This window comes from Pseudidiomarina tainanensis, from assembly GCF_004214835.1.
GTDB lineage: Bacteria > Pseudomonadota > Gammaproteobacteria > Enterobacterales > Alteromonadaceae > Pseudidiomarina > Pseudidiomarina tainanensis.
The window spans coordinates 1-56,750 of the sequence record NZ_PIQJ01000001.1 but is presented as its reverse complement, the minus strand read 5'-3'; the positions used below and the strand labels follow the sequence as shown (position 1 = coordinate 56,750).

Sequence of the window (56,750 nt, the reverse complement as noted above, 5' to 3'; positions counted from 1 at the left end):
GCCATTGAATATGATTACTTTGATCCACGTGATTTAAAACAAACACTTGAAACGAAGCACATTCATGGTTTGTTCTTTGCCGGCCAAATTAACGGTACAACAGGCTATGAAGAAGCTGGTGCGCAAGGGCTTGTTGCCGGTACCAATGCCGCACTGCAAGTACAAGACAAAGATGGTTGGGCGCCGCGCCGCGATCAATCGTATATGGGTGTTTTAATCGATGATCTCAGTACACTCGGCACCAAAGAACCGTACCGTATGTTCACCTCGCGTGCTGAATATCGTTTGTTATTGCGCGAAGATAATGCCGATATGCGCTTAACGGAAACCGGCCGTCAGCTTGGCTTAGTTGATGATACGCGTTGGGCGGCATTCAATGCCAAAATGGAAGCGATTGAACAAGAACAGCAGCGCTTGCGCACCACATGGATCCACAAAGATCATCCAGCAGTTGCTGAAGTAAACGCTCTAGTTAAAACACAAATTACTCGTGAAGTGAATGGTGAAGAGTTATTGCGCCGTCCGGAAATCACGTACGCTGATCTGATGAAAATTGAGAGTATTGGCCCTGGTTTAAGTGATGAAAAAGCGGCTGAGCAGGTCGAAATTCAAACCAAGTACGCAGGCTATATTGCGCGTCAGCAAGACGAAATTGCGAAGCAACAGCGCCATGAAAACACGCAGCTGCCACATAACTTTGACTATGCAACCATCAAAGGCTTGTCCAACGAGGTGGTGGCGAAACTGAATCAACATCAACCTGAAACAGTAGGCAAAGCATCGCGTATTTCGGGTATTACGCCAGCGGCGATTTCAATGTTGCTCGTTCACCTTAAAAAACAAGGACTGTTGCGTAAAAGCGCTTAAATCATGCTGTCACAATTACAACAATTACTCGCAAAAACTGCGCTTGAGATAACCGATACGCAACAACAACAGCTGGTCAAACTGGTTGAATTACTGCATAAATGGAATAAAGCGTATAACTTAACGTCGGTTCGTGATCCGCGCCAAATGCTGAGCCGCCACATCATGGATAGCCTGGTTGTATTACCGCATTTGCAAGGACACCGATTTATCGATGTGGGCACTGGGCCTGGTTTACCTGGTTTACCGTTAGCCATTGCGGCACCAGATAAAGAATTTGTATTGCTCGATAGTTTGGGTAAACGCACTCGCTTTATTCGTCAGGTTTGTCACGAATTAAGCCTTAAGAATGTAACGGCTGTGCAAAGTCGCGTAGAAGATTATCAACCTGACCTAAAATTTGATGGGGTGATAAGTAGAGCGTTTGCCTCGCTTGATGATATGCTGAATTGGTGTGAACATTTGCCAAACGAACATGGTAAGTTTTATGCCTTAAAGGGCGTCTATCCAGCGGCTGAATTAGAGCATTTACCGCCGCAGTTTCATGTTGAAGATATTATTCGATTACAGGTTCCCGACGCCGATGGCGAACGTCATTTGGTCATAATAACAACGAGAGGTTAGTCCTGTGGGCAGAATTATTGCGATTGCCAACCAAAAAGGCGGCGTGGGCAAAACCACCACGGCGGTGAATTTAGCTGCATCAATGGCGGCAACACGTCGGAAAGTTTTACTCATTGATCTTGATCCGCAAGGCAACGCGACCATGGGTAGCGGCGTTGATAAATATGACGTTGAAAATACCGCGTACGAGTTATTGGTTGAGCAAAAGCCTGCGCAAGACGTCATCATTCGTGAAACCAACGGCAAGTATCACTTGATTGCTGCGAATAGCGACACCACAGCTGCCGATATTAAATTAATGGAAGAGTTTGCACGTGAACAGCGTTTAGCAAATGCGTTGAAGCCCGTTGTTGATCAATACGATTTTATTTTTATCGATTGCCCACCGTCGTTAAGCATGTTGACCGTTAACGCCATGGCTGCAGCCGATTCAGTATTGGTGCCCATGCAGTGCGAATATTTTGCGCTTGAAGGTTTAACGGCGCTGATGGATACGATTGAGCGTTTAGCCGAAGCGGTAAACCCACGCTTAACAATCGAGGGAATTCTGCGTACTATGTATGATCCGCGCAACCGACTTGCCAACGATGTATCAGAGCAGTTGAAAAACCATTTTGGCGAAAAAGTCTATCGCACGGTCATTCCACGCAATGTACGATTAGCAGAAGCCCCAAGTTTTGGCTCGCCTGCAATGTATTACGATAAATCGTCTGCTGGTGCGAAAGCCTACTTAGCACTTGCGGGTGAACTGATACGCCGTGCTGAACAACAAAAAAAGGCCGAAGCAGCGGCTGAAGCTTAAGGAAAAAACGCTTTATGTCTGCAAAAAAACGAGGACTTGGACGCGGTCTTGACGCGTTATTAACCACCAGCAAAACTGCTCGCGATAAAGAGCAACACGACAGTGTACCTGAAGTTGATTACACGAAAGGTGAACTGCAAAAGTTACCGATTGAGTGGTTGCAACCCGGAAAATACCAACCTCGTAAAGACATGACTCCTGAGGCGCTGGAAGATTTAGCTGCGTCGATTAAAGCGCAAGGCATTATTCAGCCGATAGTGGTGCGTGAAGTCGCTCATGAAAAGTATGAAATCATTGCTGGTGAGCGGCGCTGGCGTGCAGCGCAAATGGCGCGTCTGCAAGAAGTTCCGTGTTTAATTAAACCCGTGCCCGATGAAGCAGCAGTGGCGATCGCACTGATTGAGAATATTCAACGTGAAGATCTCAATGCGATGGAAGAAGCGACCGCACTTCAGCGCTTATTAACTGAATTCCAATTAACCCACCAAGAAGTTGCTGACGCCGTAGGGAAATCACGTGCAACGGTGACCAACTTGCTGCGTTTAAATAACTTGCAGCAAGAAACCAAAACCTTGCTCGAGCGTGGTGATATTGAACTGGGCCATGCGAAATTACTGCTTGCTCTTGAAGGTGAACCGCAAGCCGAAATCGCCCGTTTGATTGCAGCCAAAGGCATGACGGTACGCGAGGCTGAGAAAGTAGTTCGTTTGGCGCTTGAGCCAACGAAAGAGAAACCAGCAAAACCACAGCCTGACGCCGATATTCAGCGTCTTGAAAAACGTTTAAGTGAGCGCCTTGGTGCAGCGGTTGCGATTAATCATGGTCGCAAAGGAAAAGGCAAAGTTGTCATTAATTACAGTAGTTTAGATGAACTTGATGGCATACTTACTCACCTCCAATTAGAGCACGATAGCTAACCATCCCAATTTGTTTGCAATTCAACGCCAAATCTTTATACTATCGCGGGCTTTTAACCGAGGTTTTTAGCCCGTGAAACAGACTCTGACAGCAACCGGAAAACAGCTTGCAGCGAAGTTAATTCGCGCCCAAGTCGGCACTATATTTTTGCTGGCCTGTGTGTTTTCCCTCGTACAACCGATTGCTGGATATACATATTTTTGGGGTGTTGTTGGCGGCGGATTAGCCGTGATTATTCCAACAGCACTATTTGCGTGGCGCGCTTTTTCACAAGGCGGCGCCCGTGCGGCGAAACAAATCGTCAGTAACTTTTTTGCTGGCGAAGCTTTGAAAATTAGCTTCGCTGTGGTCTTGCTTGTAGGCCTGCTGGTGTTCACCACGCTCCCGCTAAGTGCGGTTTTGAGCGGTTACATCGCAGCCCTGAGTGTGCAATGGCTAGCACCAATTTTATTTTTAAAATCAACTTAAAATTGTGGGAAACAACATGGCTGCAGAAGAGTTAACGCTCCAAAGCCATATCCAGCACCACTTAACTAACGCCAAAATGTGCTCTACCGAAAACGGTATTGCCTTCAACAAAGCGTGTAGTGAAGCCGGTTTCTGGACATGGCACATTGATACCCTCGCTTGGTCAATTGGACTCGGTATCCTGTTCTTAATGATCTTCCGCTCAGCGGCGAAAAAAGCACATACCGGCGTGCCGGGTAAAATGCAGTGCTTTATCGAAATGATCATTGAATTGGTCGCTACCAACGTTCGTGATACGTTCCATGGCAAGAGCAAACTCATTGCTCCACTCGCTTTGACCATTTTCGTCTGGGTTTTCTTAATGAACCTGATGGATTTGATCCCTGTTGACTTCCTACCTGCATTTGCTGGTTGGGTTGGCGCAACATTCTTCGGTATGGACTCACATGATGTCTATATGAAGATTGTACCAACAACCGATTTGAACATGACTGCAGGTTTGGCTATCGGCGTATTCTTATTAATGATTGGCTATTCAATCCGCATTAAAGGCGTGATGGGCTTCATTAAAGAATTAACGTTACATCCGTTTAGCGCAAGCAACCCGGTTGTTCAGGCTCTGTTAATTCCGTTTAACTTGTTGCTTGAGCTTATCGCATTAGTTGCTAAGCCGTTCTCATTGGCATTGCGTCTATTTGGTAACTTGTACGCTGGTGAGATGATCTTCATCTTGATTGGTGCCATTGGCCTATTCCAGTTGCCATTGCACTTTGTATGGGCGGTATTCCACATTTTGGTTATCGTGCTGCAAGCGTTCGTATTTATGATGCTGACCATTGTTTACTTAAGCATGGCCAGCTCAGAAAGCCATTAATTTTTGTTTTTATTTAGTTTTACTTTTTAACATTAACCTTTGAAATATTGGAGAAAACAATGGAACTAGCATTAGGTCTTAAATATATCGCTGTAGCTTTATTGATCGGTTTCGGTGCTATCGGTACTGGTCTTGGCTTCGGTAACATGGGTGGCAAATTCTTGGAAGCGTGTGCACGTCAGCCAGAATTAGCACCTTCACTGCAAGTTAAAATGTTCATCCTAGCTGGTCTTATCGATGCCGTGGCTATGATCGGTGTTGGTATCGCCATGTTCTTATTGTTCGCTGCTTAATAAGCCATTCAACTTTCGAACGATAGAACTTATAGGAGGGGGGGTTAATGAATATAAACATGACCCTGATCGGAGAATTAATCGCGTTCATCGTCTTCGTACTGTTTTGTATGAAGTTCGTATGGCCTCCGCTAAATAATGCGATTGAAGCTCGTCAGAAGAAAATTGCTGATGGTCTTGCAGCCGGCGAACGTGCCGAAAAAGACTTAGAGCTTGCTCAGGCAAAGATTGCTGACGAACTGAAAGAAGCGAAAGCACAAGCTGCCGAAATCATTGCACAAGCGAAGAAACGCGCTGAGCAAACGGTTGAAGAAGGCAAACAACGTGGTGAGACTGAGCGCGAAGCAATTATCGCAGCTGGTCACGCTGAAGTTGAAGCGGAACGCAATCGCTTACGCGAAGAATTGCGCAAGCAAGTAGCTGTATTAGCTGTTGCGGGTGCAAGCAAAATCATCGAGCGTGAAATTGATAAAGACGCTCACAGTGACATCGTTGAAAAACTGGTCGCTGAACTCTAACCAAAGGGGTTTGTGCAAATGTCAGAATTGACTACGGTTGCTCGCCCCTATGCAAAAGCAGCTTTTGATTTTGCAGTAGAGAACGGCGCTATCGAAAAATGGCACGAAATGTTGGCCTTTGCTGCTGCGGTAGCGAATGATGCCACCATGGCTACGTTTTTGAGCAGCGCCGAAACGCTAGAAAAGAAAGTTGAAGTTTTCATCAACGTATGTGGTGAGCAACTGGACGAGAAAGCCCAGAATTTTGTTCGCGTTATGGCCGAAAATGGTCGTTTGAAAGCTTTATCTGCTGTGGTTGCGTTGTTCGCTGAACTACGCGCCGACTACGAAAAGGAAATCGCTGTAGAGGTAACTTCAGCGGTTAAATTAACGAAGAAACAGCAGGACAATCTAGCGAAAACGTTAGAACAACGTTTTTCACGCAAAGTTAAGCTGAATTGCACTGTCGATGCAGCAATTGTCAGTGGCTTATACATTAAAGCTGGTGACACGGTAATCGACGGCACGGTGCGCGGCAAGTTAGATCGACTTGCACACGCACTGCAATCCTAATTGGGGACTTGAGCATGCAACTGAATTCAAATGAAATCGCAGAGCTGATCAAAAAACGAATTGAACAGTTCGAAGTGGTCAGTGAAGCTCGTAACGAAGGTACCATCGTATCTGTAACCGACGGTATTATTCGCATTCACGGCCTTGCAGACTGTATGCAAGGTGAGATGGTTGAGCTTCCTGGCAATCGTTATGCAATCGCATTGAACCTTGAGCGCGACACCGTTGGTGCCGTTGTTATGGGTCCATATGCTGATTTGCAAGAAGGCGTAAAAGTTAAGTCTACCGGCCGTATCTTAGAAGTTCCGGTTGGTCGTGCCTTGTTAGGCCGCGTGGTAAACACCTTGGGTGAGCCAATTGACGGTAAAGGTCCGATTGAAGCAGACGGCTTTGAGCCAGTAGAAAAAATCGCACCAGGTGTTATCGAGCGTCAATCTGTTGATCAACCAGTACAAACTGGTTACAAATCAATCGACGCGATGATTCCAGTAGGTCGTGGTCAGCGTGAGTTGATCATCGGTGACCGTCAAACCGGTAAAACGGCTTTGGCAATCGATGCCATCATCAACCAGAAAAACTCAGGCATTAAGTGTGTTTACGTGGCAATTGGTCAGAAAGCATCGACCATCGCCAACGTGGTACGCAAGCTTGAAGAGCACGGCGCATTGGAAAACACCATTGTTGTTGCAGCATCTGCTTCTGAATCAGCAGCGTTGCAATACTTGGCAGCCTACTCAGGTTGTACCATGGGTGAATACTTCCGTGACCGCGGTGAAGACGCATTGATCGTATACGATGACTTGTCGAAGCAAGCAGTTGCTTATCGTCAAATCTCATTGTTGCTTCGTCGTCCGCCGGGTCGTGAAGCATACCCAGGTGACGTATTCTATCTTCACTCACGTCTACTTGAGCGTGCAGCACGTGTAAATGCTGACTACGTTGAAAAGTACACCAACGGTGAAGTGAAAGGTCAAACCGGTTCATTAACAGCGCTTCCGATTATCGAAACCCAAGCGGGTGACGTATCAGCGTTCGTACCAACCAACGTGATTTCAATCACCGACGGTCAGATCTTCTTAGAAACTGACTTGTTCAACGCTGGTATCCGTCCAGCAGTTAACGCGGGTATCTCGGTATCGCGTGTTGGTGGTGCAGCACAGACCAAGATCATTAAGAAATTGGGTGGTGGTATCCGTTTGGCATTGGCACAGTATCGTGAATTGGCAGCGTTTGCTCAGTTCGCTTCAGACTTAGACGAAGCAACACGCGCGCAGCTTGAGCACGGTCAACGTGTTACTGAACTGATGAAACAGAACCAATATAAGCCAATGAGCGTGGCTGAAATGGCAGTGTCTATCTTCTCTGCAGAAAAGGGTTACCTTAAAGACGTAGAGAAAGACAAAATCCTCGACTTCGAAGGTGCGTTAATTGCGTACATGCGTAGCGAGCACGCTGAACTAATGGCTGATATTGATAAAACTGGCAACTATAACGACGACATCGAAGCGAAGCTGCACGAAGGTTTGAAAGCCTTCAAGAAAACGCAGTCTTGGTAAGCGGAGCGTGGCTACACAGTGTGTGGCCACAAGTCGTTGAGTTAACAGGAGAATATCATGGCCGGCGGTAAAGAGATAAAAACCAAGATCGGGAGTATTAACAATACTCAGAAGATCACCAGTGCAATGGAGATGGTTGCCGCGTCTAAAATGAAAAAGGCGCAGGAACGTATGGCTTCAAGCCGTCCGTATGCGGACAGCATTCGCAAGGTGATCGGCCATGTTGCCCATGCCAACTTAGAATATAAGCATCCGTACTTAGAAGAGCGTGATGTGAAACGAGTTGGTTACATTGTGATTTCAACTGACCGCGGTTTGTGCGGCGGCTTAAACACCAACGAATTTAAAGCGGTGGTGAAGCATGCTCAAGCACAGAAAGAAAGCGGCGTCGAAGTTGATTTCGCAGCGATTGGTAACAAGGCTACGGGTTTCTTTAAACGCTTTGGAGGCCGTTTACTGGCGCAAAAATCAGGTCTTGGTGATAAACCAAGCGTGAATGATGTGCTCGGGACTGTACAGGTAATGTTAGATGCCTTTGATGAAGGCAAAATCGACCGCCTGTTTGTGGTGTATAACAAGTTTGTGAACACCATGAAGCAAGAACCAACGATAGCGCAATTGCTACCGTTGCCAAAAGCTGAGTCTCGTGACGAAGTTCAATCAGGTAGCTGGGACTACTTGTATGAGCCGAATCCACAGCCAATTTTAGAATTACTGATTCGTCGTTACGTTGAAGCGACAGTATATCAGGGCGTAGTGGACAACATCGCTAGTGAACAGGCAGCGCGGATGGTGGCAATGAAAGCCGCTACCGACAACGCCGAAGACCTCATCGATCAGTTGCAATTGGTGTACAACAAAGCGCGCCAAGCAGCGATCACGCAGGAAATTTCGGAAATTGTATCGGGCGCCGAAGCGGTTTAAGGCGAAGCTTGCAAGAATTTTAGAGTTAGAGGAAATGTCATGAGTCAAGGTAAGGTCGTGCAAATTATTGGCGCGGTTGTGGATATCGAATTTCCACAAACAGACGTGCCAAAGGTATACGACGCGCTGCAGGTGACCGACGGTGACCTCAAGGGTCTGACCCTGGAAGTTCAGCAGCAGTTAGGCGGTGGTATTGTGCGTGGTATCGCACTAGGTACTACCGACGGTCTGCGTCGTGGAATTACCGTTCAAAACACCGGCGAGCCAATCATGGTACCAGTGGGTAAACAAACCCTCGGTCGTATCATGAACGTATTGGGCGAGCCAATTGATGAAGCGGGCGATATCGGTGAAGAAGAGCGTATGTCTATTCACCGTGCTGCACCGTCGTACGAAGAGCAGTCAAGTGCAACTGAACTGTTAGAGACCGGTATCAAGGTAATCGACTTGATTTGTCCGTTCGCTAAGGGTGGTAAAGTTGGTCTGTTCGGTGGTGCGGGTGTAGGTAAAACCGTAAACATGATGGAGCTTATCCGTAACATCGCTATCGAGCACAGCGGCTACTCAGTATTCGCTGGTGTTGGTGAGCGTACGCGTGAGGGTAATGACTTCTATCACGAAATGAAAGATTCAAACGTACTCGACAAAGTAGCATTGGTCTACGGTCAGATGAACGAGCCTCCAGGTAACCGTTTGCGCGTTGCGTTAACCGGTTTGACCATGGCAGAGAAGTTCCGTGACGAAGGTCGTGACGTTCTGTTCTTCGTGGATAACATCTACCGTTATACCCTAGCCGGTACTGAGGTATCAGCATTGTTAGGTCGTATGCCGTCTGCGGTAGGTTATCAGCCAACTCTTGCAGAAGAGATGGGTGTACTACAAGAACGTATTACTTCAACCAAAACTGGTTCAATCACGTCAATCCAGGCCGTATACGTACCTGCGGATGACTTGACCGACCCGTCACCAGCAACCACGTTCGCTCACTTGGATGCGACCGTTGTATTGTCACGTGACATCGCGTCTTTGGGTATCTACCCTGCGGTTGACCCGTTGGATTCAACTTCACGTCAGTTGGACCCGTTGGTTATCGGTAAAGAGCACTACGACACTGCGCGTGGCGTTCAGTCAGTATTGCAGCGTTACAAAGAGCTGAAAGATATCATCGCAATCTTGGGTATGGACGAATTGTCTGAAGAAGACAAAATGACCGTAGCTCGTGCGCGTAAAATTCAGCGTTTCCTGTCACAGCCGTTCTTCGTTGCTGAAGTATTCACCGGCTCACCAGGTAAATATGTATCGTTGAAAGATACCATCGCTGGCTTTAAAGGCATCTTAAACGGTGACTACGACGACCTGCCAGAACAAGCGTTCTACATGGTTGGTAGCATCGAAGAAGCGGTCGAAAAAGCCAAGAAAATGTAATAAACCGGGAGGTTTAAATGGCAGCTAAAACTGTACAGCTTGATGTGGTCAGCGCCGAAGAACGTTTGTTCTCAGGTGCCGTTGAGACCCTGCAAGTGACCGGTAGCGAAGGTGAGCTGGGTATTCACCCAGGTCACGCCCCGCTTTTAACAACCATCAAACCAGGTATGGTTCGGGTTGTTAAAGAAGGTGGCGAAGAAGAAATCATCTACGTTGCTGGTGGTGTGCTTGAAGTGCAGCCGCATAACGTCTCGGTCCTTGCTGATACGGCCATTCGTGGTGACGAGCTTGATGAACAAAAAGCTCTAGAAGCCAAGAAACACGCTGAAGAAGCAATTGCAGATCAAAGTTCTGACCTAAGCTACGCAGAAGCAGCAGCAGAACTGGCTCGAGCGATGGCTCAGTTGCAGATTATTCGCAAATTACGTAAATAATCAGCACGCCAGCTTTAAGAAATCGAAAAGACCCGTAAATCTTGGTTTGCGGGTCTTTTTTTCGCCTGTTAATTTGTTGTAAACGGCTTTAAAATACCCCATTACATTTATTCGAATACAGAAACGGAAGGATTCATGTCTCTGAGTGTTGTTGTACTTGCCGCAGGCAAAGGTACGCGGATGCGTTCAGCGCTCCCGAAAGTACTGCACCCTGTTGCTCATAAACCGATGGTTCAGCATGTGATTGATACGGCGCGCGCTTTAACGCCGACCCACGTGCATGTGATTTATGGCCACGGTGGCACCGTGTTGATGGATAAACTCGGTGGGCAACAGTTAAATTTTGTCGAACAGGCCGAGCAACTCGGCACTGGGCATGCCGTGCAGCAGGTGGTTCCGCATCTTGGCGATAACGAAACCGTACTGATTTTATATGGTGATGTGCCATTAACCCGTAGCGAAACATTACAGGGATTGTTATCAGCAGCGGCAACGACAGACTTGGCCTTGCTGACCGTTACCCTACCCGATCCGACCGGTTATGGCCGCATTGTGCGTGATGATTCCGGTGCCGTGATTGGTATTGTTGAGCAAAAAGATGCAAACGCTGAGCAATTGACAATTACCGAAGTAAACACCGGCATGATGGCGGTAAATGGCGCAGCATTAAAGCGTTGGTTGGGCAACTTATCCAACAACAACGCCCAAGGCGAATACTACCTCACGGACATCGTCGCCATGGCAGCTGACGAAGGCGTGACTATTGCGACAGCGCAGCCGCAAGCGATTAGCGAAGTGGAAGGCGCGAATAACCGCGTGCAATTAGCTGGATTAGAGCGCGCTTATCAAGCCCGCCAAGCAGAACAACTCATGTTAGATGGCGCCACATTAATGGACCCCGCGCGTGTTGATGTGCGCGGTGAGGTGATCATTGCCAACGACGTTGTGGTTGACGTGAATGTTATTTTTGAAGGCCGTGTGGAACTTGGTGAGGGCGTGGTAATCGAAAGCAACTGCGTGTTGCGCAACTGTAAAATTGGTGCTGGTTCGCGGGTGAAAGCCAATAGCGTGATTGAAGAAGCGGTATTGGCTGAAAACTGCGCGGTTGGCCCGTTTGCCCGCTTACGCCCTGGTGCTGACTTGGCCGAAGGTGCCCAGGTTGGTAACTTTGTAGAAATTAAGAAAACTCGCATGGGCAAAGGCTCTAAAGCAAGCCACCTGACCTATTTAGGCGATGCGCAGATTGGCGCTGGTGTAAATATTGGTGCAGGTACCATCACCTGTAATTATGATGGCGTGAATAAATTTGTGACCGAAATTGATGACGGTGCTTTTATTGGCTCAAATAGCTCATTAGTTGCACCAGTTCGCGTCGGTAAAAACGCCACTGTGGGTGCCGGCTCAACGGTCACCAAGAGCGTGGAAGACGAAGAGCTTGCCGTAGCACGCGGTAAACAACGGAATATTAGTGGCTGGCAACGTCCAGTGAAAAAAGGATAAGCGATATGTGTGGAATTGTTGGCGCAACCTCAGAGCGCCGTATTAGCGAAATTCTCATTGAAGGTTTAAAGCGTCTTGAATACCGTGGTTATGACTCTGCTGGTTTAGCCGTATTGAACGAGCAAGGCGTGATTGAAAGCGTTCGCCGCACCGGTAAAGTTCAGGCGTTAAAAGATGCAGTTGGTGAGCACCCACTATCAGGTACAACTGGTATTGCACATACCCGCTGGGCAACTCACGGTGGTGTGACCGAAGCCAACGCGCACCCGCATATTTCAGAAGATTGTATTGCGGTGGTGCATAACGGCATTATCGAAAACCACGAAAAATTGCGCGAGCAGTTGAAAGGTTTAGGTTATACCTTCGCATCAGACACCGACACTGAAGTGATTTGTCACCTCGTGAATCACGAGCGTAAAACTCACAGTGACCTATTTGAAGCGGTGCAAGCAGCAGTTCAACAACTTGAAGGTGCGTATGGCACGGTGGTTATGGATTGCCGTGAACCTGGCCGTTTAGTCGTGGCGCGTTCGGGTAGCCCGTTGGTGATTGGTTTAGGCATTGGCGAGAACTTCGTTGCCTCTGACCAACTCGCCTTGTTACCGGTAACCCGCAAGTTCATGTACCTTGAAGAAGGTGACATGGCGGATATTAACCGCACGGAAGTGAAGGTTTATGACGCCAAAGGTGAGCGCGTCGAACGTGAGGTTCATGAGTCAGACGGTAACTATGACGCTGGCGGTAAAGGCGAGTATCGCCACTTTATGCTCAAAGAAATTCATGAGCAGCCAAGCGCAGTACGTAACGCATTAGAAGGCCGTATTGTGGATGACCATGTGGCTGACGATGTATTTGGTAATGGCTCACTCGACTTATTAAAAGACATTGAGCATGTGCAAATTGTTGCCTGTGGTACTTCGTATCATGCTGGTATGGTTGCGCGCTATTGGCTCGAATCAATGGCGGGCGTGTCATGTAACGTCGAAATTGCCTCAGAGTTCCGTTATCGCCAATCGCACGTGCATCGCAATAGCTTATTGGTAACCATTTCACAATCAGGTGAAACCGCCGACACCTTGGCGGCACTGCGGTTGAGCAAAGAGTTAGGCTACAAAGGTAGCTTGACCATCTGTAACGTCAGTACGTCATCAATGGTGCGCGAATCAGACTTGGCATACATGACCCGTGCCGGCACCGAAATTGGCGTGGCATCAACCAAAGCTTTCACGACGCAGCTGGTTGGCTTGTTGATGTTAACGTTAGCGATTGGTCAGTTCCGCGGTATGCCAGCTTCGCAACAAGAAGCGGTGCTGAAATCACTGAAAACCTTACCTGCGAAGCTTGAAGAAGCATTGTTATTAAGTGACCGCATTGAAGCCTTGGCGCCTGAGTTTGCCGATAAATTCCATAGCTTATTTTTAGGTCGTGGCACGCAATACCCCATCGCGATGGAAGGTGCGTTAAAGCTCAAAGAAATTTCATATATTCACGCGGAAGCCTATGCGGCGGGTGAATTGAAGCACGGTCCATTAGCGCTGATTGATGCCGACATGCCAGTGATTGTGGTGGCGCCGAACGACGAATTGCTTGAGAAGCTCAAGTCTAATGTTGAAGAAGTGCGTGCGCGCGGCGGCATCATGTATGTGTTCGCTGACAAAGACGCTCACTTCAAGAGCGACGACAGCATGCGCGTCATCAATGTCACGCACTGTGACGAGCTGATTGCCCCGATTGTTTACACCATTCCGCTACAGCTACTTTCCTACTTCGTTGCCATCATCAAAGGCACCGATGTGGACCAGCCTCGGAACTTGGCGAAATCGGTTACCGTTGAATAACCGCGCAATTAAAAAATCAAAGGGCTCTTCGGAGCCCTTTTTTACTTCAAAAAGGCTTCAATCCCATTAACGGAATAACAAGCTGATTCCTATAGGACCAAATTGCAGTATCAATACAGCGATACTGAATTACTGCATCAATGTTTTCAAAATCGGTTTCAAGATTACGCCCAATGATAGGTTCATGATGAGCTATTCGGTTTCTTAGCCCTCTAACATTTTCAAGCAATGATCTTAGTCGATTGCGCATTTCAGAAACAGTTAACTTCTGATCATAATTTGGAAAAACAGAAAACAAAAAAGGTTTCCATAACCGACCGTCAAACCTTTTGGTTAATAGCTTTTCCCAGAAAACAAATTTTAGCTCAGGAATTACCTTCCCTGTCGTTGTCATTCCCCTTCTAGCATTAATTAAGTCTTTGCGAGGACTGTAGCCTTTCGTAGGGTTTGGCAAACTTATTTCAAATGCACGGCTCCATGGCCAATTAGTCCCGTAAACTCTCTCAATACCGTCTGCAACAGCGTTGCGAATAATAACCTCACATAAATGAAGCGGGGCAAAAAAAGCAGCTGAAATTTGAGCGTTCCAAGCATAAAGCTTTAGTGCCTGTTCGGTGTTCAATGCTTTACCGTTAACTAAAACGGCTTCGTAAGTACTCAATCTAGAGACAGACAGTGCTTTTTTAACGTTACTTGACGACATGGTTAACTCCCTTTAAACTTATCTCACTAGCTACGGGAAAAGCTGGCTAACGCCTCCCCCTGTAGACGTACGAAGAAATCGAAAGAACCCGCTTCCAAAGCGGGTTTTTTTGTACTTAAAATCTCTTGAGCAGTAAACATTTCAGTGGAATGCCGTTTATTTAGAAAGCAGATAAATCGCCGAATTTAGCCAAGATACGATTTTTCAGCTTTCAGATTGTCGCCGCGCAATTACATTCCTACCCGAAGTTTCTCTAGAAATAGGCTGGGCACAGGTATCATTCTTTGATTGAGTACAACCCATAAACCATAGCCCGATAACAGAAATCACTTCCGCAAATTATGTCGCATGCTTAACCCTTGCATCGCTGATAAATATGTCTTACTTTCAATTACATATTTTAAACAATGTTCCTGTTATCACTTATAGCAAAACGAGCGTGCACACTTTACAAAGGTTATAAACCTCAGGGAGAGTTCAATTGAATATTAATGTGACGTTGCTCGGCGAGTTCATCGCATTATTCGCCTTCATAATGGGTGCATTGTGTTATTACCTTGGTCGTCGCAAAACACAGACTCCAGTTTTAGCCGGTTTGCTCGGTGTAGTACTTTCAATTATTCCACCGTTTGCCCTAGTTTATCTGGTGGTACTGGTATTCAAAAAAGATTTAGGTTCTACATCGGCGGCAGTGAGTGGGCAAAGTGGTACATAACAAAGCCAGTCACGGCGACATCTTTTATTGATGCGCCGCGAACGCGTTAAACACCGGTCAATATAAAGTCGATCGAACCAATTATTTCCGACCGAAAGTGCGATAAATCGCAGACATACTCACCAAGGTACTTACGATCTAAACCAGCCATTTCTTGTGTCATTGCTGTGAAATTTGCACCATGAATTTCGAATGTTGGGTCTAATCGTGATAAGCGAATCGATGTCGTATCGTCAGTTGCCATGAGAGGAATGACAACCGTTGTTTTTAATTCACTCAATAAAATTATTTTGAACGTCCAACAAATATGGATACTCGTGGCGTGTGAGCGGATTGGGTTATGGTACGCACAAAATTGGCCCATCAAAATTTCCTAACGCTGTCGCTAAATGTTCCTTTGTTTTCAACTCGATCATTGTACGCTTCAATAGCCTCTTTATTTTTACGAAGCCATTCTGTACGTTCGTCATCAAGCTCCTTTATCAATGAGCGATAGCGATAGCTATAGGTTGCGACACTTTCTTGAAGCTCTTGCGCTTCTTCAAGTTTGCGCAATCCCGCGCGAATAACTTCGCTGGCCGAAGCGTAGCGACCACTGGCAACGAGCTTATCGACAAACTGATCGAAGTGAGCGCCTAAGCTGATACTTGTATTTTTTGCCATTACCATCCCCCAAATACCAATAAGTAATATATTTTGGTACCAGAGCGAGTTTAGTCAAAGTTCCTGCTAAAGCGAGAGTGCATAGCAATTTCGACGGTTAATAGCGCTTTTACATCGTGATGCTATAATGTTGTAACGCTATTTTTTAGAGTTGTACTTTTAGGAGCTTTACTATGGCATCGTTATCGAAGCGTTCAACGGTTTACTTTGAACCCGCAATTCATCAAGCTCTAAAACTCCGAGCGGCTTCAACGGATAAATCTATTTCTGAGATAATTGACGAAGCGGTTCGATTGTTAATTGCCGAAGACCAGCAAGATTTGGCAACTATTTCAGATCGTGTTGCCGAGCCAGAAATAAGCTATGAAGCATTAATCAACGATTTGAAAGCGCATGGCAAAATATAAACTCGTCTTCAAAAAATCAGTTGCGAAAGATCTTCGTGGCATTCCGAATGTAGACGTGAAAAAAATACTGGAGCGGATTGAGCTTTTAGTGACAGATCCAAGAGCTGAAGGTTGTATTAAATTGTCCGGTAGTGATAAGTATCGGGTACGCCAGGGCGTCTACCGTATTATTTATGAAATTCGAGATACTGAACTTGTGGTCAGTGTGATTAAAGTCGGGCATCGTTCCATTATTTATAAGAAAGGAAGTTCATGCTAAAAAAATTACTCAACGTTGTACTGGCTACCGTGATTGTTGCGGCAGGTTTTGCCATTTTCTGCGTGCCAAGTATTGGCCTCACCTATTTGGGCGCGTGGCTCATTAGCTTTGCGGTTGATATCAATTTCGATAGTTGGATTACGCACACGGTTATTCTCGTTCTATCAGCTGTTTGGTCGCTGATTACGTTGAACACCGATACCGGTGATGACATGCTAAAAACACTCACGATGAAGCGTTAACGGAACAATTATGGGCCACCACCACGATCACAGCAAAGATATGGCATCGGAACGTCTTGGTTGGGCGTTCCTACTCAACTTCTGTTTCACCATCATTGAATTTATTGGTGGGGTGCTAACCAACAGTACGGCGATTTTGGCGGATGCGGTACATGATTTGGGCGATAGCTTATCGCTGGGCATGGCGTGGATACTCAATAAGTTAGGCCGTAAGCGCGCGAATAATCAGTTTACCTACGGGTATCGTCGGTTGAGCTTGGCGGGCGCCTTTATTAACGCGGTGGTGCTGATTATTGGCTCCACTTGGGTCTTAGTTGAAGCAATTCCACGCCTGTGGAACCCGCAAATGCCTATGGCTGATGGCATGATTGCATTAGCAGTTCTCGGCATTGCGGTAAATGGGTTTGCCGCGTTTAAACTGTCGAAAGGTAAAAGCTTAAATGAACGCGTGATCAACTGGCACTTAATGGAAGACGTACTGGGTTGGGTCGCGGTGCTGATTGTCGGTATCGTGTTGTTATTTGTGGATTGGCCGATTCTCGATCCTCTGTTGTCCATAGCCTTCACCGTGTTCATTTTGTTTAACGTGATTCGCAATTTGCACGAAACCGCCCGCTTATTTTTCCAAGCCGCGCCCGACAATGGCACAGTTGAAGCGGTCACCACAACTTTGAAGCAATTGCCGAACGTGGTGGATGTACATCACCTACACTTCTGGTCACTTGACGGTGAACATCACGTATTAACCGCGCATTTGGTGTTAGATGAAGATATTGAAAGTGAGCAACGACGCTTATTGAAAGAAGCCATAGACAAAGCCCTGTTGCCGTATCAGTTGAGTCACACCACGATTGAACTGGAACTACCTGGGGAAGTTTGTCGTGATGAAGGCGCTCATCACGACCACCATCACGACCATGAGCATGACCATTAACCCTAGTGCTAGAACCCAAACACCAGTGGGAATAGAAACACGACAATTGCGGCCCAGATGGCGTACACGGGAATGAACCGAGTTTGCCATTGTTCGAGTAAAGCAAACGAACGTTGGTCGCGAATAAATTGCCAGTAGAACCAAGCGTAGCCACTTAAACTAATCAATAATATGAGGTTTTCGCCCAGTGCTGCGGTACGGTTGGCGGTAAAGCCCATGTCGGCAATGCGGCCACCGATAGCGACTAATGCCAACACATCAACCAATAATGCCGACACAATGAGTAGCCATTGTAGGCGATCAAAAATGCTAGGTGCTTTGTTTGATTCGCGAGACGACACCGCGTACAAGACCAAACCCAACACCACAATCAACAGCGCATCGAGACCAATTAAAAGCTCTCGTTCAACATCAAAACTGCGCCCCGTGACGAACATGATCACTAAAAACGTCAGCATCAATAAGGTGAATAAAGGTGTGAAAATGCGAGCCAGTACAGGTGCCATATTCTCAACCGCGCCCTGTTTTGCTTCAACTAACCAGCCGACAATAATCACGGCTCCCATAACACCACTAGGTAGTAGCCATTGATGCGTAAACCACTCGATGTTCATGCCAATCAACCAAAACATGCCATTCGTTAAGACGATTAACGTCATACCACCCAGCGCTAGCAATACAAAATAAATGGCGTATTCACCCGAATAGCGAACAAAGTCCATGCGTCGCCCGTCGGTTTGCCACCAGTTGCCGGTGTAGAGAACGCCAACTAGAAACCAGAGTAATAGGGGGAGATGAATTAGACTTAGCGATTGCGTTGCCGACTCGGCTTGCCAGGGCATCAAATTTATCACCGTAGCAATTCCCAGAGAAGCACCAACTAACCAGTACCAGCCGCGTTGCCCAAGTTGATGCTTCACTACGTAATAAGCACCGAGCATGGGCAAGCAAAACAAGGTGAAATTGCGAGCATATACCCATTCGTGAGTTTCGGGAGTGAATCCAAACAGTTTTGGCAGGTGAAATAGCACAGCCGCGCAACAAGCTAGCAGCAACGCTAGATAAAAGTCAGTATTCCAAGACGGTTTATCATTGCCCCAAACAATATTGCGCCACAGTCGCCCTGCATGCACTTCGGCATACTCTTTCGATACGGCTTCAAGGCTACCGATGCGTTTGGTGGCGACAAGGAACGCTTCATCGGCGTGCAACCCACGCTCTAATAACGCGTCAATTTGGTCGCGCAAATGGCTTTCGAGTTCGTCGGCATCTTCTTCAAGAATAGCGGCACGACGAAGGACAAATTCGCGCCACTGCGCAATGCGTTGCTCGAGTTCAAAGGGGTGATTAGACGAATTGGACATCATGGTCATCATTCCGTGTTATATCGCGCCAAATTTGGTTGAGCGCATTGTTAATTACCTGCCATTGTTGGCGTTGTTCATTCAAGGTGGCTGTGCCTTCGTCGGTAATGGCATAGTACTTCCGCTTTCTATTGGATTCGCCAACAAGCCAGCGCGAGGTTAAATAGCCTTGCTTTTCGAGCCGATGAAGTAACGGATACAACATGCCGTCAGTCCATTGCAAGGCACCACCAGAGAGCTCTTCAACGCGTTTAACTATTTCGTATCCATAAGTTTCGCCTTCAGCAATAACGCCCAAAACAATGGGCGTGGAAGAGGCCGCCATCAGATCTTTCGATAGGTTCATAAAAATATCCAGTTATACCTAGAGCTGTTAGGTATAAATCCTATACCTAGAACAGCTAGGTATGCAAGTTTATTTATTTCAAACTCCTGCTACGCTTACTAAGAACCTGTTAAAACAAGAAAAAGGAGATCATCATGGGCATATTATGGTTCTTATTGGTCGGTATCATTGCTGGGTGGCTGGCTGGCACGCTAGTGAAAGGTGGCGGTTTTGGTCTCATCGGCAACATGGTTATCGGTGTGATTGGTGCGATGATAGGTGGTTTTTTGTTTAACTTTTTAGGGGTATCCAGCGGTGGCGGTATTATCTGGAGTATTGTGGTCGCCACGATTGGCGCTGTGGTCTTGCTCTTTATTGTTCGTGCCTTTAAGAAGGCTTAGTTAATACCAAAAAGCCGCGCATTGCAGCGCGGCTCTTCTCTCTATTATTTCTCTAATTGATCCTGCGTTCTCAATTTAAAGTCACTAGCATCATGGCGTTCATGTAGTTGCTTGTTCAAATCACCCCAAGTTTTATTCACGATGCGGCCACGTTGCACCGCCGGACGCTTGGCAATTAATTCTGCCCAACGCAGCACGTTTTTGTACTTGTGCGCTTCAATAAACTCGGCAGCATCATATACTTGATTGGTTACCAGTGCGCCGTACCACGGCCATATTGCCATGTCGGCAATGGTGTATTCGTCACCAGCAATGTAGGTATTTTCCGCCAATTGGCGGTCTAACACATCCAGTTGGCGTTTAATTTCCATGGTGTAGCGGTTAATCGGGTATTCGTACTTCTCAGGTGCGTATGCGTAGAAATGGCCGAATCCACCACCCAGCAGCGGCGCACTACCCATTTGCCAGAACAACCAATTCATTGTTTCGGTCCGTTTAGCGGTATCTTGAGGTAAAAATGCATTAAATTTTTCAGCTAAGTACAGCAAGATAGAGCCAGACTCGAACACGCGCGTGGGTGGCTGGGTGCTCACGTCGAGTAACGCAGGAATTTTTGAATTCGGATTGACCGCGACAAAGCCACTGCTAAATTGGTCACCTTCTAGAATTTGTACCAAATGTGCATCGTATTCAGCTTCAGTGATACCAAGTTCGAGTAGCTCCTCTAACATCACCGTTACTTTCACGCCATTAGGTGTGGCCAATGAGTAAAGTTGTAGCGGATGTTTACCTACAGGCAGCTCTTTGTCATGCGTTGCGCCAGCAATTGGGCGATTAATTGAGGCAAACTTACCGCCACTTTCTTGATCCCACTGCCAAACCTTTGGTGGGGTATAAGTATTCGACATGCGTTGCTCCTTGATACAAAACGTTTCTATAAAGAGTGTAACGCATACCAGTGCGGTTTGGATTATTCGACTTTGGCATAAGTCATATCGCGATTCATGTTTAGAAATAAAAAACGGCGCCCGAGAGCGCCGTCTTATGCATTAAAGATCAAGGTTATTCTTGCACTTCAATATCATTTTCTACTGATTTCACACCTTCAACGCCTTGTGCAAGCTGCACAGCAAGGTCGGCTTCTTCAGACGTTGCGACAACACCGCTAAGCACGACATGGCCGTTGATGGTTTCGACATTAATGTTGCCGGCACTCACTTGGTCAGCTTCAAATAATGCCGTTTTCACGCGCGCTGTGATTGCACTGTCACTTAAAAAGTCACCAGTACGTTCGGCGGTTTCGCGGGTAAACTCTGCCGCGTCGCTTGCCGCCTGTTTAGTGGCTTCAGTGGCTTGTTCCAGTGACGATTGCGCTTTTTCACGCGTATCTTCTTGCTCTTGTTGTGAGCAAGCGGTCAACGAAACGGTTGCCAACGATGCCAAAATCAATGCTTGTAAAGCTTTCATAATCAACCTCCTGTTTTGATGTTATTTACTAACTTAGTAAAGCCAGAAAAAATTTCGAGGTGGTTTACAAACCTTTTGCGATTTATACTGAGGTTATCTGGTACATTTTGCGCGTACGTAAAAGGACATTCAACATGCGTACATTAGGAAACATTCTGTGGTTTATCTTGGGCGGTGCCATCATGGGGCTTGGTTGGTGGCTTGCGGGTTTAATCGCATTTATCACTATAGTTGGTATTCCTTGGGGGCGTTCGTGCTTTGTTATCGGCATGTTTTCATTCTTCCCATTTGGCCAAGAAGCCATTGATCGCGAAGAATTAACCCAACGCGGCGATCTTGGTACCGGCAGCCTTGGCTGCTTGGGTAACGTATTGTGGTTTGTATTCTTTGGTTGGTGGTTGGCGCTTGGCCATCTTTTATCGGCCATTGCCCTATTTATCACCATCATCGGTATTCCGTTCGGCATTCAGCATTTAAAATTGGCCGGCGTTGCGTTATCTCCAGTCGGCAAAACCATTGTTAGCAAAGAGGTTGCTGCAGCGGCGCGTATGCATAATGCCACCAGTGCCGTCTCAAAAATGCGAGAGAAATAATATGAAATGGATGATTTATGGTGCCAATGGTTACACCGGCACACTCATGGCAAAGCACGCCAAAGCACAAGGCTTAACACCAGTGCTTGCAGGGCGCAATAGCGAAGCTATTCACCGTCTTGCTGGCGAGCTTGAATTACCATCGGTGGTGGTTGATTTAACTGATACTCAGGCGCTACAGCAAGCACTAGCGGATATTGATGTGGTAGTGCACTGTGCCGGCCCATTTGAAGTCACCGCAGCGCCAATGATTGAAGCATGTCTTGCCACCAAGACCCATTACACCGATATCACCGGTGAACTAGGCGTATTTGAATATGCGCATGCGCAACATCAACGAGCGGTAGATGCAGGGGTGGTGCTGTGCCCTGGTGTTGGTTTCGATGTAATTCCGACCGATTGCGTTGCAGCAAAACTCAAACAAAAGCTACCCGATGCCACGTCACTGACACTTGGTTTTGATTCTGCCTCGCGGATGAGCCGCGGCACGGCGAAAACGAGTGTTCGTCGGTTAGGCGAAGGTGGCGCAGTTCGCCACAATGGCAAGATTGTCACCGTGCCGTTGGCCTACCACACGCGCCACATTGATTTTGGCAATGGCGAGAAGTTTGCCATGACTATCCCGTGGGGTGATGTTTCAACGGCTTATTACACCAGCGGTATTCCAAACATTGAGGTTTATATTCCGGCGTCGCCAAATCTTGTGAAAAAACTAAAACGGTTGAATTGGTTGCGTTGGTTGCTGCGATTTGAGTTCATGAAAAAATTTCTAGAGAAGAAAATTGAGCAGCAGCCACCAGGGCCAAGCGACAAGCAACTTGAGCAAGCCATTACTTTTGTATGGGGTGAGGCCAAAAACGATAAAGGCGATGTGGAAACACTTCGCATTAAAGTAATGAATGGCTACAAACTCACGAGTTTCGGTGGTGTCGATGTCGCACAATTCATCATGGCGCAACAGCCGCAAGGTGGTTATTACACGCCGTCGTTACTGTGTGGTGCAGATCTAGTGGAGAAGTACTATGTGGATGCGTAAAGCGAGCCTTATCGCATTACTTCTGGTGACACCTTTGGTTTATGGACAAGATTTGACCGATGCTGAGCAAGAACAAGCTATCGACGCTGAATCATTCAAAGAAATTGATTTGATCGGGCGCTTTTGGGAGCTTGGAGAAGAGCAAAAACGAGGCATTTTCGAGTTACGGACATTTAATCCCAATTTTATTCTACCGGTACATCACAGCTCCGATATTAATACTCACCCTAGCTCACCATCACGCGGGGCAGGAACCACGTTGGAGAGTCATAAGCCGAATGAAGTGAAGTTACAGTTATCGTTGCGCACCAAGCTACTTGAAGATTTGTTACTGGATGGCGATTTGTGGGTGGCTTACTCGCAAACCTCATTGTGGCAAGCTTGGAACTCAGAAGACTCTTCGCCGTTTCGCAGTACAAACTACAAGCCAGAGGTTTTTTACATTCTGCCTTGGAAAGACAAGTGGGATTTTCTACCTGGTGATGCTGAAGTGCGTTTTGCCAAGGCTGGTTTAGCGCATGAGTCGAACGGTCAACGTAAACCCGATTCGCGCAGCTGGAACTACATCTATTTCGGTGGCGCTGCTGAGTGGGGGCCAGTTATATGGGAAAGCACTTGGAAGCAACGTATTAATGAAACCGGTGATGACGATGATAACCCAGATTTAGTGCGTTACCGAGGTAACTTTGAAAACCGCTTTTCATGGCGTGATTCATTAAGTACTTTTAGTTTAACGCGCATTACTCGTGAACTGTCCTGGGATAAAGGTTCATGGCAATTTGATTTCACCCATCCGGTGAATTCAAGCAAACCGGATGGTCTGCGTTTCTATATTCAGTTCTTCTCAGGCTATGGCGAGACATTACTTGATTATAATCATCGTCAGAACCGAATTGGTTTCGGATTCTTACTGCTGAACATCTAACGGAGTGATTATGAAGCCGGCAACAAAATGGGTATTACGAGTCATTGTAGTGATTATTGGCGGTTGGCTGGCATGGACCTATTTCACTGATTTGGCAACCGAGCAACCAAGTCACATTGCTAGTGGAAATGGTCGTATTGAGGCCGTTGAAATCAATATTGCCGCAAAAACGCCGGGACGAATAGCAACCATAGACGTTCGCGAAGGCCAATTTGTGCAGCAGGGCGATCGATTGGCAACGTTAGACACCGCGGCGCTGCAGGCTCAATTACATCAAGCTGAAGCACAGTATCGCCAAGCGCAAAGTGCAGTTATTGCGGCACAAAGCCAAGTTACGTTGCGCGAGTCTGAAAAAACCGCTGCTGAAGCGGTATTGGTGCAACGCAAAGCAGAATTGGAGCTGGCAAATAGCCGACTCGCTCGCACGCAGCAACTAGCACAGCAAGGCTCAATGTCGCAGCAAGATCTCGATAATGCCAAGGCGGCTTTCATTGGAGCTGAAGCAGCAATTGCCGCAACGCAAGCACAAATTGCGGCAGCGGATGCAGCGATTGCTGCGGCAAAAACCAACGTATCGGGTGTTGAATCTACCGTTGAAGCAGCCGAAGCAACCATTGAGCGCTTGCAGGTCGAGTTAAGCGATAGTGAATTGTTAGCGCCTCGTGATGGGCGTATACAATTTATTGTGGCGCGCCCTGGGGAAATAGTTGGTGCTGGCGGACGTATTTTGAACATGATGGATCTCAAAGACGTCTACATGACCTTTTTCTTGCCCACCGCGGTTGTTGGTAAGCTTGCATTAGGCAGCGAAGCGCGTGTTGTGCTTGATGCGGCGCCTCATTATGTCATCCCTGCGAAAATTTCATTTATTTCAGACGAGGCTCAGTTTACGCCGAAAACCGTCGAAACTTCTTTAGAGCGCGAAAAATTGATGTTTCGCGTTCGCGCGCAAATCTCACAAGCATTGCTCGAGCGCTATATTGAGCAAGTGAAAACAGGGCTACCGGGTGTGGCTTATGTGCGCACTGACCCCGAACAACCGTGGCCTGAACACCTACAGCTTTCTGGTAACGAATAATGTCTGCGCCAGCGCCAGTGATAAGCGTCTGTGATGTTAGCCATCACTATGGTGATAAACTGGCGCTTGCAACCATCAACCTTGCTATTCCACCCGCCGTGACCGTTGGTTTCATTGGCCCCGACGGAGTTGGAAAGTCCACCTTACTCTCGTTACTAGCAGGGGCTCGAGAACTCCAACAAGGCACCATCGATGTTCTTGGGGAATCTATGCTCTCAGGCCGAGCCAGAGCTCGCCTATATCAACGCATTGCCTATATGCCTCAAGGATTGGGGAAAAATCTTTATCCTACTCTGAGCGTGTATGAGAACGTTGATTTTTTTGCCGGATTGTTTGGTCTTCAGGGCGATGCTAAGCATCAACGTATCATACAGTTACTTGAAGCGACCGGCTTGGCTCCATTTCAACAGCGTCCGGCAGGAAAACTTTCTGGCGGCATGAAGCAAAAGTTGGGTTTGTGCTGCGCACTCATTCATGATCCTGATTGCCTGATTTTGGATGAACCAACAACCGGTATCGACCCGCTATCGCGCCGACAATTTTGGCAATTGATTGACGCCATTCGAGCACTACAACCACAATTGAGCATATTAGTCGCTACGGCTTATATGGAAGAGGCAGCCTCATTTGATTGGTTGGTGGCCATGCACGATGGTCGCATTTTAAGCCAAGCGACGCCTAAGGATTTATTAGCGCAAACGCAATCAACGAGCCTCGAACAGGCGTTTGTTCGCTTGCTACCACACGAACAAGAATATCAACCATTTCAGGTTATACCGCGTCAACACAATGATAACCAAGAACTGGCGATAGAAGCCCGCCACCTAACCATGCGGTTTGGCGATTTTACAGCTGTGAAAGATGTCAATTTGCAGGTACACCAAGGGGAAATATTTGGCTTTTTAGGCTCGAATGGGTGCGGTAAAACCACCACCATGAAAATGCTTACCGGCTTACTCCAAGCCAGTGAAGGCGAGGCGTGGTTGTTCGGCGCTCCGGCAGAGAAGAGCTCAGTCGCTATTCGCCAACGCGTGGGTTATATGACCCAGCAATTTTCCTTATTTAACGAATTGACGGTGCGACAAAACCTTTCACTTCATGCGCGTTTGTTCGGCTTGCCAAAAACAGGCATTGACCAGCGCATTGATACTATGGCGGCAGAATTTGAGCTGGAAGATATAATCGATAGTCTGCCTAATGATTTACCGCTTGGTGATCGGCAACGCTTAAGCCTTGCTGTGGCGATGATCCATCAACCTGAATTACTGATTCTCGATGAACCCACGTCGGGCGTAGACCCAGTCGCTCGCGACAAATTCTGGCGCATTATGATGAAGCTGGCGCGCGAGCAACAGGTCACTATTTTTATCTCAACACACTTTATGAATGAGGCTGAGCGCTGCGATCGAATATCGCTGATGCATGCTGGTGAAGTGTTGGTGACGGATACGCCGCAAGCAATTATTGCCAAGCAACAAGCTCACTCGCTTGATGACGCTTTTGTGGCTTACTTACAACAAGCTATTCATCAAGGTGCGGAGCCGACGGATAAGTTTCAACAACAGCTTTTTAGCAGTCATACAGTCAGTAAACAATCTGCCTTGTTTAGTTGGCGGCGCTGGTGGAGTCATTTGCGCCGCGAAAGCATTGAGCTTTTGCGTGACCCGATTCGTTTAGTGATGGCAACGCTTGGTAGCGTGATACTAATGGCGGTACTCGGCTATGGCATGAACATGGATATCGAGAATTTATCCTTCGCTGTATTAGATCGCGATAAAACCTCTTTGAGTCGCGACTATGTTGGGAGTTTGTCCGGCAGTCGCTATTTCGATGAACATGCGCCAGTCAGCAATTATGACGAACTCGATCAACGCATGCGAACTGGCGAACTAAGTCTCGTGATTGAAATTCCCGCAGGCTTTGCGCGCGATCTGCATCGGCGGCAAGCGGTAGAAATAGGTGCTTGGATTGATGGTTCTTTGCCTATACGTGGCGAATCAGTGCAAGGCTATGTGCAAGGCATACACAATCATTGGTTGCAACAGCAAGCGCGCGTACAAGGGCTAACGAACCATTTAGGTATTGCGCAAATTGAATCGCGGTTTCGCTATAACCCAGATGTAAAAAGTTTGCCGGCCATGATGCCTGCGGTTATTCCGCTATTGCTACTGATGTTCCCCGCCATACTCACATCGCTTGCAGTGGTGCGCGAAAAAGAACTCGGCTCCATGCTGAATTTCTATGTGACGCCAACCACGAAGCTTGAATTCTTGATGGGAAAACAGGTGCCGTATGTGGTGCTTGGCATGGTGAATTTTGTCATTTTGATGTTGTTAGCCGTGTATCTGTTCGACGTGCCAGTTACCGGAAGCGTGCTAGCGCTTACCTTCGCTACGCTTTGTTATGTGATTATTGCGACCGCTTTCGGGTTGATTATGTCGGCATTCGTACGCAGCCAAATAGCGGCTCTTTTTGGCACTACGCTGGCAACCATTTTGCCGGCCGCTCAGTTTTCAGGGCTGATAACGCCAGTTCCGTCTTTGGAAGGCGGAGCGCGCGTGTTGGGCGAAATATTTCCGACCACGTATCATATTATTGTCACGCGAGGCGTGTTTACAAAAGCACAGCAACTCAATGATCTCTGGCCGGCCTTGTGGCCGCTAGTGATCACCATTCCGGTACTGATGGTCATTGGCGTCATGCTATTACGGAAACAGGAGCGCTAACATGCAAGTGAGAAACATTTTGCATCTTGGCGTAAAAGAGCTCAGAGCGATTTGGCGCGACCCTATTTTACTTCTCATCATTGTGATGGCGTTTAGCTTGTCCATTTATACCGCAGCTTCGGCAATGCCTGAAACGTTACATAAAACGCCGATTGCCGTTATTGACGACGACCAATCACAGTTATCGCAGCAGTTGATTCAAGCTTTTCGTGCCCCCTATTTTTTGCCACCTGAACCCATTGATAGTCAGCGAGCCGATAGGTTAATGGACGAAGGGCGTTTCACCTTTATTGTGCATATTCCAAGTGGCTTACAACGTGATGTATTGGCCGGCAACGCACCGGCTATCCAAGTGATTGTTGATGCAACACGCATGAGTCAAGCCTTTACCGGCAATGGTTATATACAAGCGATTATTCAGCAAGAGCTGATGGCGTTTACACAAACGGATATCGACATTCCGGTGCAATTGAGTTTGCGCGCCCGATTTAATCCGCAATTAAACGCCTCGTGGTTTTCCGCTATCAATGAAGTGATATCGCAAATTACCATGCTGTCGATCATTCTCACTGGCGCAGCATTGTTGCGGGAACGAGAACATGGCACCGTTGAACATCTATTGGTGATGCCAATTACCCCGTTTGAAATTATGGCTGCGAAAGTTTGGTCAATGGCATTGATTGTGCTGATAGCGGCAACCTTAAGCTTAATTATCGTTGTGCAAAGTGCACTAAATATTCCAATTGCTGGTTCCTTAGGCTTGTTTATGGTCGGCATGACCATTCATTTGTTTGCGACAACCTCGTTGGGAATTTTCTTAGCCAGCTTTGCGCGCACCATGCCACAATTTGGGTTGCTGTTGATTTTGGTGATTTTACCGATGGAAATTCTTTCGGGCGGCATGACACCACGTGAAAGTATGCCCGACATCATCCGTTGGATTATGAGCGCGGCACCGACTACCCACTTTATTGAGTTAAGCCAAGCGATACTGTTTCGTGGTGCTGGCTTGAGTATTATTTGGCCACAGCTGCTGGCATTAGTTGTGATAGGATTAGCGCTGTTTGTTATAGCGCTGAAGCGCTTCCGAAAAACCCTTGCGAGTATGGCGTAACGCATGACTGAAAATTACTTGTTGAAGCTTTACCATAAAACGTTGAAGTACCCATTTGGGCGGGCTCTATTTTCGCGCATGTTTGCCGCAAAAGCGCCCTACTTCAAAACCATCAAGCCGACCATTAAAGCGTTAGAACCGAATCACTGTGTACTAACGTTTAACAAGCGCAAGGCGGTAGAGAATCACATTGGCACCGTACATGCTATTGCATTGTGTAATGGTTTAGAGATGGCGATGGGGGCATTGGCAGAAGCTTCCATTCCAAAGCATCTGCGCTGGATTCCAAAAGGGATGCAGGTGACTTACACCGCCAAAGCTGACAGTGATATTCGAATTGTTGCTAAAAGCGATCCGGCCGGTTGGCAAGTTGGTGATTTACCTGTATCCGTGCAAGGCTTTCGAGCCGATGGGGCCATGGTGATTGACGGCACAATCACAATTTATGTTTCAGAAAAGCCAGCGAAGAAACAAGCTTAGACCTGTTCTTTTAGCGCCGCCTCAATGGCGAATACATGGTCATCGTGTTCGCCTAATTCTCGCAAGGCATCAGCCAGTTTGAGTAAATACTCGTCATTTGGGCCACTCGGCCCTTCTGAACGTGCAATATGCGCTGCAATTTCCGTTTCCGGTGCTTCGCCTAAAAAGGCTTCGTTATCTGGGCCTGCTACGTAGACTAAGCCGGTCACTGAACCGGAGCCATCTAACCACTCGAACTCGGTAAAAAAGCGCAAATAACCATTTTTCTCCCGGTGATCAAGGTGGGCAAATACATCGGGCGTGACTTCATAGGCCATACCGGCGCATACTGCGCCAGGCGCTTCAATTAATGTCGCAACGCGGCCTGGTGCTTCAGGTGTGCCCCGATGATCGTGCGAGCCCTGCCAGAAGCGTCGTAACCAACCATGAATTTTGGCAGGTCGGCGTTGTATATATGGAAAATCCGCTTTATAAATCAAAGAGCCATAGCCAAATAACCAGACCGACTCGAGGTGGTCTAGAGGCTGACGTTGTTGATTCAATGCAATGGTATTGTGTGACATAACGACGCTAATTTTATCAAATTTAACCGCGAATAAGGAGTGTTGGCATGCGCACATTAGAATTAAAAATACCACCGGTAGTTGTTGTGCTTGTTATTGCTGGGCTGATGGCGTTGACGTCGCGTTTGTTGCCGATGGATCCTTGGCATTTCACCGATGCAAAAGCGTTAGCATTTGCGCTTGTCACAGCCGGTGCATTTATTGCGGTAGCCGGTGTGATTGCGTTTCGCCAAGCGAAAACCACCGCCAACCCCATGAACCCTAACGCGAGTAGCCGTTTGGTGAGCAACGGCATTTACCGATTCACGCGCAACCCAATGTACTTAGGTTTTCTGCTGGCATTGGCTGGTTGGGGCGTTTGGTTAGCGAATTTGCCTGCATTATTTTGGTCAATCATCTATATTTTATACATTAATCAATTTCAAATAATTCCCGAAGAGCGCATTCTTGAGGAAAAATTTGGCGAAGAGTTTCGTGCTTATCGAAAGCAGGTTCGGCGCTGGTTTTAATTAAAAATCACTGCTATATATTTAATTCATTTCATAAAATAAGGTTAATTGCTTGCGAAATTTTTGGGGATTTTGTCTTGCGATTATTGCTAGCCTCGCTGTTGCAAAGGCCGCCGTTGCGCAGCCATCAACATTGCGAATTGGGGTTTATGAAAACCCGCCTAAATTACTACTCATTGACGGACAAATTTCCGGAATCTTTGGTGATTTAATTTTGCAAATAGCGAGCCGTGAAGGCTGGCAAATTGAAGCAATACCATGCACATGGAACGAGTGTCTGCAGCTGTTGCAGCGTGGCGATATTGATTTAATGCCGGACGTAGCGCTGAGTAATGAGCGTGATGACACCTTGCTGTTTCACGAAACGCCGTTCTTACATTCTTGGTCACAGCTTTATGGCAAGCGCACATTGAAAGTAACCACCTTGTTAGACTTAAACAAGGTGCGCATTGCTGTGCTTGAAAACTCCATTCAAGAGACTTACTTGGCAGATATCACCAAAAACTTTGGGTTAGATGTCACTTTAATTCCGGTTTCGTCATTTGATGAGGGCTTCCAAGCGGTACTTTGGGATCGCGCCGAAGCGGTAGCGGCAAACCATTTATATGGTGATCTTAAAGCCCGTGATTTAGGCTTAGAACCCACTCCAGTTATGTTCCAACCCGCTCGCCTATTCGTTGTTGCAACACAACCAGAGATGCAGCCAATTCTCGATAAAATTGATGAGCATTTGCAGGAATGGCAAGAGGATCCGCAATCACCGTTGTACGTCACATTGAAGAAGTGGCGTGCCAATTTAGGTGAAACCGAGCTATTTCCTTGGGCATTGGTTCTTGGGCTTGTCAGTGCTTTAGTGTTGGTATTTGGCGTTTCTCTTCTTTTACGCAGACGTGTGAAACAACGCACGTTAGAGCTCGCGCACAGTGAATTGAAGTTAAATACCATTCTCGATTCGGTAGAGGCTTACATCTACATCAAAGATCGTGACCTTCGCTATCAATATGCAAATAAGAAAGTTTGTGATTATTTAGGAACCACACCGCAGCAAATCATTGGTCAAACTGATGAAGTGTTGTTTGATGCGGAAACTTGGGCTCATCTTCGGGAAAACGACCTTCGCGTGATTACAGAAGGGCTTCGAGTGTCGGATGAGGAAGAAAATGTAACCAAAAACGGTGACAATCATCACTTTTTGTCGGTAAAAATTCCGCTCCACAATGCGCAAGGCGAAATTTATGCACTCTGCGGCATTTCCACGGATATTACCGAACATATCCATATTAAAGAGTCGCTTAACCAGTTGGAGTATTACGATAGCATCACTGGGCTAGCGAATCGGAAGCTATTACTGCAAAACCTTGAGCATGCGGTGACAAGTGCACAACGTACGGGCTATGAAGGCGCATTGGTTGCGATTGATCTCACCCATTTCACCATCATCAATGAAACCTTTGGGCATGCGGCAGGCGATAAACTGTTGCAAGAGGTGGCGCTAAGAATTCGGGCGCGTATTGATGAGACGGATACGGCAGCGCGGCTAGGCTCGGATGATTTTGTCGTGATTTTAGAAGATTTAAGTCAAGATACCGATCAGGCTGTCATGGAAGTGCGCAATTGGGCGCGAGAAATACTTGAATCGCTGGCGCAGCCATACGAGCTTGATGATATAAAGCATTCAACAACCGCCAGTATTGGTATCACCATGTTTTCAGATAGCCCTGATGATGTATCTGGGTTATTGAAAAATGCCGATCTCGCAATTTCGGAAGCAAAAGCGCAAGGAGGCGGCTCAATTCGCTTCTTTAACCCCATCATGCACGAAACCATTAGTCGCCGCATGTTGATTGAATCAGCCCTACGACGTGCGGTTCAGCACCAAGAGCTTGAGGCGTATCTGCAACCGCAGGTGAATGAACACGGTGAGGTGATTGCTGCTGAGTTGCTGTTGCGTTGGACCGATCCTGATTTAGGAACTATTTGCCCTGCTGAGTTTATTCCGATTGCCGAAGCGAGTGGCTTAATTATTCCTATCGGAACATGGGTGATTGAACAGGCTTGTCGCACGTTGCGTGACTGGCAACAGATTGACGCGCTTAAACACATTCCATTGGCAGTGAATATTAGCCCGCGCCAATTCCGTCATGGTGGGTTTGTGGCGCAAGTTGAGCATTGTTTGCTTGAAGCGCATCTCCCAGAGGGGCTATTAGAGTTAGAAATTACCGAAGGGATGCTGATTGATAACATTGATGTGACTGTGAAACGTATGTGCAAGCTGGGTGACCTAGGCGTCCGTTTCTCGCTTGATGATTTCGGTACCGGCTATGCGTCACTCGCGTATTTGAAGAAATTACCGCTGTACCAATTGAAAATCGATCAATCGTTCGTGCGCGACATGCTCACCGATGCAAACGACGAAGTGATTACCAAAACAATTATTGGCCTAGCAGAAAACCTCAATTTCTCAGTGATTGCCGAAGGTGTGGAAACGGTCAAACAGCTCGAGCACCTCAAGGCACTCGGCTGTAAAAAGTTCCAAGGTTATTTGTTCGGTAAACCCGCGCCAATCGTCGAGTGGCAACAACGATTTATAGAGAGTTCCACTCTGTCTGTCGAATAAACCTAACTACATCCAACGTTGATGGTTCGAACCAATCATTGTTGACCATTCGCGTTGCATGGCGAGTGCTGAGCTTACCGGCTGATATTTGATAACCTCCGGTCCCGCGGCGGTATGCACAAGCACATCAGCGTAACCGAGAAGGCGCAGCCACGGCGATTGATACACATCAATTTGCTGCGCTTTGTGTAATGGATACCAATTTTCTTTGCGTCCAAATACACCGCGCTTAATCGCAAGCCAACCGTTGTTAATGGTAAACCCATAGTTATGCCAACGGGCAATGGCGTATGCTTGAATTGCAAACCATATCAACGCAGCACTAATCAAACCTGTTATCAATGGAATGTCATTTGCGTAGGCTGTTAATGCCAGTGCTGGCGCAATCAGCGCAATCCAAAATGATGGGTTCAGTAAGGCAATGAAACTAATGCCCTGCCAGTCTAAGTTAGCGCTTCGCGGTAACTTCAACCAATTACCAAGTTCTTCAACCAAGTTTTGTGTGAGTACTGGCAGCACAAATGACGAGCTCCCCGACTGCTGCTGCGCATGTGCTGATGGCTGCAATTGACTGACGCGAACACTGAAACGTTTGAGTAGGCGACCGCGTAAATTTTGGCGCAGCTGCACGCGCTGTAATTTTTGATAGCGAAAACTCACGGTACGAATGGTGAACAAACCGGAACGCGCCTGATATCGCTCGTTTAAAATACTGAAATGCAGATTATAGTAGCGGACCAAGGTCACGCCGATAGCCAGAATAAAGAGTAGCGACAGTGCAGCAACGGCGAGACCAATATTCAGCCACAAGCTTTCTTCTATAAACGAGACATTGGCCTCTAGCCAAGGTACTAAGGTTTCTTCCAGCACATCGGTTTGCGAAAGTGGATAAATGAGCACGGCGAGTAGCACAAAGATTTTGTTATCCATGATGCCAGCGCGAACAATTTCGCTCATCGAAAAGGTCATTTCGGTATCAGCTGGAGGTTCGGTTTTCTCGCTGTCGGCAATCGCGAGTTCACTGTAGGCTTGGTTGGTGTTGGTCTGGGCTAACATCCGTTGGCGAAGGTCTTGTGCCAAGCCAATAGGTAAGCCAGGAATTTCAACTTCTTTCCCTGCTGAGCCGGCGCTATCAACGCGCAAAATCACCAAATCAAAGGGTCGAAAATACCAGCTTTGATCAAGCTCGGCTTGTTGAATGCGTTCATATTTTAGAGTTAGGCTCTTTTTACCAAATACACCGGTACGCAGATGCACAGCGTCATCGGCTAGGGCGTACAAGAAAAAGCGGTGATTTAAAATTGCGCTCACCATAATGAATACCAAATAGCCACCGATCACCGCGTAAGGCAACCACTCGCTATTACTGACAAATATTGCCGCCAGTACCGGAATAAAGTTGGTGATGTTGCGCACAAGATTACGCACTTCTTTGGCGATGAAGAAGCCGATGGTGAGAAGTGGCGTACGCTGCCAAACTAACTCAGTCATGGCTGCTCTCTTCTATTGGTTCTTCAGCGATGGTATTAACCAGCGTTGCTTTCATTTGCTCAGCATCATTTAGCTTTAAGCCTGGAATGCTCAAATCAGCGCCACCACTTCCCGCGGTGTAAAGGGTCAAATGTGCTAAGCCTAGCATGCGTTCAATAAACCCTTGGCGAACCTCTACGTGCTGAATTCGATTTAAGGGCACCGCTCGTGTCAGGCGCCATAATGCCCCACGGCGCAAGTACATGGCTTCGTGAGAGCGAGCGTAGGCGGTGAATTGAAAGCGCCGTGAGGCCCAGAATAACCCGAAGAACAGCGTCAGCGCCGCCCAAGGAATACCAAACCACAGTGGGTTTGGTAGCCAATCGGTGGAGGGTACGAACACATAAATACCAATGGCAATTAATGCCAAAATACTCATATCGATTAATACAATAATTTGCAGGTAAGTCTTGTAGCTCGGCTCAACCGGCTTCCACGCTATAGCCATGTGATCTGTTCCTAACTTGAAAAAGTATGTTTTAGCATCCATGTAACCTTAACACGAAGCAAAAAAATAGGAGCAAGCTCATGAAAATTTTAATGGTTCTTACCTCACACGAGCAGCTCGGTGACAGTGGCCACAAAACAGGCTTTTGGGCGGAGGAATTTGCTGCGCCCTACTATGCCTTTAAAGATGCTGGCGCTGAAGTCGTGTTAGCCAGCCCAAAAGGCGGGCAACCCCCCATTGATCCGAACAGTGAACAAAGTGATGCTCAAACTAACGCAACGGTACGTTTGTTTGAAGATGAAGCGGCGATGGACCAACTTGCCAATACGCTCAAATTGAGCGAAGTAACCGCCGATAAATTCGACGCTATTTTCTATCCGGGTGGTCATGGTCCGTTGTGGGACTTAAGCCAAGATCCTCTATCCATCGGTCTCATTCAACAGTTCTGGGAGCAAGAAAAGCCAGTCGCAGCGGTTTGTCATGCACCAGCGGTATTGATAAATGCGAAAACCCCAGCGGGTGAACCAATAGTGAAAGGCCGCAAAGTGAGCGGCTTCACCAATAGTGAAGAGGCAGCCGTTGGTTTAACCGAAGTGGTGCCGTTCCTACTGGAAGATAAGCTCAAAGAGCTCGGCGGTTTGTATGAGAAGGTGGACGACTGGAAGCCTTATGCAGTCGTTGATGGGAATCTCATCACCGGCCAGAATCCGGCAAGCTCGGAAACGGTTGCTGAAGCCTTGCTGAAAAAACTAAAGCGTTAAATTAAGCCCAATAAAAAAGCCACCGCGAGGTGGCTTTTTTATTGCAAGGTGTTGATTAAATAACTAATTTATTCAGTCATTTCTTGTAAGCGTGCGCGTAACTCTTCATCTTGCTGCACACGCTGCACAATCGCGTTGTATTCCTGCGGAGAAAGACCTGAATCGTTCACAGCAGCAACCATTTCTTCTTGTGCTTTACGCTGAATTTCTTGTGCTTGTTCAGCATCTTCAGCGCTTTGGAATTGCTCTGAATATTTGTTGCTGATTTTCTGCACGTTGCTCATGGCAACCACGAAACTCTCAAGCATGCCCTCTGTGATCTCAACATTTTGTTGCTGTTGCATCATTTGCTCTTGAGCTTGACCTTGTTGCTGAGCAACGGCAGTTGCATTGACAACAGATGCACTAGCAAAAAGAGCGGTTAGGATTAAAGCGGTCATTGTTTTACGCATAGATTTATCTCCTATTTTGAGTTCACTAGGAGTGTTGCAATGACCATGCCAACTTTCTTTCATCTATTAACTTATTGAAAAATAAAGATATAGAACTCATCTTCGAATTTACACACTTAAATGTGTATAATAATGTCACATGTGTCGAGCGAGGTTTGTGTGACAAAAAGATACAGAGCGTGGTTTTTACAAGGCGATAGTGTTCAACGAACGCTCACCTTTTATGTGATGCTGCCGCTTCTTGCACTATCAGGCATTGCCATCGGGATTGGTCTGGAACGAGCGGCCGAATTTCAAGATCAGCGCTTGCGTGATGATCTTGAATTGGTCGGGCGCGCCATTCATGTACCCGTCAGTGACGCCTTAATTCGGGGCGATATCAGTGCGGTGCAAGCAGGCCTCGATTCGGTATTTGAAATTGGTCGCGTTTATGGTGCCTCGGTGTATGACACCGAGGGCAACATTGTTGCATCGGCTGGCGTCACTGAGCGCGACCTCTCAGAAAGTTTGTTGGCCGAGCAAGTTATTCTAACGGGCGAAACACAAGACAGTTACCGCGAAGTAGCTGGGCGAGATGTGTTTTCGCAGTTTGTTCCAATTAACGACAGAGGCGATCGAATTATCGGGTTTATGCAACTCAATCGACGTGCCCAAGATTTTGATAACGCCTTTACCCAACTCGCTCGCATTGCTTGGGGAACATGGTTAGTGTTAGCTGCTGCAACCGTCGCCATTTTAGTATTTGGTCATTATCGAGGCGTGAACCGTTACGTGACACAAAAACTGGAGCAACAGCGTCGCGAACAAGAAAAGATGGTGGCGATAGGTCAAGTATCGAGTGGTGTAGCGCATGAATTAGGTGCGCCACTGACAGTTATCGATGGCCGTGCCAAACAATTAATGACACGTCATTCCGATGAAGACTCGCAACGTCAATTGAATGCGATTCGTGGCCAAGTTCAGCGTCTTACCAAAATGGTGAAACAGCTTCTAGCGTTCAGTCGCACACCCGTATCGGAGAAACAACGCCAATCATTACGCGGCATTATTGAGCAAGCGTGCCAAAGTATCTCCTATGAACAAAGTCTGCAGGGGCCAGAGTTAACGGTAACCTTGCCAGCGGAAGAAGTGCTGGTTGAAGCCGATAATCAGCGTTTAGAGTTAGCGCTGGTTAATATTTTGCGTAACGCACTGCAGGCCGCCAAAAGTCGTGTCGATGTCTGTGTTGTGACGGAGACTAATACGGTGACAGTCAACGTTCGTGATGACGGCGAGGGGCTACCTGAGCACGTCACACAAGAAGAATTATTAAAACCATTCACAACAACCAAGCAAATTGGTGAAGGTACTGGGCTTGGTTTAGCTCTGGTGAGTTACATAGTGGCCGATCACCAAGGTCAGTTGAGGCTCGCTAATGCTAGTTCAACGAATGCGAAGCACCGTGGTTGTATTGCATCACTGTTATTACCTCGCGCGAAGGGACGTTTATAATGCGTAACATCGATATTCATATTACCGTTGTTGAAGATGACCCAGGGTTACGTGACTTGTTACAAGAGGAGCTTGAAAGTGCGGGCTATCAGGTCTCCGTATTTGCCCAAGCTGAAGCTTATTTAGATAGTGATGCTGCGCAATCGAGCCATCTGATTGTCAGTGATATTCGTTTGCCGGGAATGAGCGGGCTTGATTTGCTGGCGTATCTGCAACGGCAAGCCAGTGCGCCACCGTTAATTTTGATTACGGCGTTTGGTACGGTCGATCAAGCGGTCGATGCACTGAAACAAGGTGCCGATGACTTTTTAACGAAGCCTCTCGATCTTGAGCACCTGCTGGTTAGCGTTGAGCGTGTACTAACGTTTCATCAGTTACGCTCTGAAGTAGAACATTATCGCCAATCGAAACAGCAATCTAACCAAGGACCAGCTGGAATTATTGGTAGTAGCCGCGTGATGCGTACTTTGTATGATGAGATTGAACGCATCGCACCAGTTGAGGGTGCGGTGCTGATACTCGGTGAAAGCGGCACAGGTAAAGAGTTGGTTGCACAAGCACTGCACCAGCAAAGCCAGAGAGCTAATGGCCCGTTTTTAGCAGTGAATTGCGCAGGTATTCCAGCTGAACTTCTTGAGAGTGAGTTTTTTGGTCATGCGGCAGGTGCCTTTACCGGGGCGCAAAAAGCCCGCGCTGGTCTTCTTAAAGAAGCGCATGGTGGCACGTTATTACTGGATGAAATTGGCGAAATGCCGCTGGCACTGCAAGCCAAATTATTACGTGTGCTGCAAGAGGGGAAAATGCGCCCTGTTGGTAGCGACCATGAGGTCGAAGTTGACGTTCGTATTCTTGCGGCAACCCACCAGAATCTCGAACAGAAAGTAGCGGATAAAGGCTTTCGTGAAGATCTGTTTTATCGCCTTGAGACCTTTAGCGTGAAAGTGCCACCACTGCGACATCGTGGCGATGATATTGCCTTGTTGGCTGAACATTTTATTCAAACCGTGAATCAGCAACAAAACAAACAGGTAAAAGGTTTATCGAGCGAGGCACAAGAACTATTCTACGCCTATAGCTTTCTCGGAAACGTACGGGAATTGCAAAACGCAATTGAGCGGGCGGTGACATTTTGTGATGGTGACTGGATAAAGCCCGAGCACCTTCCCGCGCGAATGCAAACATCAGTAACCGATGGCGTTACCGAGGCCGCTTCGACACAACAGTGGCCTTCGCTGGATGATTTACAAGCTGACTATGTTCGAAAGGTTTTGGCGCACACCAAGGGCAACAAGCAACAAGCGGCGCGAATTCTCGGAATCACCCGCCGCACATTGTATCGTTGGCTTACCAACGACGATTAAACTGCACACCAAGTTGTAACTCGCGACCGACGCCGGGCTCAAATGCTCGGCCGCTGCCTTGATTGACGACCACGGAACCCACGTACGCTTCATCGGTCAGGTTGTGCAGGTTTAGCCAAGGGCTCACTTGCCAGTCATCCAGCAGATATGAACCACGCCAGTTTAGATGCCACAGGGTATGACTTGGGGCTATCACATCATTGGCATCCGTGGCGACGACGTCACCGCGATATTCAGTGATTAAGCTGAGGCGCTGTTGCGGACGGTAATTCCAGTCGAGCTGACTGTAAATCTGCTGTTCAGCGACGCCAGGCAAACGTGCGCCATTGGCATACTCAGCACTTAATAACGTTGCCGCACCGCGCCACTGCCATTGGTCAGACACTGACCAATTCACCTCTAGCTCAACCCCATCACGCTGCGTCAAGCCAGCATTGGTATAGGTAGTGCGGCCATCGATACTTTGGTCGACGACAATTTCATCGGTGGTGTCAATCACAAACGCAGTCAATTGCGCTTGCACGGTTGGCACTTGCCATTTCACGCCAATTTCCCACTGTTGGTTGTACGCAGCACCGAGGTTGGTATTTAGGCCGGTTTCTGTGTTGCTGTAGGCCATTTCGGTGAGCGTGGCTGTTTCAAAGCCATTTCCGCGAGCGGCAAACACCGACCATGTATCGGTTAACGCATAATTGGCACCCAGGCTCCAGCTCCAAGCATGTTGGCGTTGCTCGCCGCTATCGTCAGGATTTTCCGGCACGATAAAGTAATCATCGACCGCGAATTCAACTTGGCTATAGCGAAGCCCGCCGAGAAGCGTTAATTGTTCACTTGGCTGCCAATTCCACAGTGTATAGGCGGCTTGCTGGGTCACTTCACCGAGTTCGTTGCGGCGTAAGTCACCGCGTTCACCAAAGTTATTGGTGTAACCAAAACGACGATCATCTTGTTCAGCATGATGAACACCAAAGGTTGTCGTGAGTGGCGTCGTCAGTGACCAATCGTAATCATAGCTGGCATCAATACCAATAAAGCTGCGGCGCAAGTCAATCACAGCCCCAGAGCCACGAATATCTGTGCCAGGGAACGGCAAGTACTGCTCAATCTCGCGCCAGCCCTTCCATGTACTCACATGCCAGCCATCGGTGCTACGCAGTGACACAGATGCTTGCTGATGGTGAATATTTTTGCGGGTGTTAAAACGAGTTGCACCGGCGAAGGTTTGGGTTGGGTCAGCCTGCCAATCTTCTGGTGTCAGCGAACCAGGATCTTGTAAGAAAGGCGCATAGTTATCATCTAAGCGCACAATCATTTCAATCGAATCGGTTAAATCGTGATACCAGCGCAATGCGAGTTGATCACGCTCTGCACGGTTATGGTCACGCGGGCCATCGGTACGTAAACGAGTGCCGGTTAATCGTACCGCATTGCCATCGGTTACCCACTCGCCTTGCACAAGCTGGCGCTCGGTTGAGTTGGCACCAAACATGGCATCGAAACGCAACCCAGAACTATCAGGGCGCTCACTAAACCATTGAATCATACCGCCAGCATTATTGCCGTAAATGGTTGCCAGTGGCCCACGAATGACCTGCACGTAGCGCGGTTCATCTAACAGAATACTCGACGTTTGCGCTTGTCCATCCGGCATGGTCAGCGGTATACCATCAAGTTGCAAGATAACGCCGCGCACACCAAAGGCTGAACGTGCACCAAAACCACGCAATGTAATCCGTGTATCTTGCGCATAATTCGCCCGTGAGTCGGCTTGCACACCGGCTAAACCTTTGAGTAGTTCAGCAGCATCAATGCGCAGGCCAGCAGGCTGATCGTCAACGTCACGGTTGCTCACCGAAGCAGGTGTTTCAAGCGCTGTTCGCGGACGACTTTGGTTCACCACAATGACTTCATCAACAGCAACGCTGGCCGAAGCCAGCGTTGATAAAACCAGTAAGTGACTACTTACAAACATAGTTATTCCGCAGGTTTAATTTGAATGAGTTGACCAGCACGGTCGTCGGTAATCAGATAAATATAGCCATCTGGGCCTTGCTCAATATCACGAATGCGTTGTTTCACCGCATCTTCAAATAAAGTTTCTTCGTGCATGACTCGATCACCTTCAAGATCAAGGCGCGCAACTTGCGAACCCTTCAATGCAGCGACCAGCAAATCGCCTTGCCATGCAGGGAATTTATCGCCGGTGTAGAAAATCATGTTCGAAGTGGCAATCGAAGGAACCCAGTAGTAATGCGGCTGTACAGTGCCCTCCACATGGGTTTTATCGCTGATGATGCTGCCATCGTAATCGACACCATAGGTGGCAATTGGCCAACCGTGGTTTTTCCCCGCATCCGGAATATTGATTTCATCGCCACCTTTCGGGCCGTGCTCAACCGTCCATAATTTCCCAGTCGTTGGGTGAATAGCGGCACCTTGCACGTTACGGTGACCGTATGACCAAATTTCAGGCAATGCGTTTTCTTGACCAACAAACGGATTATCGGTAGGAACACTGCCATCGGGTTTAATCCGAACCACTTTGCCATGATGATTATCCAAGGTTTGGGCATCATCCATGGCTGAATAACGATCACCAAGCGTGATAAATAAATGACCATCCGGTGCAAAGACTAAACGCGAACCAAAGTGAGCACCGCTTTTGTATTTCGGAGCGCCACGGAAGATGACTTTGCCATCGGTTAAGCCAGTGCTCGATAGCTTCGCCCGCATCACGGCAGTGCTGTTGCCCTCACCGCCAGCGGGGTCGGCTTCAGAATAGCTAATATACACAAATTGGTTGTCAGCAAAGTTCGGGTCAACGGCAACGTCGAGTAGGCCACCCTGACTCTTATCGACGACTGCAGGCACGCCGTTGAGTGGATCACTGATTGCGCCATCTCGAGTCACACGACGAAGTGTGCCTGACTTTTCAGTAATCAGGAGGTCACCTGATGGCAAAAAGGCCATACCCCATGGTTTGTTCAATTTGTCCGTCATGGTGTTCACAGAAACCTTGTGACGCTCAGTCGAGACTGTATCAGCAACAGCACTCGTTGTTGTCATTGTTAACGCCGCTGTGACACTCACGGCCAGTAGATTGCGTAACATAAGGTGCTCCTTTTATTGATCATTTACGTATCTTTACTAGTGTAAATATAGATTAAATTGAATTTTGGATTGCTTTTTTTTCGTTACACTTCAGTTATTACAGGAAATTAACATGCCTAACCAAGGAGGCAGTAATGGTAAATTTCAAGCGTAACACACTCAAAGCAGCGGTTCTGATTTTAACAACTTTGCACCTCAGTGCCTGCGGCACAATCTTGTATCCTGAGCGTAAAGGACAGGTGAGTGGCAAAATCGATCCAGGTGTCGCGGCTCTTAACGGTATTGGATTATTATTCTTTTTGGTTCCTGGTGTAATCGCATTTGCCGTCGACTTCTCAAATGGCACGATATATTTACCAGGTACTGCAGCCACCGGTGATGATTCTGATGTGCGCGTTGTGCACACAGGTAAGAATTTGACTCCAGATCAATTACAAGCGCTCATCTCAGCAGAAGTTGGTGAGCCCGTTGATCTCACCCAAGCGGAAGTTCGTGCGGAAAAGGCACCAAACCAAGCAAGCATTGGTCCGCGTTTAAGCGAATTACGCACTGCCCCTTAATTTTTTCACACCCTGATAAAGAAACAGAGCCGCTATTTCAGTAGCGGCTCTGGCAATAACTGCGCAATACATTCTGCGAGTTTACGAAATGTTGTACGCCGATTCGTGGTCGGCCGGTAAATCAAGCCGATTTCCCGCGATGCCTGCTGTCCACTCGGCTGTAATGCCACCAAGTCAGTCCCGTTCAAAATGCCACGGTCAATCGCCATTTGCGGAATAAAGGTGGCGCCAAGTCCAGCGTCCGCCATTTGAACTAGACTGTGTAAACTTGTCGCAGTAAACGGATTAATTTTACTGGAATCGGCTAATTCGCATGCGGCAACGGCATGACCAGTTAAACAGTGTTCTTTTTCCAGCAAGAAAATCGAATTATCAGGTAACTGATTATACTGCACCGGCTCAGCAAGTTTTTCTGCGAGCGTGTTGTGCATCACTAATTTGAACGGGTCACGACCAAGTACGTAACTTTGGTTGCCTTGCAGGTCAACAGGTAGCGCCAACACTAAGACATCCAGTTCACCGTTACGCAATAAATGCAGTAAGTTCACCGTGGTGTCTTCGCGAACACTCAGTTGTAGCTTGGGGTGATCCACCTTGAGCTTTTTCGTCAAATCACCCAATAAAAAAGGTGCAATGGTTGGAATACAGCCGAGACGTAACGGGCCTTCCATAATTTTGCCTTGGCTTTGTGCAAAATACAGCAACTCTTCCGTTGAAGTCAGAATTTGACGCGCCTGCTCCACCACTTCTTCACCCATCCCGGTGAATAAAAAGGATTTATGGTCGCGCTCAATGAGTTGACAACCCAACTGCTCTTCAAGGTTTTGAATACCACTACTTAAAGTTGATTGACTAACATTGCATGCTTGCGCAGCGCGGTTGAAATTCTGATGCTGGTGCAGCGCCAGCAAATAGCTCAGATTTTTCAAACTGGGAAGTTTGCTCATCTCGTGCCCCACTGTTGTTGTGATAGTTATTGTAACGAATGCGATTTTCGTTCAATTAGTATTTTCGATTATGTTAATCCGTTTTATTCGTTTTAACAAATTTAATCGACCCCCTATTATTGTCTCCGAGCTGAGGCGATAGGCCTCAACAACTTTAATTTTAGCAACTTAGTCTATCCAACAAGGAGACAAACGATATGTTAACAGTAGGCGATAAATTACCAGAATTTGAAGTAGTCGGCGTTAAACCTGGTTTCAACATGCCAGAAGAAAACGGCGAAAGCGCATTTGAAACAATCAACAATGCGAGCTTCGAAGGCAAATGGAAGATCATCTTCTTCTATCCAAAAGATTTCACTTTCGTATGCCCAACTGAAATTGTTGAGTTCGCAAAATTGAACGAAGAATTCGCTGACCGCGATGCAATCGTTTTAGGCGGTAGCACTGATAACGAATTCGTGAAATTGGCATGGCGCCGTGAACACCCAGATCTGAAGAGCTTGAACCAGTGGTCATTCGCTGACAACGGTGTGAAATCTTTAGTTGATGGTTTAGGTGTTCGTGACCAAGTCGAGAACGTCGCGTTACGTGCAACTTTCGTAGTTGATCCGCATGGCGTAATCCAACACGTATCGGTGAACAACCTGAACGTAGGCCGTAACCCTGCAGAAGTACTGCGTATTCTTGACGGCTTGCAAACTGACGAATTGTGTCCATGTAACCGTGCAGTAGGCGGCGACACCCTGTAAGCAGACATCACATCCCCCACACACTAGTGATGTCTTCAGGTGCCGCGTAAGCGGCACCTTTTTAAGCGGAGGAATTTATGAGCATTGCAGATTACAAACAAGGTTTGGGCGACCACGGTAAAGATACCAAACTCAACTTGTCGAATATTTTCGGCAATGTCGATACTTCGGGTATGACCGCGACCCAATTTTACGGCACCGCATTGTCACTGGCCTATTCAATTGGCGATAACGAGCTGATTGATGCCGTGAAAGCAGAAGCTGAAGGCAAGGTTGAAGCGAACGTTGATGGCGCAGCTAAATTAGCAGCGACCCTCATGGCTATGAACAACGTGTACTATCGCTTCTTGCATTTATGCACAGACAAGCAGTTCAGCAAATTACCTGCTGGCTTGCGTATGAACGGAATGGCTAACCCAGGCGTTGATAAAGCTGACTTCGAACTCTACTCGCTCGCAGTATCAGCATTAAACGGCTGTGGTATGTGCATCGACTCACACGTTGGTGTATTGCTGAAACACGACATTTCAGCTCAAGTGATTCAAAACTCGATTAAAATGGCAGCGGTATTGAATGCTGCAGCAACTGCAAAACGCATTGCTTAATTTTAATCGCCTGATGTCACTTACTTGTCACACTAGCGTTTTATAGTGTGCGCAACTTCCCTGAGATCTGGTTGTTCTCCTTCCGCCCGGCTTCCGCCGGGCTTTTTTTTGCCCAAAAACCAAAAGCGATATTAGCTATTAGATATTCGATATTAGCGGGCGAGATCGTGTGTGTTGTCTATACTGATATCCAATATCCAATATCCAATAGCTAATATCGTACTTGAGGTTTTATGGTTATTAATGGAGAGCGACTCAAAGCAAATTTACTCGAACTCGCAAAAATCGGCTACAACGAACAAGACCGAGGCATGTACCGCATTGGCTTTACCGATGCCGATATGGAAGGGCGGCGTTGGTTGCAAGATAAAGCCAAGCAAGCAGGCTTAGAAACCTACATGGATGGTGCCGGCAATATATTTTTTGGCCGCGGCAAGCGCGATAAACCCGTTATATTAATGGGCTCTCACATTGATACGGTTCCCGCTGGTGGTATTTTTGATGGTGCATTGGGTGTCATGGCAGCGTTGGAAGTGATCGAAACCATCAATGAACAACAACCGGGTCTCGAAACGCCGATTTGGGGTGTTGCCACCGCCGAAGAGGAAGGCCGCTTTGGCGGTATGCTTGGAGCACAAGCTATTTCTGGTTGCTTAAACCCAGAATGGCTACTCTCAGCGCATGACGCCGATAATGTGTATTTGAAAGATGCGATGGCCGCACAAGGGCTCGATGCCATGCAGGCACTTGATGCTGCATGGCGCCCTGAACAATTAAAAGGCTTTGTTGAGTTACATATTGAGCAAGGGCCAGTGCTCTTTCAACGTGACCTGCAAATCGGCGTGGTTGAAGGTATCTCTGGCGTATTCAAATGGATTGTGCACCTTAAAGGGAAAGCCGATCATGCCGGCACGGCACCCATGGATATGCGTAGTGATGCATTTATGGGGCTTGCCGATTTCGCTCATGAAATCGAGCGGATCATTGCCGAAAATGGTACCGATAAAACCCGTATTACCGTTGGTAAAGTTGAGCTGAAGCCAGGGCATCCACATACGGTACCTGGCGAAGCAATTTTCACTATCGTTGGCCGTGACATGGACGAAGACATTATGAAAGAGCTTGCCAATGCCTGTCGCAAAACCTTATCCGCAATCGCTCGGCGACATCGCTTGATGTTCGAATACGAGCAAGTCAGTTGGCTCTCGCCGAAACCTTGTTCTGAACCACTCACAAATCTGATTGAGCAGCAGGTGAAGCAACGTGGCTATAGTTATACTCGAATGCCAAGTGGCGCGGGTCACGACACGCAATTTTTGAGCGAAATTACGCATGCGGGGCTTATTTTTATTCCATCAATCAATGGTGTGAGTCATGCGCCTGACGAGTGGTCGCATTGGCATGATGTTGAAGCTGGCACAAACGTGTTATTAGACACGATCTTAGCCATGTCCGAGGTTGATCTTGATCAATAAAACATACAGTTAGAATGCTAAAAAAAGCCTCAATAGAACTACTAAAAATGTGTATAATCGGGCTTATTTTCTAGTCTAAAACAGAAGCGGTATGGCTATGGAACAAAAAATCGAAGTGCAGGCGGCCGACAAGGTAAAAATCCATCGTCCTGATCCGGATAAACGCAGTAACGATTATTCGCCGCGTAACCGTATTTATGTACGCGATGTAAAAGGTACGTTGGAATGGTTTCGTCGTAGTTTTGGCTTCATTTTATTGTTTGTTTTTGCGCTACTACCGTGGCTGCAATGGAATGGCGAACAAGCCATTTTGCTCGACATTGCTGAACAGCGTTTCCGCATTTTTGGCCTCACCATGTGGCCACAAGATTTCACTATTCTCGCTTGGATTTTCATTGTTTCTGCCTTTGCTTTATTTTTCGTGACCACGTTGTACGGTCGCGTGTGGTGTGGCTTCATGTGTCCGCAAACCACATGGACGTTCATTTTCATGTGGTTTGAGAAGAAGTTTGAGGGCTCACGTAACCAGCGTATGTCGCTGGATAAACGGCCGTGGGACTTTGATAAATTCTGGCGTAAAACAGCTAAACATACATCATGGGTTATTGTGTCGTTACTGACCGCGATGATTTTTGTCGGTTATTTCATGGATGTACGTGAGCTATTCACGCAATTTTGGACGCTAGATGCCGGCTTCTGGGCAACCTTTTCAGTAATCTTTTTCGCTTTCTGCACCTATGGTAACGCCGGCTGGATGCGTGAAATCATGTGTACCCACATGTGTCCTTATGCGCGCTTCCAATCAGCGATGTTCGATAAAGATACCGTCACGGTTTCTTATGATCCGAATCGAGGTGAGCCACGCGGCGGACGTTCACGCAAAAAAGATCCGAAAGAGCTCGGCTTAGGCGACTGTATTGATTGCTATATGTGCGTACAGGTATGCCCAACCGGCATTGATATTCGCAACGGTCTGCAATACGAATGTATCAACTGCGGTGCTTGTGTGGATGCCTGTAACGATGTGATGGACAAAATGAATTACCCACGCGGCCTGATTCGTTTCACCACCGAGCGTAACCTGCAAGGCGGACGTACGCATAAGCTTCGCTTTAAAGCGGTTGGTTACTTTGTCGTGATGGTGGTAATGACGGCGCTCTTAATTTGGGATATTTCGACGCGCGTACCGTTGCAAGTTGATGTCTTGCGCGACCGTAATCAGCTGTACAGTATTAATATGGATGGCTGGATACAAAACGTATTCACCTTGAAGATTTTGAATAAATCGCAACAAGCGCAAACCTATACCATTACCTCGCAAGGATTTGCGCGTAGCAAGTTAATTGGCGATGCCACTATTACGGTTGGTGCAGGCGAAGTGGCAACCTTGCCTATCACCCTAGCTGTCCACCCTGATGATGTGACTGAACGTGTGCAAGATGTTACTTTTATCGTCACTAATGAAGCCGGTGATGTGAGTGAGCAGCATGTCAGTCGATTCCTCTATGAGTGATCAGCACGACGATTTTAGTTTTCATCATTTAACCCCCGAGCGTATCGCCGATGCGCTCGCGGCGGTTGGTGTTGACCCGCAATCCGGTTTATTAGCGCTCAATAGCTACGAAAATCGTGTTTATCAGTTCATGGCAGATGATAATCGCCGTTATGTCGCGAAGTTTTATCGGCCGGCACGTTGGACCGATGCGCAGATATTAGAAGAGCATCAATTCACCCAAGAATTATTGGATGAAGAGGTTCCTGCGGTAGCCCCCTTGATACTTGCTGGCGCAACGTTGCACCATTATGAAGGCTATCGCTTTGCGGTATTTCCAAGTGTTGGTGGGCGCGCCGTTGAGCCTGGCGATCTCGACCAGCTCGAGCGAATCGGTCGACAAATTGGGCGTTTACATGCGGTGGCGAAACAACGTCAGTTCACCACGCGCCCCAATGTTTCCTATCAAGAATACGTAACCGATGCCCTAGCAACGTTAAGCACCTCGTCATTATTGCCGAATAATCTGCATGACGCCTTTTTTGCGATTGCCGAGCCGTTAGCAAACCACCTCAAACAATTTGATTTGAACGCCTTTACGCAACAACGTTTGCATGGCGACTGTCATTTGGGCAATATGTTGTTGCGTGATGAGCAGCTCATGTTCGTGGATTTCGACGATGCACGCACCGGCCCGGCCATTCAAGATTTATGGATGATGCTAGCGGGCGATGATAGAGCCGAGCGAACATTGCAGTTGGATGTGTTGCTGGAGGGCTACCAAGAGTTCTGCGATTTCGATAATAAAGAAACGCAATTAATTGAACCCTTGCGCAGTTTTCGAATCATACACTACATGGCGTGGTTGGCCCGCCGTTGGGGTGATAGTGCATTTCAACGTGCATTCCCATGGTTTGCCGAGCAGCGGTATTGGGAACAGCAGGTGCTGACACTGAAAGAACAATTTGCAGCGTTGCAAGAACCCCCGATTCAATTGCAACCGCAGTATTAATCTTATTCGTAACAAACAAACTGTAGGACCTTTTAACCATGAAGAAGTTGTTGTTAGTTGTTGTTGCTTTAATGATGTTGCCATTGAGTGCGCAAGAATTTAAAGAAGACGTTCACTATGAGGTGATTGCTGAGCAAGGTACAGCGAAGCCTGAGATTAAAGAATTCTTCTCGTTTTACTGCATTCACTGTTATCGTTTTGAGCCGATTGCAGCAGCGATGAAAGAAGCTTATCCACAAGCTTTTGAGAAGTCGCACATTGTTTCTCATCCAACGCTTGAGCTCATGGCGCGTGGTTTTGCTGCCGCTAAATTATTTAAGAAAGAAGAGGAGATTAGCAAAGCGTTTTATGAGCGTATTCACGCACAAAAACAGCAAATCACCACAGAAGAACAGCTACAAGCTATTTTCCACGTGAATGGTGTTAGCAAAGACAAATTTGAAAAAGCAATGAAGCACCCATTGGTTGAAAAGCAAGTGAACGATATGGACCGCGATATGCGCGCCTATAACGTCAATGCAACGCCAACATTTATCATCAATGGTAAATATCGCCTGAAAACCGAAGGCTTCCGTGACAGCCAAGATTTTATGGCTGATTTCGTTAAAGCGGCAGGTTACTTACTCGAGAAATAACGCGAGAAGTCATCGTTGTGTGGCTGTGCTTAGTTGAAAAAGTCCGCTCGTACGCGGTTAATAATTTCATCTTTGCGCAGCCAACGCTGATTCATCCAATCTTGAAAGTGTGTTTTGAACGCTTCATCCGCAAAATAATCACCAATTAAATCTTCAGTGACCGGCAACGTCTCGACATTCACGTACACATCGCGTAATTGACCGCTCAATAGTTGCCACACCGCTGGCTTCTTATCGTCAGGGTACACAATCGTGATATCTAAAATAGCATCAAACTGATTGCCCATTATCTGCAATGCGAACGCTGTGCCGCCGGCTTTGGGCGGTAATAAGTGTTGGAATGAACTTTGGCGTTTCGCATGTTTTTCCGGCGTAAAGCGTGTGCCTTCGCAAAAGTTAATGACTGTGGTTGGAATGTGACGAAATTTCTGACACTTCTTGCGCGTGGTTTCAATATCCTTGCCTTGTAACTTCGGATTCTTGGCAATTTGTTCGCGTGAGTAGCGCTTCATAAACGGCATATCTAAAGTCCAGCAACCAAGACCAACAATCGGAATCCAAATTAATTGTTGCTTGAGGAAAAACCGAGGCATGGGCATGTTGCGACAAGCTAAGTGCATGAGTACCAGAATATCGACCCAGCTACGGTGGTTCGCCATGATCATATACCAACGATCACGATGGAGTTCACTGTCACCGTCAATATGCCAGCGCATGGGTTGGGTCAGCCGAAATAATGCAGACATCGCATAACCCCAGAGACGAAACACTGCATTAGCCCAAGTTGATAACAGGCGCTGTACTGCCGGAATCGGCAATAGTAGTTTGGGTAGCCCGACAACAATCACCATGGCGCCAATCACCGCAGTGGAAACCAGAGCAAAAGTAAAATTAATTAATAATCGAAACGGAATTAGCAACGTTGTCAGCATGTTTACGCCAGATTGTACTTATGGTGATAGTTATCCGCCTATGATACGCATTTGCGAAATACTTGCCAGCATCTAAAAAAGCCTCTACAGTATACTGTATATTTATACAGTAATTGTTTTGCCGAGGTGAGCGATGGCGTATCCCGCACAAGTTGAAGCATTAGTGCAAAAAGGCTGGCTATGGCAAGGCCAAGAAGTACCCGCAAATAAAGCAGAACAACAGTTCTTAAGCAGTGGTTGGGCTGAGCTTGATACACGTTTAGGTGGCGGTTGGTTGCGAGGTAGTGTGAATGAGCTACAGGTACGACAGCCGTTTATTGGTGAGTTGGCGCTACTGTTGCCAGTACTGAGCCAAGCGACAACAACAGCGCTTTGGGTGAATCCGCCGGTACAGCCTTACGCTCCGGGACTTTGTTATCAAAAGCTAACGTTATCGCGGCACGTCGTTGTTCATGAAGCCGATGACAAACTAGCATTGTGGACGGCGGAGCAAGCGTTACACAGCGATGCGGTAAACATTGTCTTGATGTGGCATGCCGGGCTTAGTGCAACAGCGGTCCGGCGCTTGCAGCAAGCAGCAGAAACTAAGCAAAAATTAGCTTTTGTGATAACACCATGGCAACAGCAAGAAGAAGCCCGAGCCTATGTGACCCGCTTACAGCTTGAGCGTAGCGACAGTTTGGCGGTGCGCATACTCAAGCGTCGCTTTGGTTGGCCGTTACCGCCTTTCCCTTGTGGGGTGGATGCCCGCTTACCGAGGCGACGCCGTGCTTTATGAATGCCTGGTTGTATCTACACTTTCCGCACTTGTTGCTCGATTATCAGTTGGCATTACAACCACCTGAATTGAGTACGATGCCACAAGCATTGACTCAGAGTCACGCTGCTCGGCGCACTGTGGTGCAAGCCAATAATGCCGCCCTGCAGCAAGGTGTTCAGGTTGATATGGCAGAAGTGTTGGCCAGTACATTAGTGCCACAACTAAAACTGCATGACTACGATGCAACCAAAGAAAGCGCCATGCTCACGCAACTCGCTCAGGTGCTCTATCAAGACATGGCGCAAATCGTATTACAGCCGCCGCAAGGGTTATTATTTGAGGTGCAAAGCTTGCTGCGCTTGCACCAAGGCTTTGCCGGCGTGGTTAAGCGCATGCAAGCGCGTCTGCAACAGTGGCCGTTGCGTTATATTTTAAGTAGTGGTTATAGCCCATTGTCAGCGAAGTTGCTGGCGGCTTCGGGGCATAGCGTACTGAGTACTGAACCGGCAGATGTTAAAGCTGCGATTGCTGAGCTCCCCATTGAATATAGCGGCTTACCAGAGCCTCAAATTGAAAAGCTCCGTAACGTAGGGCTGTTAACGCTCGGTGCTGTACTGCAACTGCCGGCGGCAGAGTTAGGCGCGCGCTTCGGTCGCGCAATCACAACCTATGTAGCCGAACTAAATGGTGATTTTTCAGCACCTCAAAGCTTTTATCACCCGCCTCATCGGTTTGATGAGCAGGTGGAGTTAAATGCCGAGGTGCACAGTTGGCCGCAGTTATTGTTTCCATTAAAGCGGTTATTGCAACAGGTTGAAAGCTTCTTAGAAATTCATCAATGGAGTACGCGAGCGTTATTGATTCGAGCTCATCACCGCACTGGGCCTGCAACGCAAGTGCCCATTCAATTTGCCCATGCCGTCTGGCAACAGCGTGATTTATTGAGTTTAAGCCAGTTACATTTAGAGCGACAAAAATTAAAACAACCGGTATTGGCTTTAAGTGTGCGGGTGCAAAGACCGGAGTCACGACAAGCAAAAGAACAGGCCATGTTTTCAGCACCGCAGGCTCAAACAGATTCATTAAATGCTTTAGTGAGCCGTTTGCAGGCGCGTTTAGGCGAATCAAAAGTGCAAAGCTTGCACGTGCATGATGATTGGCGTCCCGAATATCAGGGCACGCTGAAGCCGTGGCAAAGCGACTCAACCAGTGGCGGATTATTACTACCGCGCCCTGCTTGGTTATTGCCGCAAGCAGAACCGACAGAAAGGCAGCAATGGCAACTGCAATGGGGCCCCGAGCGAATTGTTAGCGGTTGGTGGAATGCTGATACCATTGCCCGCGATTACTACATTGCACTGGACCAATGGCAGCGACAAGGCTGGATTTATCAATGTGACAAAGGGTGGTTTCTGCATGGCTGGTTCAGTTAAGCGCCCTGCCGCTCTACATTGCTTAACCAATTTCAGTTTTTTGCGTGGTGGCTCGCATCCACACGAGCTGGTTCAGCGTGCTGTCAGTTGTGGTTATCAAGCCTTAGCAATTACTGATGAATGCTCAGTTGCTGGTGTTGTACGTGCCTACGTAGCTGCTCGCGAGCAGCCGTTGCGCTTAATTATCGGTAGTGAGTTTCAACTCGAAAATGTTGGCACGCTCATTGTGTTAGTGCGCAATCGGCAAGGCTACGCGCAGCTGTGCCAGTTAATCACCACCGCTCGAAATCGTAGTAAAAAAGGCAGTTACCAAGTCTTTCTTGATGATTTTATGGGCACATTAAACGACTGCCTGTTGTTATGGCGCCCGCAGTTCAAGGTGCCTTCAGCCAATGTTGAGCGTGAGACAATAGCGGTCACCGCGCAACAATTGAAACAGCAGTTTGGTGGTGCACTGTGGTTGGCTTATGGCCGACATTATGAAGCCGATGATGCCCAACGTTATAGCGATTATAAGCAACTCAGCGTCGCACACGACATTCCTGTCGCTGCGGTGTGTGAGGTGTGTTATCACGAACCGCAACGGCAATTATTACATGATGTTTTGGTGGCGATTCGCCGTCGTCAGCCATTAGAAACGCAAGTGGGTCAGTTAAAGCCGAATCAAGATTACTGCCTACGAACCCCTGAGCAATTACAGCAGTGTTACCCGTCAGCCTGGTTAGCGCAAAGTGTCGTGATTGCGAAGCAATGCTGCTTTTGTTTAAGCGAATTACGCTATGAATACCCAGCTGAGTTAGTGCCTGCAGGTAAAACCGCAAGTGAACATTTACGAGAGCTAACGTACCTCGGTGCCCAACAACGCTTTCCACATGGTTTGCGTGCAGATGTTAAAGAGAAGCTCGAAAAAGAACTCAAGCTGATTGCGCAGTTACGCTACGAGTATTTCTTTCTAACGATTCATGACTTGGTTCAATTTGCCCAGCAGCGTGGCATTTTGTATCAAGGCCGCGGTTCTGCAGCAAACTCGGTGGTTTGTTATTGTCTGCAAATTACCGCAGTCAATCCCGATCAAATCGACGTCTTATTCGAGCGCTTTATTTCGGCTGAACGTGATGAGCCCCCCGATATTGATGTCGACTTTGAGCACGAGCGTCGTGAAGAAGTCATCCAATATATTTATCAAAAATATGGGCGCCACCGTGCAGCATTAGCTGCTACGGTGATTCGCTATCGGTTACGTAGCGCCTTGCGCGATGTTGGTAAGGCTTTAGGCTTTCATGAGCAAGAGCTGCGTCATTATCTACGTCAAATCGACCGTCGCGATCAGCAGAGTGATTGGCAACAGCAGCTATTAGAAAAAATTCCAGGGCTTGGGCAAACCCACCGAGGCCGCTGTTTGTTTGCTTTGACCGACGCTATATTAGGTTTTCCCCGTCACTTATCGCAACATGTCGGTGGTTTCGTTATTGCCTCGACACAACTCTCCGATTTGGTACCGGTAGAGAATGCCAGCATGCCAGAGCGTACGGTAATCCAATGGGATAAAGATGATTTAGAAACATTACGTTTAATTAAAGTGGATGTGCTGGCGCTTGGGATGCTAACGGCCTTGCGCAAAATGCTACGGTTAATTCAGCAACACCATCAACGGGAGCTTGGGCTCGCGGATATCCCCCAAGAAGATGCCAAGGTGTATCAAATGCTACAACGTGCCGATTCCATTGGTGTATTCCAAATTGAGTCTCGGGCACAAATGAATATGCTCCCCCGACTTCGCCCGCAGACGTTTTATGATTTAGTGGTTCAAATTGCCATAGTTCGGCCAGGCCCCATTCAAGGTGACATGGTGCACCCTTATTTACGTCGCCGCGCTGGGTTAGAGCCTATTACGTTTCCGAGTGAGGCGGTTAAAGAAGTACTTGAGCGCACCTTAGGGGTACCGATTTTCCAAGAACAGGTGATTAAGTTGGCCATGGTTGCGGCTGGCTTTAGTGGTGGTGAAGCCGATCAATTACGTCGCGCCATGGCGAACTGGAAAAGCTCAGGTGAATTACGCCAGTTTGAAAGTAAATTAATAAAAGGTATGCGAGCGCGGGGTTACAGTGAAGAATTTGCGCAGAGAATTTTCCAACAAATATGTGGTTTCGGCGAATACGGCTTTCCTGAGTCGCATTCGGCGAGTTTTGCCAATTTAGCGTATGCGTCGGCATGGCTGAAATGTTATTACCCTGCAGCATTTTATTGTGCGCTATTGAATAGTCTGCCCATGGGTTTTTATTCAGCAAACCAATTAATTCAAGATGCGCGGCGACACCACATAACCATACTGCCCGCAGACATACAGCACAGTAACTGGGACCATCAGCTTGAAGCGGGTGGTCGGGGGATGCAGTTACGTTTGGGCTTAAGGTTAATCAAAGGGTTGTCACAATCACACATGCAAGCCCTGCTAGAACAACGCCCTGCGCAAGGCTTTCAATCATTACAACAACTTCGCGATTATGGCCTGAGTGGCGCCGACCTGCATAAGCTCGCGAGTGCTGATGTACTTGGTGCGCTGGCTGGACATCGTTACCAAAGTCAGTGGCAAAGTTTGGCACTGCAGGCCGAACAACTCCCTTTATTTGCTGAGCTTACGGCTGTGCCAACCACACAACTCGCTGCGCCCGCAGAATTTCAAGACATCGCAGTTGATTATCGCACTACCGGTGTGTCGATTCGGCGTCATCCATTGGCACTGTTACGAGAGCAACAGCAACTGAAAGGTTATAAGCTAGCAAGTGAGTTGGCTCATTGTCGCCACAAGCAACATGTACGTGTTGCCGGTTTAGTCACTTGTCGACAGCGGCCAGGCACGGCATCAGGGGTAACCTTTGTAACGTTAGAGGATGAATCGGGTCTCATTAATATTGTTATCTGGCAAAAAACGGCGCGCGCGTTCCGCCAAGCTTACCTCACCGCCCAACTTTTAAAGATAAAGGGTATTGTCGAGATTCACGGTGAGGTGATTCATGTTATTGCAGGGCAGTTAGAAGATGGCACCGAACAATTAGCCCAACTGGGAGTGTCGGCTAATCGTTCGCGTGATTTTCATTAACGGTTTCTTATATTGGCGTCACGTGCAGTAAATAATCGTCTTTTAAGATCACGTAATTTGCTGCGGACTGTGGCAGAAACTTTAATTCTTGTTCGGTGAGTGGGCGTGCTTCTTTTACAGGGCTACCAACATATAAGTGGCCACTACGTAAAGTTTTACCTGGTGGTACTAAACTACCTGCACCAATAATGACATCATCTTCAACAATGGCGCCATCCATAATCACTGCCGACATACCAATCAATACACGGTTGCCAATCTCGCAGCCATGCAGCATCACATGATGACCGACAGTAACATCATCGCCAATAATTAATGGATGTCCGTCTGGATTACTCTCGCTTGTGCGACTAACATGCAACACACAGTTATCTTGCACATTGGTGCGTGCGCCAATACGAATCCGATTCACATCGCCCCGGGCCGACACTAATGGCCACACACTACTATGTTCACCAATGTGAACATCACCCACAATCACGGCACTACTATCAATATAAACATGTTCGTCCAGTTGCGGTTCAATACCGCGATAACTCCGAATATCGCCACTCATGCTCTATTACCTCTAAAACTAAGCCAAAATGTTATATTTTTGATCTGTCTAAATCATACCTTAAAGACTAGCAGAAACCGTCATTGCTGGCGAATCAAGCAAATCACGTTGGTTTTTGAAGCGCTTCGCTCACAAAATCAGCAGTTGGCAAAAAAACACATAAAAATGTCAAAAAGGCGCTTGACGCGGCGAGTTAAATCTCTAAAATGCGCCCCACGCTTGAGGCAGACAACGAAGTCGCCAAAAGCAGATGTTTTGAGTCAGAAAAAATTTCGCCGAAAGGCTTGACACAAAACACCGAGGCTGTAGAATACGCCGCCTTGCTTGCTGAGACGCAAGCCGCATCTTCAGAGAAGATTGCGAACGTTCTTTAACAATATACCAAGCCAAGCAAACTGTGTGGGCACTTACCGGATTCAGGCAGAGACGCATCTTCGGATGCAAAAAAGGTCTTTAGATAGACCACCTGACTGATTGGAAAAGTGCTTAACAAATTAGATTTATTAAGTCATTGATTCAATGGGTCGATTAAACACTTTAAACTGAAGAGTTTGATCATGGCTCAGATTGAACGCTGGCGGCAGGCCTAACACATGCAAGTCGAGCGGTAACAGAGAGTAGCTTGC

Annotated in this window: 59 protein-coding genes and 1 rRNA gene (1 of these 60 running past the window's edge); 44 read left to right on the top strand and 16 right to left on the bottom strand. The window is 47.4% G+C overall.

Annotated features, from left to right (window positions below; genetic code table 11):
• The 15 genes from mnmG to glmS form a co-directional block, all read left to right on the top strand.
• Nucleotides 1-867, top strand: the end of a protein-coding gene (gene mnmG / locus CWI82_RS00300; protein WP_130202275.1) for a tRNA uridine-5-carboxymethylaminomethyl(34) synthesis enzyme MnmG. The gene continues 1,035 nt to the left of window position 1, outside the view; the window shows 867 of its 1,902 coding nt (coding positions 1,036-1,902); the start codon falls outside the window, past its left edge; it ends in the stop codon at nt 865-867.
• Between the two features lie 3 nt (nt 868-870).
• The gene (gene rsmG, locus CWI82_RS00295; RefSeq protein ID WP_130202274.1) at nt 871-1,491 is read left to right on the top strand and encodes a 16S rRNA (guanine(527)-N(7))-methyltransferase RsmG; all 621 of its coding nucleotides are present in this window, start codon (nt 871-873) and stop codon (nt 1,489-1,491) included.
• A gap of 4 nt (nt 1,492-1,495) precedes the next feature.
• On the top strand, nt 1,496-2,293 hold the full coding sequence (locus CWI82_RS00290; protein ID WP_092858131.1) for a ParA family protein: 798 nt from the start codon (nt 1,496-1,498) through the stop codon (nt 2,291-2,293).
• 14 nt (nt 2,294-2,307) lie between these two features.
• A complete protein-coding gene (locus CWI82_RS00285) occupies nt 2,308-3,210 on the top strand; it encodes a ParB/RepB/Spo0J family partition protein (RefSeq protein WP_130202273.1) in 903 nt (300 codons plus the stop codon).
• A gap of 73 nt (nt 3,211-3,283) precedes the next feature.
• On the top strand, nt 3,284-3,679 hold the full coding sequence (locus CWI82_RS00280; protein WP_130202272.1) for an ATP synthase subunit I: 396 nt from the start codon (nt 3,284-3,286) through the stop codon (nt 3,677-3,679).
• A gap of 16 nt (nt 3,680-3,695) precedes the next feature.
• Nucleotides 3,696-4,553: a F0F1 ATP synthase subunit A gene (atpB, locus tag CWI82_RS00275; RefSeq protein WP_092858137.1), complete on the top strand. Its 858-nt coding sequence runs from the start codon at nt 3,696-3,698 to the stop codon at nt 4,551-4,553.
• A 59-nt stretch (nt 4,554-4,612) separates the two neighbouring features.
• Nucleotides 4,613-4,846 (top strand): F0F1 ATP synthase subunit C, encoded by a 234-nt coding sequence (atpE, locus tag CWI82_RS00270; protein ID WP_055439916.1) that lies wholly within the window; start codon nt 4,613-4,615, stop codon nt 4,844-4,846.
• A gap of 47 nt (nt 4,847-4,893) precedes the next feature.
• Nucleotides 4,894-5,364 carry a F0F1 ATP synthase subunit B gene (gene atpF / locus CWI82_RS00265; protein WP_092858139.1) on the top strand — a complete coding sequence of 157 codons (471 nt, stop codon included), beginning with the start codon at nt 4,894-4,896 and terminating at the stop codon, nt 5,362-5,364.
• An 18-nt stretch (nt 5,365-5,382) separates the two neighbouring features.
• On the top strand, nt 5,383-5,916 hold the full coding sequence (gene atpH / locus CWI82_RS00260) for a F0F1 ATP synthase subunit delta (protein ID WP_092858141.1): 534 nt from the start codon (nt 5,383-5,385) through the stop codon (nt 5,914-5,916).
• A gap of 14 nt (nt 5,917-5,930) precedes the next feature.
• Nucleotides 5,931-7,472 carry a F0F1 ATP synthase subunit alpha gene (gene atpA, locus CWI82_RS00255; RefSeq protein WP_130202271.1) on the top strand — a complete coding sequence of 514 codons (1,542 nt, stop codon included), beginning with the start codon at nt 5,931-5,933 and terminating at the stop codon, nt 7,470-7,472.
• A gap of 57 nt (nt 7,473-7,529) precedes the next feature.
• Nucleotides 7,530-8,396, top strand: coding sequence for a F0F1 ATP synthase subunit gamma (gene atpG, locus CWI82_RS00250; protein WP_092858145.1), 867 nt, complete (start codon nt 7,530-7,532; stop codon nt 8,394-8,396).
• A gap of 39 nt (nt 8,397-8,435) precedes the next feature.
• Complete coding sequence (atpD, locus tag CWI82_RS00245; protein WP_055439921.1) at nt 8,436-9,821, top strand: F0F1 ATP synthase subunit beta; 1,386 nt, start codon at nt 8,436-8,438, stop codon at nt 9,819-9,821.
• A 17-nt stretch (nt 9,822-9,838) separates the two neighbouring features.
• On the top strand, nt 9,839-10,255 hold the full coding sequence (locus CWI82_RS00240; protein ID WP_130202270.1) for a F0F1 ATP synthase subunit epsilon: 417 nt from the start codon (nt 9,839-9,841) through the stop codon (nt 10,253-10,255).
• A gap of 135 nt (nt 10,256-10,390) precedes the next feature.
• Nucleotides 10,391-11,755, top strand: coding sequence for a bifunctional UDP-N-acetylglucosamine diphosphorylase/glucosamine-1-phosphate N-acetyltransferase GlmU (gene glmU, locus CWI82_RS00235; protein WP_130202269.1), 1,365 nt, complete (start codon nt 10,391-10,393; stop codon nt 11,753-11,755).
• Nucleotides 11,756-11,760: 5 nt separating this feature from the next.
• Entirely contained in the window at nt 11,761-13,593 is a 1,833-nt protein-coding gene (glmS, locus tag CWI82_RS00230) for a glutamine--fructose-6-phosphate transaminase (isomerizing) (RefSeq protein ID WP_130202268.1), read from the top strand.
• A 46-nt stretch (nt 13,594-13,639) separates the two neighbouring features.
• On the opposite strand, the gene CWI82_RS00225 is transcribed toward glmS, so the two are convergent.
• The gene (locus CWI82_RS00225; protein ID WP_130202267.1) at nt 13,640-14,296 is read right to left on the bottom strand and encodes a hypothetical protein; all 657 of its coding nucleotides are present in this window, start codon (nt 14,294-14,296) and stop codon (nt 13,640-13,642) included.
• Nucleotides 14,297-14,777: 481 nt separating this feature from the next.
• Here CWI82_RS00225 and CWI82_RS00220 point away from each other — a divergent pair, with 481 nt between their 5' ends.
• The gene (locus CWI82_RS00220) at nt 14,778-15,011 is read left to right on the top strand and encodes a hypothetical protein (protein WP_130202266.1); all 234 of its coding nucleotides are present in this window, start codon (nt 14,778-14,780) and stop codon (nt 15,009-15,011) included.
• Between the two features lie 46 nt (nt 15,012-15,057).
• Here CWI82_RS00220 and CWI82_RS00215 read toward each other — a convergent pair whose 3' ends face one another.
• Entirely contained in the window at nt 15,058-15,375 is a 318-nt protein-coding gene (locus CWI82_RS00215) for a CcdB family protein (RefSeq protein WP_130202265.1), read from the bottom strand.
• Nucleotides 15,375-15,674: a type II toxin-antitoxin system ParD family antitoxin gene (locus tag CWI82_RS11535; protein ID WP_130202264.1), complete on the bottom strand. Its 300-nt coding sequence runs from the start codon at nt 15,672-15,674 to the stop codon at nt 15,375-15,377. The genes CWI82_RS00215 and CWI82_RS11535 overlap by 1 nt, the downstream gene beginning before the upstream one ends.
• A 173-nt stretch (nt 15,675-15,847) precedes the next feature.
• Between CWI82_RS11535 and CWI82_RS00205 the strand changes: the two genes are divergently transcribed.
• Genes CWI82_RS00205 through CWI82_RS00190 form a run of 4 tightly spaced genes read left to right on the top strand, consistent with a single transcriptional unit; the run spans nt 15,848 to nt 17,516 of the window.
• A complete protein-coding gene (locus CWI82_RS00205; protein WP_130202263.1) occupies nt 15,848-16,081 on the top strand; it encodes a CopG family transcriptional regulator in 234 nt (77 codons plus the stop codon).
• Entirely contained in the window at nt 16,068-16,340 is a 273-nt protein-coding gene (locus tag CWI82_RS00200) for a type II toxin-antitoxin system RelE family toxin (RefSeq protein WP_130202262.1), read from the top strand. Before CWI82_RS00205 ends, CWI82_RS00200 begins: the two co-directional genes overlap by 14 nt.
• On the top strand, nt 16,334-16,582 hold the full coding sequence (locus CWI82_RS00195; protein ID WP_130202261.1) for a hypothetical protein: 249 nt from the start codon (nt 16,334-16,336) through the stop codon (nt 16,580-16,582). The genes CWI82_RS00200 and CWI82_RS00195 overlap by 7 nt, the downstream gene beginning before the upstream one ends.
• 10 nt (nt 16,583-16,592) lie before the next feature.
• Nucleotides 16,593-17,516 (top strand): cation diffusion facilitator family transporter, encoded by a 924-nt coding sequence (locus CWI82_RS00190; RefSeq protein WP_130202260.1) that lies wholly within the window; start codon nt 16,593-16,595, stop codon nt 17,514-17,516.
• Nucleotides 17,517-17,524: 8 nt separating this feature from the next.
• Here CWI82_RS00190 and CWI82_RS00185 read toward each other — a convergent pair whose 3' ends face one another.
• Both CWI82_RS00185 and CWI82_RS00180 read right to left on the bottom strand, forming a co-directional pair.
• Nucleotides 17,525-18,883 carry a permease prefix domain 1-containing protein gene (locus CWI82_RS00185; RefSeq protein WP_199286235.1) on the bottom strand — a complete coding sequence of 453 codons (1,359 nt, stop codon included), beginning with the start codon at nt 18,881-18,883 and terminating at the stop codon, nt 17,525-17,527.
• A complete protein-coding gene (locus CWI82_RS00180; protein WP_130202259.1) occupies nt 18,864-19,226 on the bottom strand; it encodes a PadR family transcriptional regulator in 363 nt (120 codons plus the stop codon). The genes CWI82_RS00185 and CWI82_RS00180 overlap by 20 nt, the downstream gene beginning before the upstream one ends.
• A gap of 134 nt (nt 19,227-19,360) precedes the next feature.
• On the opposite strand from CWI82_RS00180, the gene CWI82_RS00175 reads away from it, so the two are divergent.
• Nucleotides 19,361-19,606, top strand: coding sequence for a GlsB/YeaQ/YmgE family stress response membrane protein (locus tag CWI82_RS00175; RefSeq protein ID WP_092858169.1), 246 nt, complete (start codon nt 19,361-19,363; stop codon nt 19,604-19,606).
• A gap of 44 nt (nt 19,607-19,650) precedes the next feature.
• Here the strand turns inward: CWI82_RS00175 and yghU are convergent, their stop codons facing one another.
• Entirely contained in the window at nt 19,651-20,514 is an 864-nt protein-coding gene (gene yghU / locus CWI82_RS00170; protein ID WP_130202258.1) for a glutathione-dependent disulfide-bond oxidoreductase, read from the bottom strand.
• Between the two features lie 154 nt (nt 20,515-20,668).
• Nucleotides 20,669-21,073 carry a BON domain-containing protein gene (locus CWI82_RS00165; protein ID WP_130202257.1) on the bottom strand — a complete coding sequence of 135 codons (405 nt, stop codon included), beginning with the start codon at nt 21,071-21,073 and terminating at the stop codon, nt 20,669-20,671.
• Nucleotides 21,074-21,207: 134 nt separating this feature from the next.
• On the opposite strand from CWI82_RS00165, the gene CWI82_RS00160 reads away from it, so the two are divergent.
• Genes CWI82_RS00160 through CWI82_RS00130 form a run of 7 tightly spaced genes read left to right on the top strand, consistent with a single transcriptional unit; the run spans nt 21,208 to nt 29,025 of the window.
• Nucleotides 21,208-21,666, top strand: a complete 459-nt coding sequence (locus tag CWI82_RS00160) for a YccF domain-containing protein (protein ID WP_130202256.1) — start codon at nt 21,208-21,210, stop codon at nt 21,664-21,666.
• 1 nt (nt 21,667) lies between these two features.
• Nucleotides 21,668-22,702, top strand: a complete 1,035-nt coding sequence (locus tag CWI82_RS00155; protein WP_130202255.1) for a saccharopine dehydrogenase family protein — start codon at nt 21,668-21,670, stop codon at nt 22,700-22,702.
• A complete protein-coding gene (locus CWI82_RS00150) occupies nt 22,689-23,627 on the top strand; it encodes a phospholipase A (RefSeq protein WP_130202254.1) in 939 nt (312 codons plus the stop codon). Before CWI82_RS00155 ends, CWI82_RS00150 begins: the two co-directional genes overlap by 14 nt.
• Nucleotides 23,628-23,637: 10 nt before the next feature.
• A complete protein-coding gene (locus CWI82_RS00145) occupies nt 23,638-24,705 on the top strand; it encodes an HlyD family secretion protein (protein ID WP_130202253.1) in 1,068 nt (355 codons plus the stop codon).
• Nucleotides 24,705-27,431, top strand: coding sequence for a ribosome-associated ATPase/putative transporter RbbA (gene rbbA, locus CWI82_RS00140; RefSeq protein WP_130202252.1), 2,727 nt, complete (start codon nt 24,705-24,707; stop codon nt 27,429-27,431). The genes CWI82_RS00145 and rbbA overlap by 1 nt, the downstream gene beginning before the upstream one ends.
• Nucleotide 27,432: 1 nt before the next feature.
• Complete coding sequence (locus CWI82_RS00135) at nt 27,433-28,545, top strand: ABC transporter permease (protein WP_130202251.1); 1,113 nt, start codon at nt 27,433-27,435, stop codon at nt 28,543-28,545.
• A 3-nt stretch (nt 28,546-28,548) separates the two neighbouring features.
• On the top strand, nt 28,549-29,025 hold the full coding sequence (locus tag CWI82_RS00130) for a hotdog fold domain-containing protein (protein ID WP_130202250.1): 477 nt from the start codon (nt 28,549-28,551) through the stop codon (nt 29,023-29,025).
• Here the strand turns inward: CWI82_RS00130 and CWI82_RS00125 are convergent.
• Nucleotides 29,022-29,588, bottom strand: coding sequence for a gamma-glutamylcyclotransferase (locus CWI82_RS00125; RefSeq protein WP_130202249.1), 567 nt, complete (start codon nt 29,586-29,588; stop codon nt 29,022-29,024). The genes CWI82_RS00130 and CWI82_RS00125 overlap by 4 nt on opposite strands.
• 47 nt (nt 29,589-29,635) lie before the next feature.
• On the opposite strand from CWI82_RS00125, the gene CWI82_RS00120 reads away from it, so the two are divergent.
• Both CWI82_RS00120 and CWI82_RS00115 read left to right on the top strand, forming a co-directional pair.
• Nucleotides 29,636-30,097, top strand: a complete 462-nt coding sequence (locus CWI82_RS00120; RefSeq protein WP_130202248.1) for a methyltransferase family protein — start codon at nt 29,636-29,638, stop codon at nt 30,095-30,097.
• Between the two features lie 52 nt (nt 30,098-30,149).
• The gene (locus tag CWI82_RS00115; protein ID WP_130202247.1) at nt 30,150-32,714 is read left to right on the top strand and encodes an EAL domain-containing protein; all 2,565 of its coding nucleotides are present in this window, start codon (nt 30,150-30,152) and stop codon (nt 32,712-32,714) included.
• A gap of 6 nt (nt 32,715-32,720) precedes the next feature.
• Here the strand turns inward: CWI82_RS00115 and CWI82_RS00110 are convergent, their stop codons facing one another.
• Nucleotides 32,721-34,205, bottom strand: coding sequence for a PH domain-containing protein (locus CWI82_RS00110; protein ID WP_130202246.1), 1,485 nt, complete (start codon nt 34,203-34,205; stop codon nt 32,721-32,723).
• Complete coding sequence (locus tag CWI82_RS00105) at nt 34,198-34,692, bottom strand: PH domain-containing protein (protein ID WP_165383853.1); 495 nt, start codon at nt 34,690-34,692, stop codon at nt 34,198-34,200. Before CWI82_RS00105 ends, CWI82_RS00110 begins: the two co-directional genes overlap by 8 nt.
• Before the next feature lie 80 nt (nt 34,693-34,772).
• Here CWI82_RS00105 and CWI82_RS00100 point away from each other — a divergent pair, with 80 nt between their 5' ends.
• Nucleotides 34,773-35,453, top strand: coding sequence for a type 1 glutamine amidotransferase domain-containing protein (locus tag CWI82_RS00100; RefSeq protein ID WP_130202244.1), 681 nt, complete (start codon nt 34,773-34,775; stop codon nt 35,451-35,453).
• Nucleotides 35,454-35,521: 68 nt separating this feature from the next.
• Here CWI82_RS00100 and CWI82_RS00095 read toward each other — a convergent pair whose 3' ends face one another.
• The gene (locus tag CWI82_RS00095) at nt 35,522-35,905 is read right to left on the bottom strand and encodes a DUF4168 domain-containing protein (RefSeq protein ID WP_130202243.1); all 384 of its coding nucleotides are present in this window, start codon (nt 35,903-35,905) and stop codon (nt 35,522-35,524) included.
• 159 nt (nt 35,906-36,064) lie between these two features.
• On the opposite strand from CWI82_RS00095, the gene CWI82_RS00090 reads away from it, so the two are divergent.
• Nucleotides 36,065-37,396 (top strand): sensor histidine kinase, encoded by a 1,332-nt coding sequence (locus CWI82_RS00090; RefSeq protein WP_233340161.1) that lies wholly within the window; start codon nt 36,065-36,067, stop codon nt 37,394-37,396.
• Nucleotides 37,396-38,757, top strand: a complete 1,362-nt coding sequence (locus tag CWI82_RS00085) for a sigma-54-dependent transcriptional regulator (protein WP_130202242.1) — start codon at nt 37,396-37,398, stop codon at nt 38,755-38,757. Before CWI82_RS00090 ends, CWI82_RS00085 begins: the two co-directional genes overlap by 1 nt.
• Here the strand turns inward: CWI82_RS00085 and CWI82_RS00080 are convergent.
• Both CWI82_RS00080 and CWI82_RS00075 read right to left on the bottom strand, forming a co-directional pair.
• Entirely contained in the window at nt 38,741-40,729 is a 1,989-nt protein-coding gene (locus CWI82_RS00080) for a TonB-dependent receptor family protein (protein WP_130202241.1), read from the bottom strand. The genes CWI82_RS00085 and CWI82_RS00080 overlap by 17 nt on opposite strands.
• Before the next feature lie 2 nt (nt 40,730-40,731).
• Nucleotides 40,732-41,868, bottom strand: coding sequence for a PQQ-dependent sugar dehydrogenase (locus CWI82_RS00075; RefSeq protein ID WP_130202240.1), 1,137 nt, complete (start codon nt 41,866-41,868; stop codon nt 40,732-40,734).
• A gap of 134 nt (nt 41,869-42,002) precedes the next feature.
• Here CWI82_RS00075 and CWI82_RS11445 point away from each other — a divergent pair, with 134 nt between their 5' ends.
• On the top strand, nt 42,003-42,428 hold the full coding sequence (locus tag CWI82_RS11445) for a hypothetical protein (protein WP_177203834.1): 426 nt from the start codon (nt 42,003-42,005) through the stop codon (nt 42,426-42,428).
• 32 nt (nt 42,429-42,460) lie between these two features.
• Here CWI82_RS11445 and CWI82_RS00065 read toward each other — a convergent pair whose 3' ends face one another.
• Nucleotides 42,461-43,375, bottom strand: a complete 915-nt coding sequence (locus tag CWI82_RS00065; RefSeq protein WP_092858209.1) for a hydrogen peroxide-inducible genes activator — start codon at nt 43,373-43,375, stop codon at nt 42,461-42,463.
• A gap of 197 nt (nt 43,376-43,572) precedes the next feature.
• On the opposite strand from CWI82_RS00065, the gene CWI82_RS00060 reads away from it, so the two are divergent.
• The 6 genes from CWI82_RS00060 (at nt 43,573) to CWI82_RS00035 (ending at nt 49,343) form a co-directional block, all read left to right on the top strand.
• Nucleotides 43,573-44,124, top strand: coding sequence for a peroxiredoxin (locus CWI82_RS00060; RefSeq protein ID WP_092858211.1), 552 nt, complete (start codon nt 43,573-43,575; stop codon nt 44,122-44,124).
• Between the two features lie 77 nt (nt 44,125-44,201).
• Entirely contained in the window at nt 44,202-44,729 is a 528-nt protein-coding gene (locus CWI82_RS00055) for a carboxymuconolactone decarboxylase family protein (protein WP_130202239.1), read from the top strand.
• Between the two features lie 233 nt (nt 44,730-44,962).
• Nucleotides 44,963-46,204: a Zn-dependent hydrolase gene (locus CWI82_RS00050; RefSeq protein ID WP_130202238.1), complete on the top strand. Its 1,242-nt coding sequence runs from the start codon at nt 44,963-44,965 to the stop codon at nt 46,202-46,204.
• A 97-nt stretch (nt 46,205-46,301) separates the two neighbouring features.
• The gene (gene ccoG / locus CWI82_RS00045; RefSeq protein WP_130202237.1) at nt 46,302-47,717 is read left to right on the top strand and encodes a cytochrome c oxidase accessory protein CcoG; all 1,416 of its coding nucleotides are present in this window, start codon (nt 46,302-46,304) and stop codon (nt 47,715-47,717) included.
• A complete protein-coding gene (locus tag CWI82_RS00040) occupies nt 47,710-48,708 on the top strand; it encodes a serine/threonine protein kinase (protein ID WP_130202236.1) in 999 nt (332 codons plus the stop codon). The genes ccoG and CWI82_RS00040 overlap by 8 nt, the downstream gene beginning before the upstream one ends.
• A gap of 38 nt (nt 48,709-48,746) precedes the next feature.
• The gene (locus CWI82_RS00035; RefSeq protein ID WP_092858217.1) at nt 48,747-49,343 is read left to right on the top strand and encodes a thiol:disulfide interchange protein DsbA/DsbL; all 597 of its coding nucleotides are present in this window, start codon (nt 48,747-48,749) and stop codon (nt 49,341-49,343) included.
• A 29-nt stretch (nt 49,344-49,372) separates the two neighbouring features.
• Here CWI82_RS00035 and CWI82_RS00030 read toward each other — a convergent pair whose 3' ends face one another.
• Entirely contained in the window at nt 49,373-50,275 is a 903-nt protein-coding gene (locus tag CWI82_RS00030) for an acyltransferase (protein ID WP_092858219.1), read from the bottom strand.
• Nucleotides 50,276-50,408: 133 nt separating this feature from the next.
• Between CWI82_RS00030 and imuA the strand changes: the two genes are divergently transcribed.
• Genes imuA through CWI82_RS00015 form a run of 3 tightly spaced genes read left to right on the top strand, consistent with a single transcriptional unit; the run spans nt 50,409 to nt 55,568 of the window.
• Nucleotides 50,409-51,053 carry a translesion DNA synthesis-associated protein ImuA gene (gene imuA / locus CWI82_RS00025; RefSeq protein ID WP_092858221.1) on the top strand — a complete coding sequence of 215 codons (645 nt, stop codon included), beginning with the start codon at nt 50,409-50,411 and terminating at the stop codon, nt 51,051-51,053.
• Complete coding sequence (locus tag CWI82_RS00020) at nt 51,050-52,468, top strand: Y-family DNA polymerase (RefSeq protein ID WP_130202235.1); 1,419 nt, start codon at nt 51,050-51,052, stop codon at nt 52,466-52,468. The genes imuA and CWI82_RS00020 overlap by 4 nt, the downstream gene beginning before the upstream one ends.
• The gene (locus tag CWI82_RS00015; RefSeq protein WP_130202234.1) at nt 52,452-55,568 is read left to right on the top strand and encodes an error-prone DNA polymerase; all 3,117 of its coding nucleotides are present in this window, start codon (nt 52,452-52,454) and stop codon (nt 55,566-55,568) included. The genes CWI82_RS00020 and CWI82_RS00015 overlap by 17 nt, the downstream gene beginning before the upstream one ends.
• Before the next feature lie 7 nt (nt 55,569-55,575).
• Here CWI82_RS00015 and CWI82_RS00010 read toward each other — a convergent pair whose 3' ends face one another.
• Nucleotides 55,576-56,124, bottom strand: coding sequence for a gamma carbonic anhydrase family protein (locus CWI82_RS00010; protein WP_092858227.1), 549 nt, complete (start codon nt 56,122-56,124; stop codon nt 55,576-55,578).
• A gap of 539 nt (nt 56,125-56,663) precedes the next feature.
• On the opposite strand from CWI82_RS00010, the gene CWI82_RS00005 reads away from it, so the two are divergent.
• Nucleotides 56,664-56,750, top strand: a 16S ribosomal RNA gene (locus CWI82_RS00005); the annotation flags it as partial.

Coding starts and splice junctions, on each gene's coding strand:
- rsmG (WP_130202274.1), top strand. CDS start 871: ATGCTGTCACAATTACAACAATTACTCGCAAAAACTGCGCTTGAGATA.
- CWI82_RS00285 (WP_130202273.1), top strand. CDS start 2,308: ATGTCTGCAAAAAAACGAGGACTTGGACGCGGTCTTGACGCGTTATTA.
- atpB (WP_092858137.1), top strand. CDS start 3,696: ATGGCTGCAGAAGAGTTAACGCTCCAAAGCCATATCCAGCACCACTTA.
- atpE (WP_055439916.1), top strand. CDS start 4,613: ATGGAACTAGCATTAGGTCTTAAATATATCGCTGTAGCTTTATTGATC.
- atpF (WP_092858139.1), top strand. CDS start 4,894: ATGAATATAAACATGACCCTGATCGGAGAATTAATCGCGTTCATCGTC.
- atpH (WP_092858141.1), top strand. CDS start 5,383: ATGTCAGAATTGACTACGGTTGCTCGCCCCTATGCAAAAGCAGCTTTT.
- atpA (WP_130202271.1), top strand. CDS start 5,931: ATGCAACTGAATTCAAATGAAATCGCAGAGCTGATCAAAAAACGAATT.
- atpG (WP_092858145.1), top strand. CDS start 7,530: ATGGCCGGCGGTAAAGAGATAAAAACCAAGATCGGGAGTATTAACAAT.
- atpD (WP_055439921.1), top strand. CDS start 8,436: ATGAGTCAAGGTAAGGTCGTGCAAATTATTGGCGCGGTTGTGGATATC.
- CWI82_RS00240 (WP_130202270.1), top strand. CDS start 9,839: ATGGCAGCTAAAACTGTACAGCTTGATGTGGTCAGCGCCGAAGAACGT.
- glmU (WP_130202269.1), top strand. CDS start 10,391: ATGTCTCTGAGTGTTGTTGTACTTGCCGCAGGCAAAGGTACGCGGATG.
- glmS (WP_130202268.1), top strand. CDS start 11,761: ATGTGTGGAATTGTTGGCGCAACCTCAGAGCGCCGTATTAGCGAAATT.
- CWI82_RS00225 (WP_130202267.1), bottom strand. CDS start 14,296: ATGTCGTCAAGTAACGTTAAAAAAGCACTGTCTGTCTCTAGATTGAGT.
- CWI82_RS00215 (WP_130202265.1), bottom strand. CDS start 15,375: ATGGGCCAATTTTGTGCGTACCATAACCCAATCCGCTCACACGCCACG.
- CWI82_RS11535 (WP_130202264.1), bottom strand. CDS start 15,674: ATGGCAAAAAATACAAGTATCAGCTTAGGCGCTCACTTCGATCAGTTT.
- CWI82_RS00205 (WP_130202263.1), top strand. CDS start 15,848: ATGGCATCGTTATCGAAGCGTTCAACGGTTTACTTTGAACCCGCAATT.
- CWI82_RS00200 (WP_130202262.1), top strand. CDS start 16,068: ATGGCAAAATATAAACTCGTCTTCAAAAAATCAGTTGCGAAAGATCTT.
- CWI82_RS00195 (WP_130202261.1), top strand. CDS start 16,334: ATGCTAAAAAAATTACTCAACGTTGTACTGGCTACCGTGATTGTTGCG.
- CWI82_RS00190 (WP_130202260.1), top strand. CDS start 16,593: ATGGGCCACCACCACGATCACAGCAAAGATATGGCATCGGAACGTCTT.
- CWI82_RS00185 (WP_199286235.1), bottom strand. CDS start 18,883: ATGATGTCCAATTCGTCTAATCACCCCTTTGAACTCGAGCAACGCATT.
- CWI82_RS00180 (WP_130202259.1), bottom strand. CDS start 19,226: ATGAACCTATCGAAAGATCTGATGGCGGCCTCTTCCACGCCCATTGTT.
- CWI82_RS00175 (WP_092858169.1), top strand. CDS start 19,361: ATGGGCATATTATGGTTCTTATTGGTCGGTATCATTGCTGGGTGGCTG.
- yghU (WP_130202258.1), bottom strand. CDS start 20,514: ATGTCGAATACTTATACCCCACCAAAGGTTTGGCAGTGGGATCAAGAA.
- CWI82_RS00165 (WP_130202257.1), bottom strand. CDS start 21,073: ATGAAAGCTTTACAAGCATTGATTTTGGCATCGTTGGCAACCGTTTCG.
- CWI82_RS00160 (WP_130202256.1), top strand. CDS start 21,208: ATGCGTACATTAGGAAACATTCTGTGGTTTATCTTGGGCGGTGCCATC.
- CWI82_RS00155 (WP_130202255.1), top strand. CDS start 21,668: ATGAAATGGATGATTTATGGTGCCAATGGTTACACCGGCACACTCATG.
- CWI82_RS00150 (WP_130202254.1), top strand. CDS start 22,689: ATGTGGATGCGTAAAGCGAGCCTTATCGCATTACTTCTGGTGACACCT.
- CWI82_RS00145 (WP_130202253.1), top strand. CDS start 23,638: ATGAAGCCGGCAACAAAATGGGTATTACGAGTCATTGTAGTGATTATT.
- rbbA (WP_130202252.1), top strand. CDS start 24,705: ATGTCTGCGCCAGCGCCAGTGATAAGCGTCTGTGATGTTAGCCATCAC.
- CWI82_RS00135 (WP_130202251.1), top strand. CDS start 27,433: ATGCAAGTGAGAAACATTTTGCATCTTGGCGTAAAAGAGCTCAGAGCG.
- CWI82_RS00130 (WP_130202250.1), top strand. CDS start 28,549: ATGACTGAAAATTACTTGTTGAAGCTTTACCATAAAACGTTGAAGTAC.
- CWI82_RS00125 (WP_130202249.1), bottom strand. CDS start 29,588: ATGTCACACAATACCATTGCATTGAATCAACAACGTCAGCCTCTAGAC.
- CWI82_RS00120 (WP_130202248.1), top strand. CDS start 29,636: ATGCGCACATTAGAATTAAAAATACCACCGGTAGTTGTTGTGCTTGTT.
- CWI82_RS00110 (WP_130202246.1), bottom strand. CDS start 34,205: ATGACTGAGTTAGTTTGGCAGCGTACGCCACTTCTCACCATCGGCTTC.
- CWI82_RS00105 (WP_165383853.1), bottom strand. CDS start 34,692: ATGGCTATAGCGTGGAAGCCGGTTGAGCCGAGCTACAAGACTTACCTG.
- CWI82_RS00100 (WP_130202244.1), top strand. CDS start 34,773: ATGAAAATTTTAATGGTTCTTACCTCACACGAGCAGCTCGGTGACAGT.
- CWI82_RS00095 (WP_130202243.1), bottom strand. CDS start 35,905: ATGCGTAAAACAATGACCGCTTTAATCCTAACCGCTCTTTTTGCTAGT.
- CWI82_RS00085 (WP_130202242.1), top strand. CDS start 37,396: ATGCGTAACATCGATATTCATATTACCGTTGTTGAAGATGACCCAGGG.
- CWI82_RS00080 (WP_130202241.1), bottom strand. CDS start 40,729: ATGTTTGTAAGTAGTCACTTACTGGTTTTATCAACGCTGGCTTCGGCC.
- CWI82_RS00075 (WP_130202240.1), bottom strand. CDS start 41,868: ATGTTACGCAATCTACTGGCCGTGAGTGTCACAGCGGCGTTAACAATG.
- CWI82_RS11445 (WP_177203834.1), top strand. CDS start 42,003: ATGGTAAATTTCAAGCGTAACACACTCAAAGCAGCGGTTCTGATTTTA.
- CWI82_RS00065 (WP_092858209.1), bottom strand. CDS start 43,375: ATGAGCAAACTTCCCAGTTTGAAAAATCTGAGCTATTTGCTGGCGCTG.
- CWI82_RS00060 (WP_092858211.1), top strand. CDS start 43,573: ATGTTAACAGTAGGCGATAAATTACCAGAATTTGAAGTAGTCGGCGTT.
- CWI82_RS00055 (WP_130202239.1), top strand. CDS start 44,202: ATGAGCATTGCAGATTACAAACAAGGTTTGGGCGACCACGGTAAAGAT.
- CWI82_RS00050 (WP_130202238.1), top strand. CDS start 44,963: ATGGTTATTAATGGAGAGCGACTCAAAGCAAATTTACTCGAACTCGCA.
- ccoG (WP_130202237.1), top strand. CDS start 46,302: ATGGAACAAAAAATCGAAGTGCAGGCGGCCGACAAGGTAAAAATCCAT.
- CWI82_RS00040 (WP_130202236.1), top strand. CDS start 47,710: ATGAGTGATCAGCACGACGATTTTAGTTTTCATCATTTAACCCCCGAG.
- CWI82_RS00035 (WP_092858217.1), top strand. CDS start 48,747: ATGAAGAAGTTGTTGTTAGTTGTTGTTGCTTTAATGATGTTGCCATTG.
- CWI82_RS00030 (WP_092858219.1), bottom strand. CDS start 50,275: ATGCTGACAACGTTGCTAATTCCGTTTCGATTATTAATTAATTTTACT.
- imuA (WP_092858221.1), top strand. CDS start 50,409: ATGGCGTATCCCGCACAAGTTGAAGCATTAGTGCAAAAAGGCTGGCTA.
- CWI82_RS00020 (WP_130202235.1), top strand. CDS start 51,050: ATGAATGCCTGGTTGTATCTACACTTTCCGCACTTGTTGCTCGATTAT.
- CWI82_RS00015 (WP_130202234.1), top strand. CDS start 52,452: ATGGCTGGTTCAGTTAAGCGCCCTGCCGCTCTACATTGCTTAACCAAT.
- CWI82_RS00010 (WP_092858227.1), bottom strand. CDS start 56,124: ATGAGTGGCGATATTCGGAGTTATCGCGGTATTGAACCGCAACTGGAC.